Source organism: Streptomonospora sp. PA3, from assembly GCF_009728995.1.
Lineage (GTDB): Bacteria > Actinomycetota > Actinomycetes > Streptosporangiales > Streptosporangiaceae > Streptomonospora.
Map to the genome: position 1 here is coordinate 288,358 of NZ_VTZW01000019.1, position 57,236 is coordinate 345,593.

Below are 57,236 nucleotides of genomic sequence, written 5' to 3' on the forward strand. Positions count from 1 at the left end.
GACCACGGTCTCGGCCACGATCTGGGCCGGCGCCGTCAGCAGCAGCGGCGGCGCGGTGAACTGCACCGCCGCCAGGGCCCCGCCCGCGGCCCCCACGGCGGTGGTGGTGTGGGAGGCGTTGCGCACCAGGGCGTCGGCGAGCTCCTCGCCGACGAGGCCGCCGTAGTGGCGGATCAGGGTCTCGCGGTCCCGGACGGGGATGCGCGGCGCGATCTCGTTGGCGAACAGGTCGGCCAGCCACCGGCCGCGGGCGGCCCCGCCCGCGCGCGCCGACCGCGCCCGCCCGGCCAGCGCCGCGGCGAGCCTGCCGATCAGTCCGGCCCGGCGCTTGGAGTCGGCCGATCCCTCGTCGAGGATCCTGCCCACCAGGACGCCGACGTCCTCCTGGCCGGCCACGGCGATCTCGGTTCCCGGCGCGGCGGCGTCCGGGGCGCCCGCCGCCTCGGCGGCCTCCCGCCCGTCGTCGGGCCGCTGGGGCCCCGTCCGGCCGCGGTCTCCGGCGGTGTCCTCCGACACGTCCCCTCCACTCCCGATGCTGCGGTCCCAGGTTTCCCAGCTTTCCCAGGTTTCCCTGTTTTCCCGGGGCCCGGGGTGCCCGCTTACAAAGCTAAGGCACGCGGGAAATCAATGCCGGGCGGCCGGGCGCAAAGGACGATGCGCCCCCGGGACCGACTCCCGGAGACGCATCACATGCCGCGGCGGTGGCCGTTCGAGGCATTCGAGGAAAGGAGTTCGCCGGGCTCAGGCGGCGCACTCCTTGCAGACGAGCTGCCCATTCCTCTGCTCGGCCAGCTGGCTGCGGTGGTGCACCAGGAAGCAGCGCGAGCACGTGAACTCGTCGGCCTGGCGCGGAAGCACCCGTACAGCCAGCTCCTCGCCGGAGAGGTCCGCGCCCGGGAGCTCCATACCCTCGGCGACCTCGTCGGGGTCGACGTCGATGGTGCTGGTGCCCTTGTCGACACGGCGGGCCTGCAGCTCCTGCAGGCTGTCCTCGTTGATGTCTTCGTCGGCCTTGCGCGGGCTGTCGTAATCGGTGGCCATTCTGCTAACTCCATCCCCCTCGTGCTATGCCTCGTTGCGCGCTACCAACGCTTGAGAGCCTCGTTTTGTGCCCGGGCCCGCTGGAAACTTCCGCCGGCGTAAGTGGACTATGACCCCTCCCGGGTGCAGTCGCACCGCATAGCAGCACCCTTTGAATGGAACCGGTCGCGCTTCGTCGCGCCGTCGATCCACTCGCTCTCATGTGCTACCCAACGCCCGCCGGATTCCGACCTATTTCCTCGTCTTTCCTCACGCCGGCCGGGCACGGCAGCGCCCGATCGGCGAGGTAAGAACATACACGCGCACTCCGGGATTTATTCCCGCAGCGTTCACGCCCGGGAGAGCATACCCACCCGCGGCGCGCACGCGGCCCCGGGGCCGCGTGTCGTAGAACACGTATGAGTATCACGCGCCGACCGGGTTCCGCAGGATCTTGGCCGACCCCGCGGTCTGCACGGGCGCCCGGACGGCCAGATGTTACCTGCCTGCGGAGGCCGCCGTGTCACGGTGCTCGGCGGGGAACCGCACCGTCACGACCAGGCCGCCCCCCTGGCGGGGCCAGACGCTGACCGAGGCGCCGTGGGCGCGCACGACCGAGCGGACGATCGACAGGCCCAGCCCCGCGCTGCGCCCGGACTTGACGCGGTCGCCCGATGCCCGGCGGAAGGGTTCGAACAGGCCCTCGATCTCGTAGCCGGCGATGACCGGGCCGGAGTTCTCGACCTGGATCGCCGGGGACCCCTCGTAGATGCCCGAGCGCACGGTGATCTCGCCGGCGGCGACGTTGTAGCGCAGGGCGTTCTCCACAAGGTTGGCCACCAGGCGCTCCAGCAGGACGGGATCGCCGATGACCGCGGCGCCGCGCAGGTCGGTGCGCAGGGTCAGATCCGCCTTCTCCAGCTCGTCGGAGAGCTGGCTGAGCACGGATTCGGCGACCTCGGCCATGTCGACCTGGGTGCGCACGTCCAGTTCCCGGTCGCTCTTGGCCAAGAACAGCAGGCCGTCGATGAGCCGCTCGTGGCGGGAGTTGGTCTCCAGCAGGGTGCGGCCCACGGTCTTCAGGTCGGCCGAGGCCTCGGGGTCGCTGAGCGCGACCTCCAGCAGGGTGCGGTTGATGGCCAGCGGGGTGCGCAGCTCGTGGGAGGCGTTGGCGACGAACCGGCGCTGGCCGTCGAAGGCGCGGTCCAGGCGCTCCAGCATGCCGTCGAAGGTGTCGGCGAGCTCGCGGATCTCGTCGTCGGGGCCGCCCAGGGCGATGCGCTCGTGCAGCGAGCGCTCGGAGAGCCGGCGCGCGATCCGGGTGATCTTGTGCAGCGGCGAGAGCGCGCGCCCCGCCACGAAGTAGCCCAGCCCCACGGCCAGCAGCCCGACGATGACCAGCGCGATCACCGAGTAGCGGGTCATCTCGGCCAGCACCGACTCGATGAACGCGGTCTTGTGCAGCTGCAGCTCGACCGGGTCGGCGTTGGGCATCGTGAAGTTGAGGTTGTCCAGCAGCCCCGCCACGATGATGTAGTTGAGCAGCACCAGCAGCGATCCGGCCGCGAAGAACAGCATCCCGTAGATGAGGGTGAGCCGAGCGCGCAGGCTGATGTTGTCGGTGAAGCGGTGCACGCCGCCGGTGACCGGCCCCGGCGCCTTGGCCGAGGGGGTGGCGGGCTCGGCCGAGAGCCGCCGCCACGTGCCGGTGTCCCCCGGCGGGGTGGGCGCCACCTCGCCCGGGGAGGCCGTGTGGTCCAGGTCCGGATCGGAACCCTGTGCCGTCAAATCCGATACCCCGCCCCGGGCACCGTCTGGATGACCGGGGGCTCGCCGAGCTTCTTGCGCAGTGTCATGACGGTGACCCGCACGACGTTGGTGAACGGGTCGGCGTTCTCGTCCCAGGCCTTCTCCAGCAGCCCTTCGGCGCTGACGACGGTGCCGTTGGCGCGCATGAGCACCTCCAGGACGGCGAACTCCTTGGGGGTCAGGGAGATCCGGCGGCCGTCGCGTTCCACGGTGTGGTTGGCCGGGTCCAGCTCGATGCCGCTGCGGCGCAGGACCGGGGGCAGCGGCGGGACGGCGCGGCGGCCCAGGGCCCGCACGCGCGCGATGAGCTCGGCGAAGGCGAAGGGCTTGGTGATGTAGTCGTCGGCGCCCAGGGTCAGGCCCTCGACCTTGTCCTCCAGCTCGACCGAGGCGGTCAGCATCAGGATGCGGCCGGTGTAGCTCTGCTCGACGAGGGCGCGGGCGACGTCGTCGCCGTGGACTCCGGGCAGGTCGCGGTCGAGGACGATGACGTCGTAGTCGTTGACGCCGACGTGCTCCAACGCGCTGTCGCCGTCGTAGACGACGTCGACGGCCATGGACTCGCGGCGGAGTCCGACGGCAACCGTGTCGGCCAGAACCTGCTCGTCTTCGACCACGAGTACGCGCACTGTGAGTTCGTCGTCCTTAGCTTTCCTGCGACCCGGGGTGGGCCGCTGCCGGCGCATCCCCCAACACACCGGCAGCGGCGCTTGTGACCCCCGGCTGCACCATCCGTTATCCCACCCGCCCGATAAGGATGAGGTAAGCCCTTTGCGTGGGTGTTTCCACTCTGTGGAGGTCTCACGCGGATCGGCAACCGCCGGCCCGCCGCAGGGCGGAGGCGGCCCCATCCTTGCAGCCGGCCGAGGGCCGGCGGCGGATGTGCGGCCCGGGGAGGCCGCTCGGGGAGCCGGGCGCGTGCGGTCTGTGCGTGCCCCGACCGCAGCCTCGTGCGCGACTCCCTGGCTGTGCGCGGGTGTCGCTGCCGGCGTATCCCCCAACCGCCGGCAGCGACGATCACCCCGCACATCTCGAATCTGACACATCCAGGATAAGAAACAAGTAAGCCCTGGCCCATATCCAGGAATGTGGTGTAGGGCACCGTCGCCGACGGTCGCCTCCGGGACCGGCGACATGGTCGAGTGTCCCACGGCCGCCCGCGCGCCGTCGCGCCGCGACCGGGGGCCGCCGGTCACGGCTCGGTCACGGACGTTTGGCGCGGCGTGCGGTGTGGGTATGGCCGTCATCTGCGGGTCGCGCCTGTCTCGACACCGCTGTCCCCTGTCACGCCCATTCAGCATCGATGGTGCTGTGTGCGGCTTTGACGCGATGAAAAGTGAGGTGAAATGGGCGAGTTCCGCGCGGAGATCAAGGGCCGCATCAAGGAGATCCGCCAGTCGCTTCAGGCGGCGCAAGCCGCGGGAGACGAAGATCTCGCCGACGTTCACATGTCGGAACTGGAGGACCTGCACCGCATCGCCGCTCGCAACGGAGTCGACACCGGCTGCGTGTGAGGGCGAGCAGGGGCGCCGCTTCGGCCTGGGGGCGCGGGGCGGTGCGCAGCGGCCGGTCTGGTGGGAACCGGCCGCACAGCAGAGCCGACGGGGCACCGTGGCCCCGCAGAAAACCGGTGGAACGCCTCCGGGGTGCGAGCACCCCGGAGGCGTTTCGCGTCGGCCGTGCGGCCGCTCAGCCGGCGGCGGGGGCGTCGGTGTCGGCCCCCAGCGGAGCGAGCAGGTCGTGCAGCTCGGCGAACAGCTCGGGCGCGGCCGCGATGATCAGATCGGGGTTGGGCGGTGCGCCGTGCAGCCCGCCGACCCGGGCGCCGGCCTCCTGGGCGATGAGCGCCGCCGCCCCCCAGTCCCACGGGTTGAGCCCCCGCTCGTAATAGGCGTTGGAGCGGCCCTGCGCCAGCTCGCACAGGTCCACCGCCGCCGATCCGCCGCGCCGGATGTCGCGGATGCGCGGCAGCACGGTGCGCAGCACCTCGGCCTGCTGGGCGCGCCGCTGGGAGCCGTAGCCGAATCCGGTGGCCACCAGTGCCAGCTCCAGGGGCACCGCGGCCGCCGCCCGGACTGGCTCGCCGTTGCAGAATGCGCCGCCGCCGAGCACGGCCGTGTAGAGGTCGCCGCGCGCGGGCACCGCCACCGCACCGGCCACGACCTCGCCGCCGACCTCCGCGGCGATGGAGACGGCCCACTCGCCGCGCCCGTAGAGGTAGTTGACGGTCCCGTCGATCGGGTCGACGATCCAGCGCACGGCCCCCTCGCCGGCCTCGTCGCCGCCCTCTTCGCCCAGCACGGGATCGCCGGGCCGGACGGCGTGGATGCGCTTGCGGATCAGCTCCTCGACCGACCGGTCCATTTCGGTGACGACGTCGGTGGGCGAGGACTTGGTGTCGAGGACCCCGATTCCCGACTGGCCCTCTGCTGCCACGCGCCCGCCCTCCTGGGCGGCCTCCACGGCCAGGGCCAGCAGCCCGGCGCGGTCCTGTGCCGACGTAGTGGACATCGTTCCCGTTCCCCCGTTTCCTGCGGTTCTTCGACTGCCGGGCGCGGTCCCGCACGCCCGAAGCGCCGGCCGCCGGACGGCTCCGGCGGCGCGTTCGTCACAGCGTCGGCGGGCGCTGCCAGTCCTTGCCGAGCACGTGGTGGTCCAGGAACGCCAGCACGGTCTCGTACCAGACCTTGATGTTGCCGGGCGAGAGGATCCAGTGGTTCTCGTCGGGGAAGTAGAGGAACTTGGCGTCGGCCTCGCGGCTGACCAGGTCCCACCACAGCCGCAGGCCCTCGCCGATGGGCACCCGGTAGTCCTTGTCGCCGTGGATGACGAGCATGGGCGTGCGGATGCTGTCGGCGGCGGCGTGCGGCGAGGCGCGCCGGTAGAGCTCGGGGTTCTCCTGGGGGTCGCCGAACTCGGCCGTCCAGGCCCACGGGTAGTCGGTGGCGCCGCCGAAGGCCTCCAGAGACCACAGCGACGCGTGGGTGACCACGGCGCGGAACCGGTCGGTGTGGCCGGCGATCCAGTTGGCCATGTAGCCGCCGAAGGAGCCGCCCATGGCGGCGGTGCGGGTACCGTCGACGTCGTCGCGCGCCGCGGCGGCGTCGGTGACGGCCATGAGGTCGCCGAAGGTGACCTCGCCCCAGACCGCCCGGGCGCGCCTGCGCATCTGGGGCCCGTACCCGGTGGACAGCGCCGGGTCGGGCAGCAGCACCGCATACCCCTGCGCGGCCAGCAGCCACGGGTTCCACCGCCACGACCACCCGTTGAAGCTCATGTAGGGGCCGCCGTGCACCCACAGCACCAGGGGCGCGGGCGACTGCGCGCAGGCGCCGGAGGGCAGGACGAGCCAGGCGCGGACGCGTGTGCCGTCGTCGGCCTCGGCGGCGACCTCGGTCAGCGTGCCGGGGACCTCCAGCGGCTCCTCGGGCGAGGGCAGGCGCAGGGGGTCCTGCGGGCCGGCGGCGTCGACGCGCACCGGTGTGGGCGGCTCGTCCCAGGCGCAGCGCAGCGCGAACAGCGCGGTCCCCGTCGGCGCCGGGTTGAGCTGCAGGTAGGTCCCGTCGTCGGCGGTGACGCGGGTGAGCTCGCCGGTGGCGGCCTCGACGCGGAAGACGGGACAGCGGCCCTGGTCGTCGGCGGTGAACAGCACCGCGGCGGAGTCGGGCGTCCACACGTACTCCCGCGGCCACAGGTCGCGGCCCTCCAGCAGGTCGCGGCCTTCGCCGGTGGCCAGGTCGACCAGCCACAGGGTGGCCGCGGGAGGCTCGGCGCGAGCGCCGGCGCCGCCGGGGAAGTCCCGCAACGCCACGGCGCTGCGTCCGTCGGGCGCGACCGCGGGCGCGCTGAAGTCGTACTCGGGATCGGCCGCCAGGACGCGGCGCTCGCCGGTGGCGGTGTCGACGGCCACCAGCTGGTCGCGCCGCACGCCGCGGCCGGTGTAGACGCTCCAGCCGATGAGGGCGGTGGCGCCGTCGGGGGTGAGGGCGGGGCTGTGGCCGTGCAGGGCCAGGTCCGGTTCGGGGGTGAGGTCGGCGGCCTCCCCCAGGGGCGCGTCGGGGCCGGCGGGCGGGACGGCGGCGAACAGCCGGGGCCGGTCGGGTCCCAGGTCGCGGTCCCAACTGCGCACCGGCACCGACTCGTGCAGGATGGCGCTCACCCCGGCGTCCTTGCGGGCCTTGCGCAGCTGCTCGTCGGCCGCGGCGTCGGCGGCGCCGGGAAGCGTGTCGGAGACGAAGGCGACGGTGCCGGCGTCGCGGGCGACGGCGAAGGAGCCGAAGCCGCCGGGGCGGTCGGCCACGCAGCGGGCCTCGCCGCCGCCCGCCGGCAGCAGCCACAGGGCGGGCTTGCCGGCGGACTCGGTGCTGTCGGGGTCGGTGCGCGCCGAGGTGAACAGCAGCGAGCCGTCGGGCAGGAAAGCGGGTGCGGCTTCGCCCGCGGCCGAGCGGGTCAGCCGGCGCGCCGGGGCCTCGCCGGCGGGGTCGATCTCCCACAGGGCGGTTCTGAAGGCGGTTCCGTCGGGCGCGAGTTCGCTGACCGGTGCGACCAGCCGGGTGCCGTCGGGCGAGAGGACCAGGCCGTTCACCCTCCGCAGCCGGGTGTACTCCTCGGGGTCATACCAGGTGCGAACCACGTCGTGCGACTTCCCCTCTGCCCTCGTCCGCCGGCCGCGCCGACGGACGCGCACGGCCCGGGGCCGCGGTGGATCCGCCGGCTCGGGATGTCATGGACATCCGCCGCGAAATCAACATCAACCTCGAATGGACCCTATCGGGCGCGGCACCCCCGCGGCAGCGGCCGGGCGCGTCAGCGCTGCCGGCAGCACCCTTCCGGGCAGTCGTGGCAGGAGGGCAGGGAGGTCAGGCCGAAGGGCTCGGCTCCGGAGGCGCGCTCGGCCACGAGCTCGCGGACCATGGTGACGAACCGCGGGTGGGTGCCCGGGCTGTGCGCGCGCACGAAGTGCATGCCCAGCTCCTCGGCGGTCTCGCGGGCCTCGTTGTCCAGGTCGTAGACGACCTCCATGTGGTCGGAGACGAACCCGTAGGGCACGACGACGACCGCGGTGACGCCCTCCTGGGCCAGCTCGGCGAGCCTGTCGTTGACATCGGGCTCCAGCCACGGCTGGGAGGGCGGGCCGCTGCGGCTCTGGTAGACGAGGTCGTAGGGGTGGTCCTCGCCCAGCCGCTCGCTGATCAGGCGCGCGACCTCGGCGAGCTGGGCCGCGTAGGCGCCGCCGGGGCCGTAGCCGTGGCCGGGCGCGCCGCTGGCGTCGGCCATGGCGGTGGGGATGGAGTGGGCCGAGAACAGCAGGTGCGCGGCGGGGCGCTGGTCCTCGGGAAGCCGGTCGAGGGCGTCGCGGGTGTGCTCCACCAGCGGCTCGATGAAGCCGGGGTGGTCGAAGAAGGGCCGGATCAGCTCGATGTCGGGGGCGTCGGGGCCGACGGCCTCGCGGGCGGCGGCGATGTCGTCGAGGTAGGCGCGGTGGCTGGAGTAGTTGCTGTAGGCGGAGGTCGCCAGCGCCACGGCCCGCCGCACCCCGTCCCGGGCCATCTGCGCCACGGTCTCGGTCAGCATCGGCGTCCAGAAGCGGTTGCCCCAGTAGATCGGCAGGTCCACGCCGGCACCCGCGAGGTCGTCGCGGACAGCGGCGATGAGGTCGCGGCACTGCTGGTTGATGGGGCTGACGCCGTCGTAGAGGTAGTAGTGCTGTCCGACTTCGGCCAGGCGCTCCTTGGGGATGTTCCGGCCGCGGGTGACGTTCTCCAGAAAGGGGATCACGTCGTCGTTGGACTCGGGGCCGCCGAAGGAGACAAGCAGGAACGCGTCGTAGGGGTCGTAGGGCATGGCTCCATCAAACCAGCTCGCCGCGGCGCCCCCGTTCCCCCGCGCGGGTTGCGCGTGTCACCGCATGCCCGCGGGCGCCCGGCCGCCGAGGGCCCGGAACCGGCCGCCCGGTAGTCTGCCCGGCTATGAGCACTGTGGTGTGGCGCACGTGGTCGGGAACACAGGAGGCGCGCCCGCGCCGGATCGCCGCGCCCTCGGGCACCGCCGCCGTGGCCGCGGCGGTGCGCGCCGCCGCCGAGGAGGGGCTGCGGGTCCGGATGGTCGGTTCGGGCCACTCGTTCACGGGCGCGGCCGTCACCGACGGCGTGCTGCTGTCGCCCACGGGACTGGCGCGGCTGCGCGGCGTCGACGCCGAGGCGGGGACGGTCACCGTCGAGGCGGGCATGCCGCTGTGCGACCTCAACGAGGAGCTGCACGCGCGCGGGCTGGCGCTGGCCAACATGGGCGACATCGCCGTGCAGACCGCGGCGGGTGCCGTGCAGACCGGTACGCACGGCACCGGCCGCGACTGCGGCGGGCTGGCCGAGCAGGTCGTCGGAATGGAGTTGGTGCTGGCCGACGGGTCGGTGGTGGAGTGCTCGGCCGATCGCGAAAGCGCGCTGTTCGAGGCGGCGCGCGTGGGGCTGGGCGCCTTCGGCGTGGTGACGGCGCTGACACTGCGGGTGGAACCGGCGTTCCTGCTGCGGGCGCGCGAAGAGCCGATGCGCCTTGAGGAGGTGCTGGAGCGGCTTCCGCAGCTACGGGCCGAGAACGACCACTTCGAGTTCTTCTGGTTCCCCCACACGGGCCGCACCAACACCAAGCGCAACAACCGGGTGCAGGGGCCGGCCGAGCCGCTGAGCCCGCTGCGGTCCTGGCTGGACGACGAATTCCTGTCCAACACGGTCTTCGAGGGGGTCAACCGGCTGGGGCGGCGCGTGCCTGCGGCCATTCCGGCGATCAACCAGGTTTCGGCCCGGGCGCTGTCGGCGCGCACCTACACCGACGCCTCCTACCGCGTCTTCGCCAGCCCGCGCCGCGTGCGCTTCGTCGAGACGGAGTACGCGGTGCCCGCCGAGGCGCTGCCCGAGGTGCTGGCGCAGATCCGCCGCATCCTCGACTCGGGGCGCCACCGCATCGGGTTCCCCATCGAGGTGCGGTTCACGCCGGCCGACCGGGTGTGGCTGTCGACGGCCTACGGGCGCGACACCGCCTATGTCGCCGCGCACGTCTACCGGGGAATGCCCTATGCGGACTACTTCCGCGAACTGGAGGCCGTCTTCACCGCCGCGGAGGGCCGCCCGCACTGGGGCAAGCTGCACACGCGCGGCCGCGGCGACCTCAGCGCCGCCTACCCGCGCTTCGAGGAGGCGATGGCGGTGCGCGACCGGGTGGATCCCCAGCGGCGGTTCGCCAACGCCTACCTCGACGCGGTGCTGGGCGCCTGAGCGCGTGTTCCCCGTCTTCCCGCGGGTCGCAGGAGTGCTCGCTGTTCCGCAGGTCTATGGGGCGCTTCGACGCTCCGTCCGGCGCGGGGTCACGGCGACGCCGGCGCCTGCTCCACACCGCCCCGGCCGGCGGGCGCGTCGCCGCCGGTGCCGGGCGCCTGCTCGTCGGTTCCGCCGGTCTCGCCGGTGTCCTCCTCGGGCACGGAGGTCTCCTCGCCGGTGTCCTCCTCCCCGCCGGGCTGCGGCTCGGCGGGCGCCGGAGCGGTCGGCTGCTCCTGCTGCCGCTCCACCCCGCCGCTGGGCGCCGCCGGGCTGCCGCCCTCCTCGCCGGTGCCGGCGGTGGGGGTCGACTCGGGCGCCGGATCGGCGCCGCCCTGGCCGTCCATGGAGCCGCCGCCCAGGAGGGTGGGCGCCGAGGGGTCCTCACGTCCCTGGACGGTGTCCGACAGCGACTGGCCGGTGAACAGCTCGAAGACCAGGATTGCGGCCATCACCGCGACGAACACCGCGGCGGCCGGGACGGCCAGGCGGCGCCAGGTCAGCCATCGCCGGCCCGCGGCGGGGTCCTCGCCGGCGGCGGGATCCGCATCGGCGGCGCCCGCGCCCCGGCCGGCTCCGGCCAGCGGCAGGGCCCGCGTCTCCTCGGCCCAGGGGCGCTGCCCGCTGTCGGACGGCGTGTCGTCGGAGGCCGCGGCCAGCAGGGTGTCGCCGTCGGCGGCGCCCGGGCCCGAACGGGCCAGGGACTCCCGGGCGCTCTCCTCGCCTGCGGAGCGCCCGCTGCCGCGCACCGCCAGGCCGCGGGCCTTGGCGCCGCCCTGCTGCATCCAGTGCGCCACCACGGCCGTGCCAGCGGTGCTGATGACGCTCATCACCGCGGCGCCGATGACGGTGCCGTAGACGCCGAGGAACGACGCCGCGGTCGCCGCGGCCATGGTGGCGACGCCGCCGCCGATGAGCTGGGACGCGCTGATGTCGACGCGCTTGCGGCGGCCCTCGTTGTCCCCGTCGGTCATCGCCCCCTCCTTCTCGGCCGCCGCGCGGTCGGGTCGCCGCCCGCGGCCGCTGCGGTGCGCGTGGCACCGCTCCCCCGTACACACCCGGACAACCGCACCAGGAGGCACCGATGTTCCACCGAAAACCCAAAATCCGGAATAATCACTTTTCCACATCGTGCAGCGCGGTGCCTTGACTCTGCACCGCATGCGAAGAAGGTGCGCCGATGTCCGCGTGCGGGAAGAAAAGTCGGCCTTCGCGACCGGCCCGGTCTGGACGCCGCGGGATACCATCGGCGCAGAGGCGGTGGGCGGTGCTTCGGCCGCACGCGCTCGCCGTTTCCGGCAGTCCCTTCGCCCGTCCCGCCCGGGCGGCGCTGGGGAGCACGACGAAGCTCGACGGGCGGTCGCCGGCCGCCCTCGGAGGCCACGCAGTTCGGACATGCCAGGCGCGGTGTTGGCCGAAGGCGTGGATGCCGTTGAGACTGGGATCGTGGGGGATGGCCGAGGACCTACCCTCGACGGGACGCGAAAGGGAGGGCGATGCACGAGCTTCGCCTCGCCGCCGTCAGTGAGGACGGCACTTACCTGGTATTGGCGAGTGCCGGTCGTGGGACCCGATTCATGCTGCCCGTCGACGACCGTCTCCGCGCCGCCGTGCGCGGACAGTTCTCCCGGCTCGGCCAGTACGAGATCGAAGTGGAGAATCCGTTGCGCCCCAAGGAAATCCAGGCCCGGATCCGCTCGGGCGAGACAGCCGAGGCGATCGCGGAGCTCTCCGGGATCCCCATCGAGCGCGTCCGCTGGTTCGAGAGCCCCGTGCTCCAGGAGCGCGAGTACGTCGCGCAGCAGGCGCAGCGGGCATCGGTGCGCCGCCAGGGGGAGTCCTCCCCCGGCCCGGTCCTCGGCGATCTCGTCGCCCAGCGCATCGGGCCCCACCAGTTGGAGACCGGCGACGCGGTCTGGGACTCCTGGAAGCGCGAGGACAGCACCTGGCAGCTCAAGCTGGTCTTCCTGCAGGCCGGTGAGGAGCGCGTGGCGCACTGGGTCTACGAGCCGCGGCGCCGTTCGGTGACCCCCGCCGACGAGGAGGCGCTGCGCTTCCTGGCCCCCGACGCCGACGAACCGCTGGATCTGGGCCCGGGCAGCGCCAACGTGACCCCCTTCGTCCCGCGGCGCCAGGGCCCGCCCGCCGCGGAGCCGCTCCGTCCCGAACCCGCGCGTCCCGAGCCCGCGCGCCCGGAGTCCCCCCTGCCCGCCGAACCGGCCCGGAGCGAGGAGCCGCCCGCGCCGCCGGCCCCCGCTGCGGCGCCCGAGCGGCCGGCGGCCGGCCGCACCCGCATCACGCCCGACCGCGTCCTGCCGACGGGGGGCGACTCCTCCCCCGATCCCCTCGCGCCGCCACGGCGCGAGGAGCCGGCGCCCGCTCAGGAGCCGCCCGCCGCCGAGCCCGAGGCCCCCGCGGCGTCGGCCGAGGAGTCCGCGCCCGCCGAGCCGCCCGCGCGCCCGCAGCGGCCCGAGCGGCCCGCCGTGGGGCGCACGTCCATCCAGAGCAGCGAACCCCCGGCCGCCCAGCGGCAGACCGCCCGCGCCCCCGAGCAGACCGAGCGCCAGGACCGCCCGGCCGCCCGCCGGCAGGAACCGCCGGTCCCGGCGGCTGCCGCCGGGACGACGGGGCCTGCGAGCGGATCGGCGCCCCGGCGCAAGGGCCGCGGCCGGCGGGCCTCCGTGCCCTCGTGGGACGAGATCATGTTCGGCTCGAAGAAGTCGGAGTAGGCGGCGGCGTGCGCCCGGGCCACGGCCCGGGCGCACGCCCGCACGGTTGGGCTCAGCCCGATTCGCCGCCGGTCCGGGCGTCGTCGCCGCCGGGCCGGCTCCGCAGCCCGCCGGACTCCGTGCTCTCGGCGGTCTCGGTCGGTTCTCCGGATTCCAGGAAGGGCCGCACCATCTCGGGCGTCACGCCGCGCGCGAAGGCCACCGACTCGGTGAACGAGGCGTCGATCGCGGAGTAGCCGCCGCTTCCCGCCCCCACTGACAGCTCCAGGTCGGCCAGGCCGGCGCGGCGCTGGAACAGGGTTTGGCGCCACGTCCAGCCGATGATGGCGTCGCGCACGACCACGGCCTGCACGCGCCGCAGCGAGCCCGACCGCACGCTGACCTGGCGGCCGTCGTCGCCGTGGCCCAGGGAGCGGTACCGGTCCACGCCCAGCGGCACGCCCAGCAGCGCCGGCAGGGCGAGCAGGACCGCCACCCACAGCGGGGCGAGGAAAGCGGCCGCGGCCGCGGCGACGGCGAAGGGCGCCACCGCCCGGAGCAGCCGCCGCCCAAGCGCTGCGCGCGGGTGGCGCACGAGCGTGCCCCGGAAGGCGGTCAGCGCGCGGTCGGCGACCTCCTCCACCCGCCGGCGCGGCCCGATCGGCATCAGCACGGCGCGGGTGGCGGTCTCTCCCAGGCCGGTGACGATGGCGCGCAGGCGCACCGCCGAGCGCGTGCGCTCCAGCGGGTTGTCGAGCAGTTCGTGGCCGCGGATGCGGCGCTTCTCCAGCGTCACGCTCTGCCGGGTCAGCAGTCCACGCTCGGCCACCAGCGCGTCGCCGCGGCGCAGCAGGGTGAACCGCCAATGCGTGAGCGCGTAGGAGACCACCGCGAACAGCGGCATCGCGACCAGCAGCACCAGGACCAGCACCGCCGCGACCGCGACCAGTAGAGAGAAGGCCATCTCGGCGGCGAGCCGGTACAGGTCGTAGGCGGTGTCGCCGACCCGGTCCCCCGCGGCCTCCCCCAGACCTTGGCTGATCAGGCCGAACAGGGTGGCCAGCGCCACGAACGGGGTCAGCAGGTAGCCGAGGCTGAAGACGGCGTAGCCGTACCAGCTCGCCGGCATGGCGAAGTACACCTCGGTGTCGGACTCATCCGGGCCCGCGGCGCCGCCCGGCACCGGCGCCGCAGCGGCCGGAGCGGGTGCGGACTCCTCCCCGCGCAGGTGGGCGCGCCGCCGCAGCAGGACCCGGCGCAGCCGCTCGGCCTCCTCGGCGGTGACCGCGTCGAGTTTGCCCTCCTCGCTGCCGCCTCCGCCGGCGGCCGCCTCGATCTTGACGACGGCCAGCCCCAGCATGCGGTGAAGGGGATTGGAGCTGATGTCGACCCCGCGGATCCGCTCCAGCGGTATGGAGCGGTGTGAGCGGTTGATCAGGCCGCGGCGGATCTCCAGGCGCTCGGCGCCGACCTGGTAGCGGAACGTGTACCAGGTGACCAGGCCGCTGAGCACCATCGCCGCGATGGCGACAGCGGCGCCGCCCAGCATCCACGGGTTGAAGCTGTAGGTGCCGGCGATCAGCGCGACCACGACGGGGACGAGGTAGCTGCGCAGGTAGTTGAGGGGCGAGGTGAGCAGGGTCAGCGGGCTGAGGCGGTAGGCCGGCTCCGCCTCGGCCGCGGCCTCGTGCCCGCTTCCGGGTCCAGGCGCGGCGGCCTCCTCCTGCGGCGCGGCCGGGTGCTCGGGGTCCCGGGGAGCGTATCCGGCGCCCGCGGGCGGCTCGCCTCCGGCGCGCTCGGTCTCGCCCGGGCGCGACCGGGGTTCCTCGGGCGGAGGGTTCTCGCTCATCTGGCTCCTCGGATCGGCCCGGACCCGCGCGGGCGAAGGACCGCAGCGCCGCGCGGGGCGGGTGCGGCGCTCATGTGGCGTCGTCGCGCAGTTCGGCGGCGCGCTCGGCCAGCTCCTCGGAGATCCGCTGGGCGTCGGCGGCGCCCAGCCCCTCGATCGTCGAGGAGCCGGCGTGCGAAGCGGTCTGCACCTCCAGCGTGGCGACGCCGAAGAGCCGCTCCATCCAGCCCTGGCGGTGGTCGACGGTCTGGATGCGGCTGACGGGGACCAGCTGCCACTGGCGGCTGAACCAGCCGACGCGGGTGTAGACGACGTCGGCGGTGACCTCCCAGCGGTGCACGCGGTAGCGCCACCGGGGCACGACCACGGTGCGCACGGCCGCGTAGGCGGCGTAGAGGACGGGCAGCCACCAGGCGTTGCGCAGCAGCCAGTCGGGCACCCACTCCCAGGACACGGCGCGCAGCCCCCACGCCCCCGCGCACAGCAGCGCGAGCAGCACCGCCGACCCGATCGCGGCCTGCAGGGTCCACATGTGCACCGATCTCGGTGACACGCGGTTCGTCGGGGGTCTCAATCGCGTCGTCGTCGCCACGGCACCGAGTCTAGGCGCGGCGCGCGTCGCCTGGATCACACGCCGCGACCGGCTCCGCGCCGGGAAGCCTGTGCCGACCCGCGGTGTTGCACCCATGCGCGGACCGCGGGAACCGGGTGTCCGCGGTATGTCAGCCGTTGCGGGAGCGATTGTCAGCGGTTTGTCAGTACCCCGCCCGAGACTGGCGGCATGAACGCATACGGGGAGGAACGAGATGACTGACGCCATCCGGGCGGAAGGTCTTGTCAAGAGGTTCAAGGGGCAGACCGCGCTCGGCGGGGTGGACCTCACGGCGCGCACCGGAGCCGTTCTCGGGGTGCTGGGGCCCAACGGCTCCGGCAAGACGACTACGGTGCGGATTCTGGCGACCCTGCTGCAGCCCGACTCCGGGCACGCCGTGGTCGGCGGCTACGACGTGGTGCGCGAACCCCATCAGGTGCGCCGCCAGATCGGTCTCACCGGCCAGTACGCGGCCGTCGACGAGGACCTGACCGGGACGCAGAACCTGGTGCTGATCGCGCGGCTGCTGGGATTCTCGCGCTCGGCGGCCAAGGTCCGCGCCGGCGAGCTGATGGACCGCTTCGCCCTGGCCTTCGCCGCCGACCGCCCGGTCAAGACCTACTCCGGCGGCATGCGGCGCCGCCTGGACCTCGCCGCCAGTCTGGTGGGCCGGCCCTCGCTGCTGTACCTGGACGAGCCCACGACCGGACTCGACCCCCACAGCCGCAACGAGCTGTGGGACGTGGTGCGCACCCTGGTGGACGACGGGGTCACCGTGCTGCTGACGACCCAGTACCTGGAGGAGGCCGACCAGTTGGCCGACGACATCGCCGTCCTTGACCGGGGCGAGGTCATCAGCCGCGGCACCCCCGATGAGCTCAAGGCGCGAGCGGGCTCGCAGGTGCTGCAGGTGCGGCCGCTGGAGTCCGCCCGGCTGGAGCAGGTCGGACGCATCGTCGAGGACGTCACCGGCTCGGAGGTCCGCTCCGGCGAGGGCGCCGCCAACGCCTCGGTCACCGACACCACGGTCATGCCCGAGGTGGTGCGCCGCCTCGACGACGAGGGCATCGCGGTCGCCGAGCTGGCCCTGCGCAGGCCCAGCCTGGACGAGGTGTTCCTGGCGCTTACTGGGCACACCGCCGAGAACGTTCCCGATTCCGGCGGCGCCGCGGGCGCCGCAGAGACCGAGAGGACCCACGCATGAGCGCCGTGGACACCGCCGAGCCGGCGGGCGGCACGGCCACCGCCCCCGTCGTCACCGCGCGGATCACCCCGCTGTCAACCGTGCAGCACGGTGCGCTGCTGACCTGGCGCAGTCTGCTGAAGATCAAGCGCAATCCCGAGGAAGTCCTCGGGCTGACGTTCATGCCCCTGATGTTCGTCGCGTTGTTCGTGTTCGTCTTCGGCGAGGCGATGATGGGCGACTGGCGGGCCTACCGCGACCTGATCACGCCGGGGATCATCGCCCAGTCGGTCATCTTCGCCACGATCGGCACCGGCGTCGCGCTGAACACCGACATCGAGAAGGGCATCTTCGACCGGTTCCGATCGCTGCCCATCGCGCGTTCGGCGCCGCTGATCGGCGCCATCCTCGGCGACCTGGTGCGCTACCTGCTGACCGTCATCATGGTCATGCTGGTGGCGGTGGTGATCGGCTACCGCCCCGAGGGCGGCGTGCCGGGCCTGCTGGCCGCGACCGCGGTGGTGATGGTCTTCGCGTTCGCCCTGTGCTGGCTGTCGGCGTTCATGGGGATGCTGCTGCGCACGCCCATGGCCGTGAACATCTTCGGATCGGTGTGGATGTTCCCGCTGACCTTCGGCAGCTCGGCGTTCGTGCCCACCGACCAGATGCCGGGGTTCATGCAGACCTTCGCCGAGGTCAACCCGGTCACCCACGTCATCAACGCCATGCGCGAGCTGCTGGCCGCCGAGCCCGCCGGCGAGTCGCTGCTGTGGGTCGCGATCTGGACCGCCATGATCACCGCCGTGTTCTTCCCGCTCGCCACCCGGGCCTACCGGCGCCGCGCCTGAGAGGGCGCCCCGGCCCCCGCCCGGCGCGGACGGGATCGGGCGGTGCGGGGCCCCGCTCCGGGGCGGGCGGCGGGGAACCGCGGGCCGCCGGCGGGCGTCGGAGTCCTCGCAGGCCATCAACGCCCGCCGCGCGGCGGCGGCTCCAGCACGACCGGAAGGACACCATGGGCATCAAGCGCATTCTCGCCGCATTCGGCATCGGCGGCCCGAGCATCGACACGGTCGTCACCCAGCCCCAGGCCAGGCCCGGCGAACGGCTGGAGGGTTACATCGACCTGGTCGGGGGCGACGTCGAGGCCGACATCGACGAGATCGCGGTGGCGCTCTCGGCCCGGGTCGAGGTCGAAAGCGGCGACTACGAGGGCCAGGTCACCCGCGAGTTCTCCCGCGTGCCCGTCTGCGGGGCCTTCCGCCTGGCCGCCGGCGAGCAGCGGCGGATCCCGTTCAGCTACCCCGTCTCCTACCAGAGCCCGCTGACCGACGCGGGCGGGCGCAGCCTCCCCGGCGCCATGCTGGGATTGAGCACCGACGTCGTGATCGGCGGCGCGCCCGACAAGGGCGACCTCGACCCAGTGCGCATCCACCCCCTGCCGGCCCAGGACCGGGTGCTGGAGGCGGTGCACCGGCTCGGGTTCACCCTGCTCAAGACCGACATCGAGCAGGGCCGCCTGGTGGGCACGCGCCAGGAGTTCCCGATGTACCAGGAGCTGGAGTTCCGGGCGGCGCCGCAGTTCGCCGGCCGGATGAAGGAGATGGAGCTGTCGTTCGTCGCCGACCCGCAGGGCGTCGAGGTCGTGCTGGAGGTCGACAAGCGCGGGGGCCTGTTCACCGAGAGCCAGGACCGCTTCGCCCGGTTCCGGGTGGAGCACGCCCAGGCCGAGCAGGGCGGCGACTGGGCACCCGTGCTCGCCGACGCCGTGGAGTCGATGCTCAAGCGCCGCGGCATCTTCGGCTAGCCGGCACCCCGCAGGTCCCTGTCCGCCGCCCCTCGCCCCGGCCGTGGCGGTCAGCCGGCGGACTCGGGGCTCCCCTCGCCCGCCCAGGAGTCCATCCAGGCACCCATCCGGTCGGGGGCGGTGGCCGCGCCGGCGGCGAACGCCCGGTCGAAGGCGGCGGCCCCCAGACTGCCCCGGGCGCGGGCGCGGACGCGCACCACCGCGGGATCGGCCTCGTTGGGCAGGCCGCGTACCGCCTCGGCGCAGCCCAGCAGCACTGCGGCGCGTTCGGGCCACTCCCGGTGCAGCACCTCGGCCAGTTGCTCCAGCACGTCGGCGCAGGGCATCCCGGTCATGGCCGGAGTGATCATCCGCCAGGCGGCCGCGGCGTCGGCGAGTGCGGCGTCGCGGTCGCCGAGGGCCATCGCGATGCGGCTGCGCAGCGCCAGCCACACGGGTTCGATCTGCGCCCGCAGGACGGCGTTCATCGCGGCGACCTCGGCGGAGAGCGCCAGCACCATCTCGCGCGCGGCGGCGTACTCGCCCGCGGCGTACTCGACCTCGGCGGCGCCCACCTGGCAGAACAGCCGGGTGTCGCTGTCCGCGGCCAGGGTGCGGGCCTCGGCGATCTCGCGCCGGGCGGGCTCGATGCGGCCGCGCCCCGCCAGACCCATGGCCCGGCGCACCCGGAACTGGGAGCGCAGCCCGCCCACCCCGATCTCGGCGGCCAGGGTGTCGCCCTCGGCCAGCAGCTCCAACTCCCGGTCGAGGTCGGTGAGGTGGTAGAGGCCGGCGGCCATGGTCAGCGCATGCGCGGTGCCCCACCGGTCGCCGATGGTGCGGAACCGCTCCAAGGCGGTGAGGACGCGGCGGCGCCCCTCGCCGCCCTCACCCGAGTGCAGTGCCAGCAGGCCGCCGAAGAGCTGCGCCGCCGCGCGGATCCAGGGGTCGGGGTGGTCGGCCGCGGTCTCGGCCAGTCGGGCGCTGCGCTCGGTGCGGTCGTAGCCGAGCATCCCCAGCAGCATGGCGATCATGAGGAGCCCGGGGTGGTGCTCGGGCCGCCCGCCCGATTCGGCCAGCAGCTCCTCGGCCCGCAGCAGCCCCTTGACCGAGATGTCGCGGGCGTTGAAATCGGCGCCCAGTGAGTGGACGGCCAGGCAGTGGGCGTAGGCGACGATGCGGTCGGCGGGCGGGCGCTCGCCGACCGCCCGCAGCAGCTCGCCGCACAGCCGCACCAGGTCGGCCCAGGAGTTTCCCATCTGCCAGTACCAGCAGGAGGCGTGGAGCAGGTCGAGGGCTAGCGAGACCTCGCCCCGGCCGATCGCCCAGCGCAGCGCGGCGGTGAGGTTGTCGTGCTCCTGGCGCAGCAGCGCCAGCCAGCTCAGCTGCTCGGTGCGGCGCAGGTGCGGGTCGGCGCGGGTCCACAGGTCCAGCGTGTAGTCGGCGTGGGCGCGCCGCACGGCCGGCTCCTCGCCGCTCTCGGCGAGGCGCTGGGCTCCGTAGGCGCGCACCGTCTCCAGCATGCGGTAGCGGGGCTCGGATCCGCCGTCCTCGGCGACGTCGGCGATCACCAAGGACTTGTCGACCAGGGCGAACAGCACCGACCACACGTCGCGCTCGCCGATGGCGGCGTCTTGGGAGCCGACGTGCTCGACGGCGCCGAGGGCGGCACCGCCCGCGAAGACCGACAGCCGGCGCAGCAGGGTGCGCTCGGCGTCGTCGAGCAGTTCCCAGCTCCAGTCGACGACGGCCTGCAGGGTCTGGTGCTGCGGCAGCGCGAAGCGGTTGCCGTTGGTGAGCAGCCGGAACCGGTCGGACAGCCGGGAGGCGAGGTGGGCGACGGGGATGGCCCGCAGCCGGGCCGCCGCCAGCTCCAGCGCCAGCGGCATGCCGTCGAGTTCGCGGCAGATCCGCACCACGTGTTCGGCGTTGTGCTCGTCGAGCGCGAAGTCGGGATCGACCGCGCGGGCGCGTTCGACGAACAGCCGCACCGAGGCGTAGTCGCCCGCGTCGCGGGCGGTGGTGGTCTCGGGCGGCAGCGCGAGGGAGGGCACGGCCAGCAGCCGCTCGCCGGCGATGCCGAGCGGTTCGCGGCTGGTGGCGAGCAGGCGCAGCCGGGGGCAGCGGGCGAGCAGCCGCTCGGCGACCTGCGCGGACTCGGCGACCAGGTGCTCGCAGTTGTCCAGGATGAGCAGGGCGTCGCGGTCGGCGAGGAAGTCGACGACGCGGTCGATGATGTCTCCGCCGGCGGCGGGCGCCCCGGAGGACAGCGACATGCCCGGGGGCTCGCTCAGGCCCAGTGCGGCCAGCAGGGCGTGGGGGATGTCGGCGCCGTCGCGCAGCGGGGCGAGTTCGACGAACCACACCCCGCTCTCGGCCGGACGCTCGTCGGCGAAGCGGCCGCCGGCCTCGATGGACAGCCGGGTCTTGCCGGCGCCTCCGGGGCCGATCAGGGTCACCAGGCGTTCGTCGCGGAGCAGCCCACCGACCTGGACGACCTCGTCCTCGCGGGCGACGAAGCTGGTCAGGATGTGCGGGAGGCGCTTGACCGGGCGCGCGGGGGGCGGGGCCGGCTCCGTCGGCGGTTCGGGCCGCGCCGGCGCCGGCGGTTCGCTGTGGAGCTCGCCGCGCAGCAGTCGCAGGTGCAGCCGCTGCATGTGCGGGGAGGGGTCCAGGCCCAGCTCCTCGGCCAGCCCGCGGCGCAGCCGGTCATAGGCGGCCAGGGCGTCGGCCTGGCGCCCCGCCGCCGACAGCGCGCGGACGAGCAGCTCGGCCGAGCGCTCGTCGTGGGGCTCGCGCGCGGCGAGCGCCTCGATCTCGGGCAGCGCGTCGTCGTGGCGGCCGAGGTCCAGACGCAGGGCCAGGCGCTCCAGCAGGATGCCGCGGCGGGATTCGGCCAGCCGCACGGCGACGTCCGCGGCGCCGCCGGTCTCGCCCAGGTCCGACAGGGCGGGTCCGCGCCACAGCGCGAGCGCCTCGCCCAGTAGTTCGTCGGCCTCTTGCAGGCGGCCTTCGGCTCGGGCGCGGCGCCCGCACCGGGCCAGGTCCTCGAACCGGTGGAGGTCGACGCTGCCGGCATCGACCTCCAGGCGGTAGCCGGCGGAGTCGCCGTGCAGGGGCGCGGAGGCGCCCAGCGCACGGCGCAGCCGCGAGGCCAGCGCCTGCAGGGCGTTGCCCGCGCTCTCGGGTTCGGGTTCACCGGCCCAGACGCCCCGGATCAAGCGCTCGCTGCCCACGGTGCGGCCGGGCGTGAGCAGCAGCAGCACGAGCAGGCGGCGCAGCCGCAGCCCGCCGACGGGCACTGCCGCGCCGTCGGCGGTGTAGACAGCGAGTGGACCGAGGATGGAAAACCGCACGGGTCCATGATTGCCGATTCCCGCGACCGGAGCTCAACGGGTTTTGCGATCCGGTGGAAAACCCGTGTCCACCCCTCGGAGGAGGGCGAACAGCGACCACGGATCATCGCGCGGACCCGCCCCGAGCGCGGTCCGACACCGTCTGCCGCGCAGCCCGCAGGGGCGCCACCGGGCCGGCAGAGCGCCTGCAGGCCCCGGGGACACGCAGGCCACTCGGGGACGCAGCCCTCCGGGGACACAACAGTCCGCGGCGGGTGGGCGAACTCATCGCCGCTCCGTCCGCAGTATGGTTCGGGTATGCCGTGCCGCGCGGCCGCTGCGCGGGCCTTGCGCGCCCGCCGCGGCGCGATGGGCACCGGGACAGTCCCGTCGCATCGTCTCGCAGGAGCACCATGTTCTCGGTCGACCGCCGTTCATCCCGATCGCGCCGCGCAGGGGCGCGGCTCGCCGCCGCGTGCGGTGCCGTGCTGGTCGCGGCCGCGGCCTCGGGGTGCGAGTCGCTGACCTCCGGTGCCGAGGTCGAACTCAGCGACGACATCAACCTGACGAGCACGATGATGCAGGCGGGCGAACGCATCCCCAAGCTCTACACGTGCCGGGGCGAGGGGGTCTCGCCGACGCTGCAGTGGTCGGGGCTGCCCGACGACGACGTCACCGAGTCGCTGGCGCTGGTCGCCGACGCCCCCGAGCAGGCCACGGTGTTCTGGGTGCTCTACGGCATCGACCCCCAGACCGCCGAGCTGCGGCAGGGCACGGTCCCCCACCCGGGCGAGCAGGGGCCCAACAGCGAGGGACGGACCTCCTACGACCCGCCCTGCTACGAACAGGACGGCGCCGACGAGATCCGCTTCACCCTCTACGCCCTCAGCAGCGACGTGGAGCTCGCCGACGACGCGTCGCTGGAGGCGGCGCTCGGCGCGATCGCCGACCGCGCGGTGGCGCGCGGCTCCCTCACCGTCACCAACGGCCCGTGAGTTCCGCCGCCGTTCAGCGCCGCGAATTCCAGCGGAGCACGCCCTTCCGGTGGTCACCGCGTGTGCACCGGAGGAACCTCCGTCGCCCTCTGCACTCATGCCGCATCTATGCATAAAGTGGGTCCGTGCCCCCCGTTGATTACCCCATGACCGAAACGTGCGAATGCCGCGGCCGACGCCGCCGCACGAGCCCGGCGACCGCCCCGGGCCGCGCGCGCGGCTCGGCGGATGCGGGCCCGCCGGGACATCCGGCGGGCCGCCTCGCGCGTCCCTTCACGACGGGGGCTCCCCCACGGGCCGCGCGCCGCGGTCCTCCGGCGGCGCCGTACCGATCGCTCGCTCCGCGTGCTTCCACACCGGCCGACCCCCTCGCCCCCGCCGGTGGCAGCCATGTCGTCTACCAGGCCGCGGGCCCTAGGGTGGTGCATTCACCGTGACCATTGCGCTAATCGCGATCATCGCCGTCATCGTGGTCCTCATCGTCCTGGTGCTGATCCTGCTGGGCATGCGGGCGCTCAACGCCAGCAACGCCGACGACGGCTACGACGACGAGGACGAGCGCGCCTACGCCGACGACTACGACGAAGAGGAGCCCGGCGACGAGCCCGAGCCGCGCGGGCGCGGCCGCGCCCGCGAGCGCCGCCCGCGCGCCGAGGCGGCCCCCGCGCGCTCGCGCAGCCGCCGCGGGCGCTCCCTCGCGCGCGACGACGCCGACGACTTCGCCGGCAACGACTTCTGGTCCAGCCTCTCCGGCGACGATCCCGACTTCGACGACGAGGAGCGCCCCTTCAGCGGACGGCGCGACACCCGCGCGGAGTCGACCGCGGCCATGGCGGCCGTTCCCGACGATGACGACGAGGACGACGCCCCCGCCCCGGCCCGTGCGGCCGACGCCGGGCCCGAGCGCCCCGCTGCCGCCGAGGGGGCGTCCCGCGGCCGCCGGGGCACCGACCCAGGCCCGGCCCCGACTCCGGCGAGCCAGGGCGGCGGCTCCACCGACACCTCCGGACTGCGCATGCTGGCCAGCCTGGGGCAGGGCCCGGCACCGGGCGAACCCGCCGAGCGCGGTGCGCCCCAGGAGCGCTCGGCCGCGCCCGCCGACGAGCTCGGGCGCTCGGGCGGCCGCGGCACCGCGGACTCGCGGGACCCGCTGAGCGACCCGTTGGGCGGGCCCGCGTCCGGTTCGGCCGCCCGGTCTCGGACACCGGCCGCCTCCTCCGATCCGCTGGCGCCGTCGGGGCCTGTGTCGCCGTCGAGCGGAAGTGAGCAGACCCGGCCCGCACCGCGGGAGTCCGGTTCCTTCGCGCACGACCCTCTCAGCGGCCCCTCTCCGCTGAGCCGCGGTGCGCAGCCGGGCTCATCGGGCGCCGGCCCCTCCCCCTACGACACCGGGTCGCATTCGCGTTCCTCCTCGCCGACTTACGACTCCGGCCCCCTCGGCCCCGGCGCGGCGGCATACGAGGGCTCCCCCGCGGGGGGCTCCTCCTATGACACCGGATCCCACTCCCGCTCCTCCTACGACTCCGGCCCCCTCGGCCGCCCCGGGTCGGGCTACGAGGGATCCCCGGCCGCGCCCTCCTCCTACGACACCGGATCCCACAGCCGCCCCTCCCCCTCCTACGAGTCGGGGCCGCTGAGCCGCTCCGGCTACGAGCCCACCGCCGGCTCCGCCTACGACACCGGATCCCACACCCGCCCCGCTCCTTCCTACGACTCCGACCCGCTGAGCCGTCCTTCCCCCCACGAGACCGGGTCCCACAGCCGCGGGGAGTACGGGCGGGGTTCGACGGCGGGTTCGGCCTACGACACCGGATCGCTGAACCGGCCCTCCTACGAGTCCGGTCCGCTGAGCCGCTCCGGCTACGAGCCCTCCGCCGGCTCGTCCTACGACACGGGCTCCTACAACCGGCCCGCCTACACCCCCTCCGGGCCGGGCTCGCCCTACGACACCGGGTCCCACAGCCGGCCGTCGGACGGCGGCTACGAGTCCGGCGCACGCGGGCCCTCGGGCGGCGGCGACCCGCTGACCGATCCCTCGTTCACCCCCTCGGGCAGGTCGGGACCCGACACCGGATCGCCGATCTGGTCGAGCCTGGAGACCGGGTCGCACCAGCGACCGGGGCCGCCGCCGGCCGATCCGGGCCGCGCGGCCGGGCCTCCCCCGCCGGACGGCGACCCGGCGGTCCCGGGATCGGCGGGCGGCCAGAGCGGGCCCGCTCCCACCCCGGCGGGCGGCTTCGAATCCGTGCCGGCCTACGGGGCGGCCGCCTACTCCCGCGAGCCCTACGACAGCGGCCCCTTCGGTGCCCCGCCGCCGCACACGGGCCCGCAGAACATCGCGCAGTCCGGTCCGATGCCTCCGGCGCCGAGCGGCGGGCCGGACAGCGGCTACGGCTACGGCGGGCCGCAGCAGGCGCCGTGGGACCAGCCGCCGTGGGGCGGCGCCGCCGGCGAACAGCCGGGCATGGCGCCGCGGCCCGGATACGAGTCCGCGGCGCCCTACGGCACTCCCGGCGGCTACGGCCCGGACGGCCACGGCAGCGGCCCCTACGGCGCCCCGCCCCACACGGGCCCGCAGAACGGCTACCCCGCCGCCGGCTCCGGCCAGCCCTACCCCGGCTACGCCGACATGCTCGGCGACTACCCGCCGGCCGCCGACCAGTACGGCGGCTACCCGGCGGCCGGCGCCGCGGGCTACGACCACTACGACCCCGCACCGGGGGAATGGCCGCCCTACTCCGGGCATCCCGAGGCCTACGACCCGGAGAACCCGCCCCCGCCGCCCTACGGCCGCGGCGGCTACGGCTACGGCGGCGACGGGCGGTTCCGCTAGCGGGCACCGCAGCCGGTTCGCAGGTGAACGGGGGGCGGGGCGCACCCGGCGCGCCCCGCCCCCCGTTGTGTCTGCGGCCCCGTATCCCCGCCGGTCGACGTCTCCGGAAACGGTTATCAACATCATCGCGAAAGCGCACCCCTGAGCGCCCGCGAGTGACTACAGTACGTAACGGACGAGGTTCGTCGGGTCATGGGCTCCTCCGCCCCGACCCGCCGCGAGGCCGCTGTCCCCAAGCGCCGTTCCGTTCGCGACCCACCGGGGGTAGACATGCGCGAAGACGCCCAGGGAACACCGACCCCGCACGGAGAGGAGGCCCGCCGCCCGCTCTCCCGCATCCGCTCCCTGCCGTTACTGAGCAACCCCTCCGGCGACCTCGCCGCCTCGCTCGTGGTGTTCCTGGTGGCCGTGCCCCTGTCGCTGGGCATCGCCGTCGCCTCCGGGGCCCCGCTCATCGCCGGGATCATCGCCGCCGTCGTGGGCGGGATCGTGGGCGCCCTCGCCGGAGGATCGGCGGTGCAGGTCAGCGGGCCCGCAGCCGGGCTCACCATCATCGTCGCCGACCTGGTCACCGCCTACGGATGGCGGGTCACCTGCCTGATCACCCTGCTGGCCGGGCTGCTGCAGATCGCCTTGGGCGCCTGCCGCATCGCCCGGGCCGCGCTGGCGGTCTCCCCGGCCGTCATCCACGGCATGCTGGCCGGGGTCGGCGTCACGATCGCCCTCGCCCAGCTGCACGTGCTGCTCGGCGGAGACCCCCAGAGCTCGGCACCCGCCAACGTCGCCGAACTGCCCCGCCAACTCCTCGACAACCACACGCCCACAGTCGCGGTCGGGCTGCTGACCATCGCTGTGGTGCTGGTGTGGCCGCGGCTGCCCGGGCTGCGCCGCCTGCGCCGACTGCCCGCGGCGCTGGTCGCCGTCACCGCCGCCACGGTCGTCGCCGCCGCGGCCGGCTGGCGGGTCGACCGCGTCGATCTGCCCGACTCCCCGACCGCCGTCTGGACCGGCCCGGTGCTGCCCGAGGCCGGCGACCTGCACGGGGTGGCCCTCGGCGTAGCGGCGGTCGCCCTCGTGGCGAGCGTGGAGTCGCTGCTGTGCGCCATGGCCGTCGACCGCCTGCACGACGGCCCGCGCGTCGACCTCAACCGCGAACTCGTCGGACAGGGTGCCGCCAACGCCGCCAGCGGAACCCTGGGCGGCCTGCCCGTCGCCGGCGTGATCGTGCGCAGCACCACCAACGCCCGCGCGGGGGCGCGCACGCCGCTGGCGGCGATGCTGCACGGCGTGTGGATCCTGGTGTTCATCGCCCTGTTCGCCCATGCCGTCGAGCTCATCCCGCTGGCCGCGCTCGCGGGTCTGCTCGTGGTGATCGGTCTGCGCATGGTCGACCTCGCCCACCTGCGCGACCTGCGGCGCCACCGCGAGGCCAGCGTCTACGTGGCGGCGCTGCTGGCGGTGGTCGCCTTCGGACTGCTGGAGGGCGTCGTCATCGGCTTCGCCCTGTCGGTGCTGGTCTCGCTGCGCCGACTGACCCGGGTGAGCGTCCTCACCGAGGAGCGCGAAGGGCGGTGGCACATCGTCGTGCAGGGATCGCTGACCTTCCTGGGCGTCCCCCGCGTCGCCCACGTCCTGCGCACCGTGCCCAGCGGGGCCCACGTCGATCTGGACCTGCACGTGGACTTCATGGACCACGCCGCGTTCGAGTCCATCCACGCCTGGCGCCTGGACCACGAGCGCACCGGCGGCAGCGTCGACATCGACGAGGTGCACGAGAACTGGTACGAGCGGCGCTCCCGGCAGGCCCCGCCCGCCGGCAAGACCGCGCCGGGCGGGCAGGCGAGGTGGTGGGCCCCCTGGGGGATGCGCGGCGGCTTCGACCCCGCGGCTCCGCCCTCGGGCCTGCTGCTCAGCGGCGCGCGCGAGTACCACGCCGGCACGGCCGCGCGGCTGCGGGCGCTGATGGGTCGGCTGGCGCTCCGGCAGCGCCCCAAGGCCCTGTTCCTCACCTGCGCGGACTCACGCGTGGTGCCCAACCTCATCACCGCAAGCGGGCCCGGTGACCTGTTCACGGTGCGCAACATCGGCAACCTCGTCCCGCGCCGCGACGGCGAGCGCGGCGACGACTCCGTGGGTGCCGCGATCGAGTACGCCGTCACGGTGCTGGAGGTGCCGTCGGTCGTCGTGTGCGGACACTCCCACTGCGGGGCGATGAAGGCGCTGCTGGAGGGCACCGGCGAACCCGATGCCCAGCTCGGCCAGTTGGGGTGCTGGCTCGCCCACGGCGAGGACAGCCTCGCCCGAGCCGGCGCCGACCTGCTGCGCGCCGCCCCGGCGCCGGAGGCGATGCGCCGCCTCTCCCAGGCCAACGTCGTCCAGCAGCTGGAGAACCTGCTCACCTATCCGGCCGTGCGGCAGCGCTTCGAGCAGGGCCGCCTGGAACTGTCGGGGATGTACTACGACCTGGAGTCGGCCGAGGTCTACCTTCTCGACGCCCACGGGGAATTCGTGCCGGTTCCCGCCGAGCCGGGCGCGGACGGCCGCCCGGCCGCGGACGAGCCGGAGGGCGCCGCGCCGGCTCTCACCCGCGCGCCCGGGCCCGAGCGCGCCCCGGCGGCGCCGTCCGGGGCGCCCTGATCCGAGCGGCGGCCCCTCGGGGCGCGCACCCGGTCACCGGGCCGCGCCGCCCCGAGGGACGCGCCGCTCAGTCGTCTTCCCTCCAGTCGTCGCGCCCGTCCTTGCGGACCTCGGAGGAGTGGTACAGGGCGAACGCGACGATGAGGACGATCGCGATGATCGGCAGGGCGAAAAGGATCACCCACCAGGTCGTGGACAAGGCAGCTCTCACCGGAACCCGACTCGCAGACGGCACGGGCGCATGTCCGCGCCCGTGGTCGGCCCCCGCACGGCGCCTCGCGGAGACCGTCCTGACCCTTCCCAATCTATCGCCGACCGAGCGCCCCTCCGCTCACAGATCCCCGTGTGCACGGGACTTTTCGGCCGCGGCGGCGTCCGAGCGGCGCGCCCCGGCGCGAGCGGGAGGCGAATGCAGGCGGAGCGCGCCGAAACGCCCGCGGCCGTCGGGCGGCGCGGCGGCGTGTGGGACGTATCCGGAACACGGGCGCGCCGGAACCGAATAAGCGCAGATCACGGGGGAGAGTCGGCCGGTAAGCCGGATTCTGTCGGTCCCTGGGGACCGGGCGGCCATCCATCTGGGACTGCCGTTGCCGGCAGCCTCGGTGCGGTCTACCCGCGGACCTCGGGCGGGCCGCCCTCGAACGTCCGCGCAGGGGACCGGGGTCCCCTTTTTTGACCTTGCTCCGGGTGGGGTTTACCAAGCCGACCGGATCGCTCCGGCCGCTGGTGGTCTCTTACACCACCGTTTCACCCTTACCACCGCGCAGCGGTGGCGGTCTGCTTTCTGTGGCACTTTCCCGCGGGTCGCCCCGGGTCGGTGTTACCGACCACCCTGCCCTGTGGAGTCCGGACTTTCCTCGGCACCGCGCAGGTGCCGCGACCGCCTGGCCGACTCTCCCTCACCTGCATCGTATCGCGCCGTGTGCCTGCTCGCCGACCGCGCGCGGGGCGCTCAGGCGCGGTCGGTCCCGAGGTGGCCGGTGTCGTTCAGGGACCGGACCAGCATCGGGCCGTCGCTGAAGCAGTCGATCCGCGAGAGGCAGCCCACGTCCAGGTGCATGCGGTAGATCGCCTCCAGCGGCGCCAGCAGGGCCTGCTGCAGCAGGATCTTGATCGGCGTGACGTGGCTGACCACCAGCACGGTGCGGCCGGCATGGCGGGCGAGGAGCTTGTCGCGCGCCTCGGCCACACGTTCGGCCGCCGCCGCGAAGCTCTCGCCGCCCTCGGGCGCAGCGGAGGTGTCGGCCAACCACCTCTCCAGCTCCCCCGGGCGGCTGCTGCGCACCTCGCCGAAGGTCATGCCCTCCCAGGCGCCGAAGTCGGCCTCGCGCAGCCCCTCGGCGACCTCGACCGGCAGCGACAGCTCCGCCGCGATCGGTTCGGCGGTCTCGCGGGCGCGGCGCAGGGGCGAGGAGACCACCGCGTCGATGCCCGCGGAGGCCAGATGCCGGGCGGCGGCCCGCGCCTGGGCGTGTCCGGTGCCGGTGAGGCCGATGTCGCCGACCCCGGCGAAGCGCCGCTCGACCGACAACGGAGTCTCGCCGTGGCGCAGCAGCACCAGCCGGGTCGGAGCGGTGTCGGGGGCCGCCCATCCCGTGGCCGCGGGCTGCGGCGCCGTGGTGCCCGCGCCGCCGGCGGGCGCCGCCGGCTTCTCGCCGCCGGCCGGCCCGCCGTCCGGGCGGGCGGGTTCCGCGGCGTTCAGCTGCACCGGCCTCCCCTCGGCCGCGGCGTCCATGGCCTCGTTGGCCAGGCGGTCGGCGTGGGCGTTGTCGGCCCGCGGCACCCAGACGTAGTCGACGCCCGCGAACGCGGCGGCCTTGGCGCGGGCCTGCTCGGCCAGCGGCCGCAGGTCGGCGTGCTTGATCCGCCAGCGCCCCGACAGCTGCTCGACCACGAGCTTGGAGTCAAGCCGCGCCTCGACGGAGGATCCCGGCGCGATGCCCTCGGCGGCGGCCAGGCCGGCGATCAGCCCGCGGTACTCGGCGACGTTGTTGGTGGCCGTCCCGATCGGCTCGGCGACCTCGGCCAGCACCTCGCCGGTGGCCGCGTCGCGGACCACGGCGCCGAATCCGGCCGGCCCGGGGTTGCCGCGCGATCCCCCATCAGCCTCGATCACCAGTCGCCTGCTCATCTGCTACCTCCTGCCCGTACCGGCCGCCCGGCCCGCTTACAGCCCCGAATCGCCGGTGCGCACGAGGATGCGGCGGCACTGGTCGCAGCGCAGCACCTCGTCCTCGGGCGCCTGGCGGATCTCGGCCAGCTCGGCGGTGCTCAGCGCGAGCTTGCAGCCCTCGCAGCGGCCGTAGCGCAGCGCAGCCGCGCCGACGCCCTCGTGCTGGTCGCGCAACTTGGTGTAGAAGGCGATCAGATCGTCGGGGATCTCGGCGGCGACGCGCTCGCGCCGGGTGAACTCGGTGGCGCGGTCGGCCTCGATGTCGCCCACCGCGGTGGCGCGCCGCTCCTCGGCGGCGTCGCGTTCGGTTTCGAGGGACTCCAGCTCCTTGCGCAGCTCGGCCTCCTCGGACTCCAGGCCCTCGCGCCGCTCCATCACCTCCAGCACGATCTCCTCCAGCTCGGACTGGCGGCGCTGCAGCGAGGCGATCTCCGACTGCAGGTGCTCGAGGTCCTTGGGCGAGCCGACCTGGCCGGAGTCCAGGCGTTTGGAGTCGCGGTCGGCACGGGTGCGCACCTGGTCGACGTCGGACTCGGCCTTGCGCTGCTCGCGGTCGAGGTCCGACAGCGCCGTGGTCAGGGCGGTCCGCCTGTCGCGCAGCTCGGCGAGCCGCGTGTCCAGCCGCTGGACCTCGGCGTTCTCGGGCAGGTTGCGCATGCGGTAGGCGAGCTGGGCGAGGCGGCTGTCGATCTCCTGGAGATCGAGAAGGCGCAGCTGGTGGTCCGGTTCTGCTTTCACTTGGGTTCAGGACTCCTTATTGCCGGCGTCGGAGGCGGTGGCAGCGCTGCACGGGACATCGGCCGCGGCCTCGGAGCTGGTCGGCTCACAGCACCAGGGACCAGGCGTCGGTGACGATCTCGGATACGCGGGTCTCCACGTTAGCCCGTTCGCCCCCCAGCGCGCTCACCAGCCGGGCGGCGCCCTCGGAGAGCCAGGGCCACTCGCTGGCCCAGTGCGCGGTGTCGATGAGGGCGATGTCGCCGTGCTCGGCGAACTCCGAGGCGGGGTGGTGGCGCAGATCGGAGGTGAGGAAGACGTCCACCCCGGCCGCGCGGGCGCGGTCGAGCAGGGAGTCGCCCGCCCCGCCGGAGACCGCGACGCGCTGGACGGGGCGCTCGGCGTCGCCGCTGACGCGGACGCCCCCGGCGGTGCGCGGCAGCCCTGCGGCGGCGCGCGCGGCGAACTCGCGCAGCGGCATGGGCTCGGGCAGGGACCCCACCCGGCCGATGCCGCGCCGCCCGGCGGGATCGGTCGGATCGGGCTCCAGCGGGGTGAGCGGGCCGGGCAGGCCCACCGCCGCGGCCAGCGCGTCGGAGACGCCGGGGGCGGCGGTGTCGGCGTTGGTGTGCGCGGTGTAGAGGGCGGTCCCGGTGGAGATCAGCCGGTGCACGAGCCGGCCCTTGGGCGTGGTGGCGGCGACGCTGGTGACACCGCGCAGCAGCAGCGGATGGTGGGTGACGACGAGGTCGGCTTCCCACTCGCGGGCCTCGTCGGCGACCTCGGCGACCGGGTCGACGGCGAAGAGTACGCGGCGCACCGGTTGGGCGGGATCTCCGCACACCAGGCCCACGGCGTCCCAGGACGCCGCCCAGGCGGGATCATAGAGGCCCTCGAAGGCGCGGATCACATCGTGCAGGCTCACAGCGGCAGGCGATTCGCTCACGCACCGCACCATAGCGCCCTCGGCCCTTGCGCGCGGGCGGCGTCCACAGCCTCCCGGCATCGGTCGGGGCGGGCGGGTGCGGCCGGGCGGTCGGCCGCCGCCGCTCGGGCGCTGCGAGGGCCGGCGGCCGTGGGCCGCCGCGGCGGCCTTGCCGCGCCCCCTCGCCTCTCTTAGCGTCGAGGCAGCGCCGGACTCCCGGGTCGGCGCACCGCGCGGAAGGACGGCCCCAGCCGTGAAACTCCTCGTTCGCGAACGCGTCTTCGACATCGGCGACGACTTCTGGGTCACCGACGAAGTCGGGCAGCGGGTCTTCTGGGTCGACGGCAAGGCGATGCGGTTGCGCACCACGTTCCAGTTGAAGGATCCCCGGGGAAACGAGCTCCTGGCGATCCGCAAGAAGCTGGTGAGCGTGCGCGACGCCATGCGCATCGAGCGCGGCGGCGAAACGGTGGCCACCGTGCGCAAGCGCATGTTCAACCCGGTCCGGGACAAGCTCGTGGTCGACCTCGACCAGGGCGAGGACTGGGAGGTCACCGGGGACTTCCTCGGCAAGGAGTACGTGATCTCCGACGCCGGGGGTACCGTCGCCCACATCTCCCGGAAGTGGTTCCGCCTGCGCGACACCTACGCGGTGGACGTCAACACCCACCGGTCCGACGCCGGGGGCGATCCCGCCCTGGTGATCAGCGTGGCCGTGTGCGTCGAGGCGCTCACCGAAGACGACGGCGACTGACGGCGCGCACCGCCGCCACCGCGGACGCGGCGGAGGCTCACACCCGCGCGGAGGGGACGCGCGGTGCGGTGCAGCCGGCCGCATAGACCCCGATGGCCCCGGAGACCGCGCCCAGCACCAGCCAGACCGCCGCCACGCCCGGCAGCGCCGGATCGCCCCACCCGACCAGGGCCAGCAGCAGGTAGCACACCAGCCCGAACACGGTCGCCGCGCCGGCCCGCGGCACCCGCCACAGCCGCAGCAGCCACCAGCACAGCAGCGGTGTGGCCACGAGGCGCACCGCAAGGGCGCCCAGGCCCAGCCCGATGTTGGCGCCGACCACCTGGTCGGCGGTGAGCGACCCGACCAGCGACGCTGCGCCGTAGACCACCAGCCCCACGCCCGCGGTGCCCGCGCAGCCGACGGCGGCGCCGCGGGCGATGAGGCGCCAATCCGGCGCCAGGCGACTCCCGGTCATGTCATCCATCATTCCCGGCCGCGGAACGCCCTAAGCTGTGGACGACCATGACTGATCTGCCTGTATCCCCGATCGGGGCACACGTTCCCGTGGCCGGCGGCCTGGCCACCCGCGGGCTCGCCTACGCCGCCGACATCGACGCCGAGGCCGTCCAGGTCTTCGTCTCCAACCCGCGCGGCTGGGCCATGAGCCCCGGCAGCCCGGAGGAGGACGCCAAGCTGCGCGAGCGCACCGACCTGCCGGTGTTCGTACACGCCAACTATCTGATCAACCTGGGCTCTCCCGACGACACCATCTGCGAGCGCTCGGTGGCCGCCCTGGAGCACGCGCTGCGGCGGGGCGCCGCCATCGGCGCGCGCGGGGTCGTCGTGCACACCGGCTCGGCGGTGCGCGGGGGCCGCGAGGAAGGGCTGGCCCGGATGCGCGAGCGGCTGCTGCCGCTGCTGGAGGAGCTGGGCGAGGAGGTCCCGCAGGTCCTGCTGGAGCCGATGGCCGGGCAGGGGCAGGTGCTGTGCGCGACGGTCGAGGACCTGGCGGAGTACCTTGCCGCTCTGGACTGGCACCCGCGGGCGGGGGTGTGCCTGGACACCGCCCACGCCTTCGCCGCCGGCCACGACGTCGCCACGCACGCGGGCATGGCGGCGCTGCTGGACCGCTTCGGCGAGGTGGTCGGTGCGGAGCGGCTGCGGCTCGTCCACGCCAACGACTCCAAGGAGGCCTGCGGCAGCGCCAAGGACCGCCACGAGAACATCGGGGCCGGCTACATCGGCGCCGAGCCCTTCGGTGCGCTGTTCGGGCATCCGGTGAGCGCGGGAGTCCCCGTGGTATGCGAGACGCCGGGCCCGGCCAAGCCGCACGCGGCCGACGTGGCGACGCTGAAGGGGCTGCGCGAAGGCCGTTCCGCAGGCGCCTGACCGCTTCTGGCGCACCGGCCGCGGCCGCGCTCCCGGGTCTCGCCGGGCCGCGGCGCGGGGCCGGATACGGCGCGGCCGCCCGGCCGGGCGGCCGCGCCCCTGCGCTCGGCCGATTCGCCGGAGCGTCAGCTCATCGGCTGCTCGTGCTTGCCGGGGCGCGTCCCCGGCGGGCGCTCCCCGGCGGCCTGCCGCGCCTCCTGGGTACTGGCGCCGCCGTAGCGCTCGCGCTCGGCCGCGCCCGGCTCGGCGTAGCCCTCGACCGCGCCGGCCTCGGGCGCCCGTTCGCCGCCCGCTCCGTGCTCGCGGGCGCCGGCGGGCGCCCGGGCGTCGGCCCGGCCGGCCGCGTAGGCGTCGTCGCCGGCCGGAGCGCGCTCGGACCAGCCCGCTGTGGCGCCGTAGACGATGAGCACGTCGACGGCGATGACCACCAGGGACCACACGGGGTGGGCGTCGATGAACGCCAGCTGGGCGAAGGCGTTCGCCGCGGCGATCACGGCGACCAGCGCGCGCGCCCAGATCCGGCCGGAGATCATCGCGGCGGCCGCGACGACCAGGACGATCCCCCAGATGCCCAGGATCAGGCCCCAGACCGTGAAGTCGAAGACGAGGATCTCGCCTTCGGTCGCGAGGAAGTACTCGGGTGTGAACAGTGCGATGATGCCCTGCACGATGTTCACGGCGCCCACCACGAACAGCATGGTGGCGGCGAAGGCGGCCCAGCCGCCCGCCCGCGATCGCTTCATGGCGTGCTCCTCCCAGGACGAGGGGCGTGTCTCAAGCCCCTGACCGCCGCCCGCCCGCTTTGTCAGCACTCGATCTCGCCTTACGATGCACGACACACATCGGCGGGATCCACAGGCGGCTCGCCAGAAACGGGTAAAACAGCACAAAAAAGAAATGCCCCGGGCGGTGTCGTCCGGCGGCCCGCAGGCGGGCACACGCTCTCCCGCCGCCCGGCGCGGCCACCGGGGGCGGGACGCGGGGCCGCGGCCATGGCGCGCGGCCGGATGCGGACGCACAATGGTTGCCAGAACGCGGGTCCCGCGGCCGGGGGACGCGCGTCGTCGGCCACAATGGACGATGACGGACATCGGAGGGCGGTGCACAGCATGGAGCCGGTGAGCCTGGTACTGGGGGCCGCCATCGCTCTCGGCGGGGTGATGATCGGCCGCATGCTGCCGCGCCGCAGGCAGCAGCCCGCTCCGCCGCCGCAGCCCGCGGTCGCCGCCAAGCCCAGCACGCCCCAGCCCATCTGCGGCTGCGGCCACCACCTGGTCTTCCACGAGCACGAGACCAAGAGGTGCCAGGCGCAGGTGGTCATCCCCGGCCGCTGGGTCGGCCAGAGCGGCGGCACCTACCGCCCCTGCATGTGCCAGGGCTACCGCGGCCCGGTCCCGGTGGACGAGTACTACGCCCCCGACATCCTGGGCGGCGACTCCTGATCGGGACTCCTGTTCGGCGGGCGGGCCGGGGCCGGGTGCGGCCGGTGGCGCCGCGGCGTGGTCGGGCATCAGCGGAGGAGCCGTCGTGAGCGGTGACGGAGCCGCGCCGCGGGCGGCGGTGTGGGTGGTCGCGGGGGCGCCCGGGGCCGGCAAGTCGACCGTGGCCGACCTGCTGCTGGCACGGCTGGACCCCGTCCCCGCCCTGCTGGACAAGGACACGCTGTTCAGCGGATTCGTGGCCGAGGTGCTCACCGCGCACGGCCGCCCCTACGGCGAGCGCGAGGGCGCCTGGTACGACGAGCACGTCAAGGCCCACGAGTACGGCGGCATGACCGCGGCGGCGGCGCAGATCCGCGCGGCGGGCTGCCCGGTGATGCCGGTCGCCCCCTTCACCGGCCAGATCCGCGATCCCCGGCGGTGGCGGGCCTGGGTCGCCGAGCTGGGCGGCGAGCCGGTGCGGCTGGTGTGGGTGGCCAGCGACGGCGCAACGCTGCGCGCCCGGATCGGCGGGCGGGGGCGCTCCCGCGACACCGGCAAGCTCGACGGGTTCGACGCCTTCGTGGCCCGGGTGCGCCCGGACGAGCCGCCTCCCGTCGAGCACATCGCGATCGACAACCGCCTCGGCGCCCGGCCGCTACCGGAGCAGGTGGCGGAGGCGGTGCGCCGCGGCGGCCGGTCGTATGGTCGCGCGGCCGGCGGGTAGACGGCCGGTATGGACAGCGCAACGCTCAATCTCATCTTCGCGGGAGCGATTCTCCTGGGCCTCCTGCTCATCCTGGGCGGCTTCGGACTGCTGATGCGGCGGCGGTCCCGGCGCGCCCGCCGCTACCGGCGCTGAGACCGCGCGGCGGGAACCGTCCCGCCGGGCGGGCGGAGCCGCCGATCGGCGCGCCCGGCCGGGCCTCAGCCCGCCGCATCCCCCGCGCCGCTGCCCGCCGCCGGGTCGGCGGGCAGCACGCGCTGCAGCAGCCCCCAGGTGAAGTCGGCGACGTAGCGCCCCCGCGCCCCCGCCTCGTCCGCAGCGCAGAAGGCCATCCGCCAGCGCGAGGGGGCGGTGCCCTCCATCGGGACCGCCGGCGCGAACGCGCGCGCCACGTCCTCGACCACGCAGGACCACGGGTGAAGTTCGCCCACGTGGCGGGGGCGGGGCGCGAACGCGTCCTCGGCGCGCACGAGCCACTCGTGCAGCACGGGCCCGCCGGCCAGGGCGACGACCTCGTAGCGCAGGTCGGGCCAGAGCGGCACCGGCCAGCGGTGCCATTCGCAGTCGAGGTCGCCCACGGCCCGCCGCCCACCGGCCTGCGCGGGTCCCAGCAGCGCCTCGTAGCGCCTGCGCCCCGACGGCGCGCGCGGCGAACGCAGCATCGCCTGCCAGCGCCGGTTGGCCTCGCGCATCTCGGTTCGCGAGGCGCCCAGCTCGTGCCGGGCCTCGTCCACCAGCTGCGGCTGGAAATCGGCCATGCGCCGCAGGAGCACGAGCTGGAAGGCCCGCGGCCCCGTCGGCTGCACCCCGCCACCTCCCTCGGGGGCGCCCCCGGCGGCCGCCTACCAGCGCAGCAGCGCCGCCACCCCGTCCTCCTCGGCCAGCACGGCGGCGGCCTCGGGCGGCAGCAGGGTGACTTCGGCGCCGGAGGTGAACCCCAGTTCGATCATGCGCTCGCCCAGGTCGGGCTCCTCGGCCATGGCGGCCGGGGACTCCCCGGGCGGCAGTTCACCATGAGGGTAGTACCGGCCGTCGGGTGCGCGCTGCCCGCGCAGTTCGCGCGTGCCGTCCAGCACCAGGTGGGCGACGCGGTGCTCGCGGAAGGCGCCGAGGGTGTCGCTGAGCCCGGTGGTGCCCAGGCCGCCGGCGAGTGCGGCCTCGCGCGCCTGCTCGGCGAGCGCGCGGCAGCGCCGCCGGCGGGCCTCGTCCAGCTCGGGCCGCACCAGTGCGGCGACCTCGGGCGCCGACAGGGACTCGGCGACCCGGTCCAGCAGCACGACGTCGCGGCGGCTGGGCGAGGACTCCAGTCCGCGGCGGACGACGTCGATGAGCCGGCGGTCGCCGGTGACGGCGACCGACTCCCAACCCTGCTCGTCGGCGATCTCGGTGATGCGTGGACGCAGCGAGGACAGGTAGCGCTGCAGGTGGTCCTCGACACGGCGGTCGAAGCGGTCGACCTGGCCCGCGGCGCGGGAGGGGGTACCGGTCTGCGCGGCCGACGCCGGAGCGCGCATGCTGCGCCAGTCGTCGGTGTCGAGTTCGAAGGCCAGCCGGGTGACCTCGCGGGCGACCCCGAAGCGCAGGTCGATCACGCGCACCCCTTCGTGGGAGACGGCCAGCACGCCCGCGGGCGCCCCGAAGGTGAGGGCGCCGGCCAGCGGACGCAGGTAGGGGCGCCGCTGCAGGACGGCGCAGTCGTCCAGCGGCATCTGCACGGTCAGTGTGTGCACCTCGTCGCGGCTGACCGGGGCGAACAGGGCTCTGCCCACGCCCGACTCCCCCGCGTCGAGGACGGTCTCGATCTCGGGCTGGAGCCGGTCCAGCCGCTCCAGGACAGCGGCCCGGCGCTCCTTGTCGCCGTCGTCGGCGGCGCCGTTGCGAACGGCGCCCAGGGCGTTTCCGACGGCCAGGCGCCAGGCCGGGGACGCCGACTTGTCGCGCGGGTCGGCGGTGGCGTACACGGTCAGCACGCCCATCTCGTCGTCCATGGCGGCCAGGTCGCGAACCGAGGTCGGATCCATGATCACGCTCATCCCGCCCATCGTCGATGTGCCTTCGGGCCGACCCGGAATCCGGGTCTCCTCCCTAACAGGAGACCAGGACAGCCTTCAACGCCGGGTAGCCGGTTGGTCACCCGCACTCAAAGATGCGGCGCAGGGGGCGGGGCGCGCCGCGCCGACGAGGGGTGTGCGGCGCGCCGACGGCCCTCCCCTCACGGCCGCCGGCGCGCCCTTCCGCCCTGCGGGCGACGGGTCTGCGACTCCGTGTCCGGGGCGGGGCTCCGCGGCGGTGCCGACCCGCGGCCGCCGCCCCGGGGGGGACGGGGCGCGCGGCTCCGCTCGGCCATACCACCGCGTCAACACGAACGCGCGCTGACCCCGCATCATTCCCGGCCAGGGACCTGCGGCCCTCGCCGGTCGGCGTGGCGAACCCGGCGCGCCCTGTGCCCGCCGCGGATCGCCGGTGTGACAACCGGGGGCGGGCCCAGGACAATGCAGCAGGTGACGATGACCGAGAAAGTGGACCAGCCAACGTGACGATCAGTATCGACCAGCGCATCGCCGAGGAGATCGGCGTCAGCCAGCACCGGGTGACCGCGGCCGTCGGGCTGCTCGACGACGGGGCCACGGTCCCCTTCGTCGCCCGCTACCGCAAGGAGGCGACCGGCGGGCTGGACGACGCCCAGTTGCGCCATCTCGAGGAGCGCCTGCGCTACCTGCGCGAGCTGGAGGAGCGCCGCGGCGTCATCCTGGAGTCCATCCGCTCCCAGGGCAAGCTCGACGAGGCTCTGGAAGCGCGCATCAACGAGGCCGACTCCAAGGCCCGGCTCGAAGACATCTACCTGCCCTACAAGCCCAAGCGCCGCACCAAGGCCCAGATCGCCCGCGAAGCCGGGCTGGAGCCGCTGGCGGACCTGCTGCTGGGCGATCCCGGGCAGGACCCGCAGACCGCCGCAGCGGGCCATGCCGACCCCGACAAGGGAGTCGCCGACGCCGCCGCCGCGCTGGAGGGCGCCCGCGCGATCCTGGTCGAGCGCTTCACCGAGGACGCCGACCTGGTCGGGGAGCTGCGCGAGCGCCTGTGGTCGCGCGGCCGCCTGGTCGCCCAGGTGCGCGAGGGCCGCGAGCAGGACGGCGCCAAGTTCGCCGACTACTTCGACTACGCCGAGGCGCTGACCGAGCTGCCCTCCCACCGCGTGCTGGCGATGTTCCGCGGCGAGAAGGAGGAGTTCCTCTCCCTCACCCTGCAGCCGGAGGACGACGAGCACTCCGCCGCCGACCCCGCGGCACCCGGCCCCTACGAGCGGGCGATCGCCGCGCGCTTCGGCATCGCCGACCGGGGCCGCCCCGCCGACCGCTGGCTGCTGGACTCGGTGCGCTGGGCCTGGCGCACCCGCGTGTTCGTCCGGCTGGACATCGACCTGCGCATGCGGCTGTGGCAGCACGCCGAGGACGCGGCCGTGGGGGTGTTCGCCGCCAACCTGCGCGATCTGCTGCTGGCCGCGCCCGCCGGCACCCGCCCGACCCTCGGGCTGGACCCGGGCCTGCGCACCGGCGTCAAGGTGGCGGTGGTCGACGCGACGGGCAAGGTGGTGGCCACCGACACGGTCTACCCGCACCCGCCCCAGCGGCGCTGGGACGAGGCGCTGGCGACCCTGGGCAAGCTGGTGCGCGAGCACGGCGTGGAGCTGGTGGCGATCGGCAACGGCACGGCGTCCCGCGAGACCGACAAGCTCGCGGGCGAGCTGGTGAAGCTCATGGGGGCCGGCGAACTCACCAAGGTCATGGTCTCCGAGGCCGGCGCCTCGGTCTACTCCGCATCGGCCTATGCCTCCCGGGAGCTGCCGGAGCTGGACGTGTCGCTGCGCGGCGCGGTGTCCATCGCCCGCCGGCTGCAGGACCCGCTCGCCGAGCTGGTCAAGATCGACCCGAAGTCCATCGGCGTGGGCCAGTACCAGCACGACCTGTCGGAGGCCAAGCTCTCCCGCACGCTCGACACCGTCGTGGAGGACTGCGTCAACGCGGTCGGCGTCGACGTCAACACCGCCTCGGTGCCGCTGCTGGCGCGGGTCTCGGGCATCAGTTCGGCGGTGGCGCAGAACATCGTCGACCACCGCGACGCCAACGGCCCCTTCACCACCCGCCAGGCGCTGAGCCGGGTGCCGCGGCTGGGCCCCAAGGCGTTCGAGCAGTGCGCCGGGTTCCTGCGGATCCGCGGGGGCGACGACCCGCTGGACGCCTCCAGCGTGCACCCGGAGTCCTACCCCGTTGTGCACCGCATCGTCGCGGCCACCGGCGGCGACGTCGCCTCGCTCATCGGCGACGGCGCGACGCTGCGCGCGCTGCGGCCCGAGGACTTCGTCGACGCCGAGTTCGGGCTGCCCACGGTCACCGACATCATCGCCGAGCTGGAGAAGCCCGGGCGCGACCCCCGGCCCGAGTTCGCCACGGCCTCGTTCAAGGAGGGCGTGGAGACTCTGGCCGACCTCCAGCGCGGGATGATCCTGGAGGGCGTGATCACCAACGTGGCGGCCTTCGGCGCGTTCGTGGACGTGGGCGTGCACCAGGACGGGCTCGTGCACGTTTCGGCGATGTCCAAGAGCTTCGTCAGCGACCCCCGCGAGGTGGCCAAGCCCGGCGACATCGTGCGGGTGAAGGTGATGGACGTCGACACCGACCGCAAGCGCATCTCGCTGAGCATGCGGTTGGACGACGACCCGGAGACCGGCGAGCGCGCCGGCGGCAAGGCCGGCGGCCGCAACGGCGGCGGCAGCGGGCGCGGCGGCCGCAAGGACGGTTCCCGCGACCGCAAGGGCGGCCGCCGCGACGACCGCGGCGCAGCCAAGGGCGCCGACGCGGGGGGCGGCGCCATGGCCGAAGCGCTGCGGCGGGCCGGGCTGGACAAGGGGCTCGGCTAGATGGTTGATGGGAGTTTTGCGGAACTCCTGCGGGCACGACGAAGGGCGCCCATGCTCAAGCTGTGAACACGAACCTGGACGCCCTTCTGATCGCACTCTATGTCCACCTGGACGACCACGTCCTGCCCTCGGGCAGGAAACCGGGAAAACGCGGCCCCAAACGGCTGCTCACCGACGCCGAACTCGTCTGCGTCGCCATCGCCCAAGTCCTGCTGCGCTGCGACTCCGAGCGCCACTGGATGCGCGCCGCCCCCGCGCGCATCGGCCACCTCTTCCCCCGCCTGCCCGGCCAATCCGAATACAACCGCCACCTGCGCGATGCGGCCCCCGCCCTGCTCGCCGCCTCCATGTGGCTGGCCCGCTCGGTTCCGACCTGGCACGAGAACCTGCGGCTGATGGACGGCACCCCCGTGCGCTGCGGCGCCTCCCGCGTCACGGTCAACCGCTCCGGGCTGGGCGAGATCGCCGGCTACGGCATGGACAAGTCCCACCACGCCTTCTACTGGGGCGCCAAACTCATGCTCGTCACCACCGCCGAGGGGGCGGTGTGCGCCTTCAGCCTGGCCCACCCCAAGGAACTGGACGAACGCAAGCAGGCCCTGCACCTGCTGCACGTCCACCAGGCCGCGCCCGGCCCGGGCCCGATCGTGTGCGACAAGGGCTTCGCCGGCGCCGGCATCGAGTCCGCCGTGGCCGCGACGGGACATACCATCGTGCGCCCCGCCCTGGAGTCCGAGAAGCAGCGCGGACACGGCCCCCGGCACTTCCCGGGCTGGCTGCGCCAGCGCATCGAGGCGGTGATCTGGACGTTGAAGAACCAGCTCGGACTGGAGCGCCACGCCGCCCGCACCGCCGAAGGGCTCTGGGCGCGCACCTGCCAGCGCATCTGTGCGCTCAACGCCGCGATCTGGCACAACTGGCTGATCGATGCCCCGGTCAAGCGGTCGCTGATCGCCTACGACCACTGACCAGGCCACCAAACTCCCATCAACGATCTAGACGATGTTCAAGAACGGCGGGGGCGCCGCTTTCGAGGAACCCACCGGGTACCACCGGGGGCGGTGACCATCGGGGGTGCGGCAATGGGTGCGCCTCGCGTAGCGCGATCCGCCCGCCCGTCAGCCCGCCACCACCCCATCGGAGACGCTTCGCGCCACGTGTTTCCTTGCCGCCGAGCGCACGCGGAACTTGTCAGGTGGAGCCGCACCATCGGTGGCGGGACTCCGGCGCGAAGGTGCGCCGTGCGCTCGGCGGCAAGCCGGCGCAGAACAAGTACGTGGCGCGAAGCGCCTCCGTTAGGGGCGGCGGCGGGTGACGGGTGGGATTCGCGCATCACAGCCCCATTGCCGCAGCCGCTGTGGTGTCCGGCTTCTTAAACAGGACGTAGACAGGATTCCACGGCCGGGGCGCGGCGGGCCCGCGCCCCGGCCCGCCGGGCTCCGGTGGCCCTGCCCGGTGCCGATGGGTCAGACTGTCACGGGTGGACGTCGAACTCTCCCCGGTGGCCGAGCAGCACAAGTCCGTATTGGCGAACCTGCTGCAGTTCCACCTGCACGACCTGTCGGAGCACCGCGGCGGGGGGCCGAGCCCGCACGCGACGTTCGACTATCCGTACCTGGACCACTACTTCACCGAGGAGGCCCGGGAGGCCTTCTTCATCGCCTCCGCCGGCCGCCTGGCGGGTTTCGCGCTCACCCGCCTCCTCGACGATCGGGTCCGGCATGTGGCGGAGTTCTTCATCCTCCGCGGGCGCCGCCGCCACGGCCTCGGCCGGGCCGCCGCCCACCTGCTGTTCCGCCGCCGACCGGGCACCTGGGAGCTCGCATTCGACCACGCCAACCGCCCCGCCGCGCGGTTCTGGCCCGGCGCGGTCGACGCCGTCGCCGCCGGCCCTGTCACCGTCGTCGAGCGGTATCCGCCCGAGACCGCGGTGCCCGGGACCCTGCTCCGCTTCGACGTCCCGGCCCCGCAGACCTAGGTTCAACAACGTCGGGGGCGCCGCCTTCGAGGAACCCCCGGGTACCCCTGGGGCGGCCGCCATCGGGGTTGCGGCGACGGGTGCGCCTCGCCTAGCGCGGTCCGGCCCCATGGCCGCAGCCGCTGTGGTGTCCGGATTCTTAACCAGGACGTAGACCCGGGCCCCGGATCGGCGGGCCCCCTTGCGCTGTCGGCGCCGGCTACGGCCCGGCCGAGGGGCGCGGTCCGGCGTCGTCCGCCGGCTGCTGAGCAGGGCCCGCGGCGGGCGGTCCGCTCGGTGCGGCCGGGGACTGCGGACCGTTCCCGCGCCGATGCAGCCGGATGCCCAGCCAGCTGGCGACCAGCAGGACCGCCCCGGCCAGCAGCAGCACGGCCGCGGCCCCGATCGCGCCGTCGGTCAGGTCCCAGACCATTTCGGGCAGGCCGACGGTGATCCCGAGGATGCCCAGCACCAGCAGCACCGCGGTGCGGTCGGCGTAGTAGTAGGCGAGGCAGGCCGCCGCCACCGCCAGGGTGGCGCCGTAGCCCCAGGCGCCGTCGGCGCCCCAACCCAGCAGGAACTGGCCGGCCGCAAGCGCCAATCCCGCGCCCAGGCCCAGTCCCAGGCGGCGCTCGGCCGCCGCTCCCAGGGCCGACAGGGCCGCCCATGCCAGTCCCAGCCCCAGCCACGCGCCGCCGATCGCCAGGAACTCGTCGCCGGGGTCGGGCTGTCCGGTCTCCCGCACGACCAGGGCGGCAAGGGCCGCGGCCAGCCACCAGGTCGTCACGTGGCCCACGGCCGTGGGCAGGGCCGCATAGCCCGCGGCCGCCACCGCGACCCCGACGAGAGCCGGCAGGTAGAGGGGCTCGCCGTCCACGGCGATACCCACCGAGAAGGCGGCCAGCACCGCGGCCAGCGCCAGCAGCACCCCGGCGACGCGACGGCGGACGTCGGGCAACCGGTGGCGGCGCCCGCGCATCTCCTGGGGCCCGCCCGTCATGACCATCGCTCCGCCCACCGCGACGACGGCCAGCACGGCCAGCAGCCCGATGCGGAGGTCCCGGCTCAGCTCCTCCCAGTAGGCCGTGGCCAGCGCGACCCCGCCGGCCAGCACCAGGCCGCCGCCGATGTATCCGGCGATCTCCGTCCAGCGCACGCGCCCGGGACCGGCATCGGCGGCCTCCAGCGCGGCCCGCACCTCCTCGGCCTGCGCGGAGGAGATGACCCCGCGCTCGACGAGGCCGCGCAGAGCCGCCTGCCGGGCGGGCTTCGACTCGCTCACGTTGTGCTCCCCTTCCGCCTGCGACGTGCCTCCGGGGCGGCCCCGGATGCGCCCATCCCATCGTGGCGGGCGCCTGGACGCCTGAGTACCACTACTCAGATCGCCTCCGCGACCGCATGCGACCGCGGCCGTGGTGGCGGACGGCCGGGGCCGGCGGGCGGCGGGGCGGCGGAGGATCGCGCGGGGCGGCCGCCGGTGCGCCCCCGTAGGCGCCGGCGACCGCCCGCCCGCCCGCCGCTAGGAGCCGTACTCGGCGCGGATGCGGTCGGCGAAGTGGGAGAACTCGCAGCCGTGCAGGAACGCGGAACGCATGGTGCCGGGGTCCGCGACCCCGGTGCCGGCGATGTCGAAGGCCGTGCCGTGGTCGACCGAGGTCCGCAGGATGGGCAGGCCGACGGTGACCGAGATGGTGCCGTCGAAGTCGAAGGTCTTCGCGGCGATGTGGCCCTGGTCGTGGTACTGGGAGAGGACGCCGTCGTAGCGGTCCTGCAGCAGCTGGTGGAAGACGGAGTCGGCGGGCACCGGCCCGACGACGTCGGCGCCCGCGGTCCGCACCCGCTCCACCGCGGGAACCAGGTGGTCGATCTCCTCGGTGCCGAAGGCCCCGTTCTCCCCGCCGTGGGGGTTGATGGCGGCCACCGCCAGGCGGGGCTCGTCGTGGCCGAAGACCCGCAGGGCGGTGAGCGCCTCCTCGATGGCGGCCACCTGCTGGTCGGCGCCGACCTGGTCCAGCGCGGTGCGCAGGGAGACGTGGCGGGTGGCGAAGAAGATCTTCTTGCCCCGCACAACGAACATGGTGTTCTGCCGGGTGACGCCGGTGAGCGCGCCCAGCATCTCGGTGTGGCCGAGGTGCTCGCTGCCGGCCGCCCAGATCGCCTCCTTGTTGATGGGACCGGTGACGATCCCGGCCACGCGGCGGTCCATGGCCGCGCGCGTGGCGACCTCGATGGCGCGGACGGCGGCGGCGCCGGCGCGCTTGTCCACCGTGCCCCAGGGGAGTTCGGTCTCGCCCAGCTCGCCGATGTCGAAGCAGTCGATCACGCCGTCGCGCTCCTCGGGCAGGTCCCAGGAGTCCAGCGCACGGATCCGCACGTCCAGCCCGCACACCGCGGCGGCGCGCCGCAGCACGGCCGGGTCGGCGACCACGACGCCGCGGGCGGAGGCGGTCGTGCCCACCTCGCTGAGCGTGCGCACGGTGATCTCGGGACCGATTCCCACCGGATCGCCGACGGTGACGGCGAGGGCCGGGCGGTCGCTTCGGGGGCTGTTGGTCTCGGGCATCTCGCTTCCCTCCCAGGATGCCCGGCCGCGCTCGCGCGGTCGGGCGGGTGCCGGTTCGTTTCTCGTGCCGCGCCGCCGGCGCGGGCGGTTCACACCCGCGGCGGCGTGCGCAGCGGCCCTGGGGGCGGGCCGGGGGGATGGTCCGTCGGGCCGGGGGGATGATCGGTCGCGGCGCCGGGGTCGCGTCCCGGGGCGGGCCGCTCCCCGGGCACCTGCCGGGAGTGGGCGGCGGGCGGGGCGTGGTGCTCGGGCACCTCGGCGGGGACCGTGCGCAGGCGCGCCTGCACCGCGCGGCGCAGCTTGGCCAGGCACTCCACCAGCGTCGCGTCGTCGCCGACGAGGCCGCCCTTGGTCACGACCGGGATCCCGTCGAGCACTCCCCCGCTGATGCGGCCGTGCACGGCCAGCGGGACGACCTCGCCGCCCACCTCGAAGGCGCGCACGTGCAGGGCGTCGAGCACGGCGGAGGTGACCTCGCCCCCGCTGGTGTAGAGGCCGCTGGGCACGGCGGCGCCTGCGCTGTCCACCACCTCGGCGACCAGTCCGGCAAGGAGTCCGGGCAGGGCGAGCTTGGCGGCGCTGGGAAGCTCCACGACGTCGCGGGCCGACTGGGCGGTGCGCAGTACGACGGGTTCGGGGAAGGCGGCCGCGGCCAGGTGGTCGGCGAGCTGTCGGGCGATCGCGGCCCGGTAGCCGGCCTCTCCTCCGGCCAGGCGGGCGGCGTCGACGTCGACGAACCGGACGGGGCCGCTGCGCGCCGCGGCGTCGAGTTGGCGACGGGTCAGCTCGGTGGCGCTGCCGACCACCCCCAGCAGCGGGCCGGCCGCGGCTGCGCGGCCGCGCAGCTGCAGCGCCTCGGCCAGCAGCGCCCCGGCCGGGCCGGGGTCGACGGCCAGCCACACCGTTCCGGTGTCGCGGTGCACCTGCGCCGCGGCCTCGGCGATGTCGGCCAGGTGCTGCTCGGTCAGCGCGTCGCAGAGCACGACCGGTTCGTCTCCGGCGGCCAGGTCGGCGGCGAGCGGGCCCTGGGCGACCCGGCGCAGCGGCACGTGGCGCAGCGGCAGATCGGTCTGGGCGCCCACGATGTCGGCCACGACGCTCGTGTGCATCGGGTTGAGCGGATCCAGCGCCAGCTCGCCGCGTTCCAGCGGGACCCCGTCGAGCAGCTGGACACCGTCGACGGTGACCCGCCCCGAGGCCGGGAACGCGGGCGCGAACAGGGCCCGAACCGGGGTCGGCTCGGGCACGCGCTCGCGCACGGTCCGCCACGCCGCCTCAAGCTCCGCGCCGACGTTGCCGCGCAGGGTGGTGTCGGTGCGCTTGACCACCAGGCCCGCCGGCCAGGCCGACGCGACCGCGTCGGCGACCAGCCGGCCGGCCTGCTCGGCGGGCACGTGGCGGCTGTCGAGGTTGATCACCACGGCGTCGTAGTCGCGGGCCGCGCGCGGCGCCTGCTCGGGGGTGACCGTGGCCACCCGCATGCCGGCGCGCGCGAACCGGGCGCCTGTCGCGTTGGCGCCGGTGAGGTCGTCGGCGACGACGAGAACCTGGGCCACGGTTGTCACCCCTAACCGAGAATCAGCGCTGCGATGCCCAGCAGCGGGATGCTCGCCAGCCACAGCGTGGTGGTGGCGCCGGTCCACATCTTCATCGCCGCACCGCCGGTGAGGCCGGTGAAGCGGGTGACGACCCAGAAGAAGGAGTCGCTCACGTAGGAGAAGACGAAGGAGCCGGAGCAGGCGGAGAGCACCGCGAGCGTGGGGTCCACCCCGGCCGACTGCACCAGCGGGGCGCTGAGCGTGGCCGCGGTGATGATGGCGACGGTGCCCGAGCCCTGGGCGATGCGCACGAAGGTGGCGATGAGGAAGGGCATCAGGAACAGCGGCACCGGCCAGGTCGAGACCTCCTCGGCGAGCGCGTCGCCGACGCCCGACTGGCGCAGCACCTCGCCGAAGGCTCCGCCCGCACCCGTGATGAAGACGATCATGCCGGCGGATGCGGCCGCGGCGGTGAGCCAGCCGGTGACGGTCTTGCGGCCGGTGTGCAGGCGCGGCAGCAGGTAGACGGCGATGACCAGGCCGATCAGCAGCGCGATCGCGGGTTCGCCGATGAAGGTGAACACCTCGGCGATGCGGGATCCTTCGGCGACGGCGGCGGTGACGGTGTTGCCGACGATCAGCAGCAGCGGCAGGAGGAGGGGAAGCGCGGCCAGTGCCGGATGCACGCGCGGCTTGGCCTGTTCGGCGGTTTCGCCGGAGCCGGCCGGCTCGGCGGTGCCGCCGCCTGCGGCCGGAGCCGCCGGGGCGTCCTGCGGGCCGGTCGGGGCGCCGCTGCCCGCGGCACGGGCGGCGGCGGGTGCGCCGGCGAGGTCGGGAACCAGGTCGGGGTCCAGGTGGGGCTCCAGGCGCGGTCCCATGATGCGGGCGTAGGCCACCACGACCGGCACCAGCACGCCCGCCATGACCAGACCGGCCAGGATGACGGTACCCAGGTCGGCGCCGAGCAGGCCCACGGCGGCCAGCGGTCCGGGGGTGGGCGGGACCAGGTGGTGGGTGACGGCCAGGCCGCCGGCCAGCGCGAGGGACACGCCCACCAGCGGCTTGCCGTAGCGCCGGGCGAGCGAGCGCGCCAGGGGGTGGAGGATGACGAAGCCGGAGTCGCAGAAGACCGGCACGGACACGACGGCTCCGGTCGCGGTCATCGCGACGTCCTCGCGGCCCTTGCCGAATGCGCGGACGAACATCCGGGCCAAGGCGTCGGCGCCGCCGCTCTCCTCCAGGACCTTTCCGATCATGACACCGAGCGCGATGACGATGCCGATGCCGGCGAGGGTGTCGCCGAAGCCGGTGGTGATGTGGCCGATCAGGTCGGTGACCGGGACGCCGGCGACCACGCCGGTGACCAGCGCGCCGGCCAGCAGGCCGACGAACGCGTCCAGCCGCGACCAGACGATGATCGCGACGACAGCGGCGACGCCGAGGACCAGCGCCGCGAGCAGCTGCACATCCATGTCCGCACCTTTCGTGGGGTCAATCGGTTGACGCAGGCGTGGTGGGGCCGCCTGCGGTCGGCACGACGCGGAGCCGGCAGGAGGGGTCCGCGCCGAACGTGCGGGCGTCCTCGTCGCTGATGCCGTCATCGGTGACGAGGACGTGGGGGCCGGGCAGAACCGCCCAGTGGTGGTGCTCGCCTGCATGGAGCTTGCTGGAGTCGGCGACCACGACGACTTCGCGGGCGCTGCGCATCTGCAGCTCCTTGACGGCCGCCAGTTCCGGGCTGGGGCAGTTGACGCCGCGCCCGGGGACCACGCCGTCGGCGCCGATGAAGGCGATGTCGGCGCTGATCCGGTCGAGCACGCCGCGCGCGTAGTCGCCCACGATGGACCCGCGCCGCCGCCGAACGCGGCCGCCGATGACGATCAGCTCGATGCCTTCGGCGTCGTGCAGGGCGGTCATCGGCCCCAGCCCGTTGGTGACGACGGTGAGCCCGGAGCGGGATGCCAAGCGCTCGGCGATGAAGGTCGTGGTGCTGCCAGCGTCGAGCAGGACGACCTGGCCGTCCTCGACGAGATCGGCGGCCAGTGCGGCGATCCGCCGCTTGGCGGGTGCGTTGCGCTGGCTCTTCTGCGTCCAGGACAGCTCGCCGCCCGAGGGGGAGGGCACAGCGCCGCCGTGGGTGCGCACGACCTTACCGGCCTGCTCAAGCTCGGTCAGCCCGCGCCGCACGGTGGAAGGGCTGATCCCCAGCACACGGGCCAGGTCCTCGACCCGCTGGATGCCGTCGACGACGGCGTCCAGCAGCTCCTGATGGCGCACTCCCACTCCTACTTGCTCATTTCGTGCAGATGAACAGGACAATAATGACTTGGTCGCTCATTTTGCGCAAGATAGGGCGCTCAAATCGAACGAAACATGCAGAGGGGGTGGGGGCGAGGGTGGGGGCGAGGGTGAGAGGCGCCGGGTGGGGCGGTGGGTGGTCGAGGTGGGTGGTCGAGGTGGGCGATCAGCGGTTGGTGCCAGCGGATGGCCGTCCGCCCGGCGAGGCGACAAGGGCGGCGAGGGCTGGCCCCGCGCCCATCGGTCCCGGTGCCCGCCGGTGCAGGTGGGCGACGGGGGCGGCGAGGGCGGCGGGTGGCCCGGCCCGCGCCCATCGGTACGGGTGCCCGCCGGTGCAGGCGAGCGACGGAAGCAGCGAGGTCAGCGGGTGGCCCGGCCCCAGCGAGTCGGCCCCGGTGCCCGCCGGTACAGGCGAGCGACGGAAGCAGCGAGGTCAGCGGGTGGCCCGGCCCGCGCCCATCGGCACGGGTGCCCGCCGGCACAGGCGAGCGACGGAAGCAGCGACGTCGGTGGATGGCCCGGCCCGCGCCCATCGGCACGGGTGCCCGCCGGTGCAGGTGTGCGACGGGGGCGGCGAGGGCGGCGGGTGGCCGGGCCCGCGCCCATCGGTACGGGTGCCCGCCGGTGCAGGTGGGCGACGGGGGCGGCCAAGGTGGTCGGCGCATCGGGCTGCGCGCATGGGTGCGGCGGTGCGCTGGGGGTCGGGGGCGACAGGTGCGGCGCGGGGGCGTGTTGGGGTGTGCCGCATCCACCAGCACGCCGCGACCGAAAGCACGTATGCCCGGTTTGATTTAACTCGCTTCGATCCCGGTCGCGTCGAGGGTGTCCGTGGGGCCACGCTCGGCGCCGAGCGTGGCCCCACGGACACCCTCGACTGCGGATCCGGAGGTGCAAGCCGGACATAGCGGGCTTCTGGGGCGACGGCGGGGCGACGGCGGGGCGACGAGACGCGCCGCGCGACCGCCGGGGCGGGCTCCGGCCGCGCGGCGGGCGATTTCAAGCGCCGAATCGTCCCGAGATGTCCGGTATGCGGGGGCGCCAAGACGGTCCGCACGGCCCGGATCGGCGATGATCATGGCGTTTGGAGCGGAATCGGCGCCCGAAGCGCTCCAAACGCGCACCTCGTGGCACCCCGGCCGCCTCCACCCCCCGCCACAGGCGGGCATTCCGGACAAACCACCCCGGATTCCTTCCGCATCCCGGAAGATCCGGGATGCGACGCGCCGCGCAGCCCCACCGCGCGCCATCGGCGGGCATCGTCGACCCGCGCGAGGCGAAATGCCCGAAAAGTCCCCGCCCGGGCCGTGTCCCAGGACGGCGGGGGCTGCCGTCCAGGAACCCACCGGGAACCACCCGGGGCGGCCACCATCGGGGCTGCGGCAATGGGTGCGCCTCGCGAAGCGCGGTCACAGCTTGCCGCCGAGCGCACGCAGCCCGTCCCAGGTGGAGCCGCACCACCGGTGGCGGGCCTCCGAAACAAGGGTGCGCCGTGCGCTCGGCGGCAAGCTGGCGCACCGCGCTTCGCGCATCACAGCCCCATTGCCGCAACCTCCTGTGGTGACCGACTCCTTGAACACGACGTAGGCGGCCCCCACCACCGCCCTCGCCGCCACCGTCGCCTGTCGCACCGGCGGGCACCGGGTTCGGTGGGCTCGGGCCCGGCCATCCGCCGCCCTCGCCGCCCCCGTCGGACGATCAACCGGCGAGCACCCGAACCGGTGGGCGCAGGCTGAACCGCGTGCGGCCCTCGTTGCCCTCGTCGGATGATCAACCGGCGAGCACCCGACCGAATGGGCTCGGGCCGAGCCATCCGCCGACCTCGCTGCCCCCGTCGTATGGGCCACCGGCGGGCACCCGAACCGATCCGCGCGGGCAAAGCCCACCGCCGACCTCGCCGCCCCCGTCGCACGGGCCACCGGCGAGCACCCGAACCGGTGGGCGCAGGCGACACCACCCACCACCTCCACTCCCCTCCCCCGCTTGCCGCTCCCTCCCCCGCTCCCCGCTCCCCTCAGCCTTCTCCCCCTTCCCCGCTCCCCTCTCAGGCGGGCTCGTGCCCCCCGATCGCTGTCACGATGGACGGACCTGGGGCGGCAAGGTGAAGTGGATGGTCTCGCGGGTGATCTCGTATTCGCGCACGGTCAGCGGGCCCAGTCCGCGCAAGGCGGTGATCACCGCATCCACCAGTCCCGGTGGCGCGGAGGCGCCGGCGGTCAGCCCGACGGTGCGTACCCCCGCCAGCCACTCCGGGCGGATGTCGCCGGTGTCGTCGACGAGGTGGGCCCCGGTGCCGCGGCGCCGGGCGAGTTCCACCAGCCGCCGGGAGTTGGAGGAGTTGTCCGACCCCATCACCAGCACCAGGTCGGCCTCCTCGGCGATGGCCGACAGGGCGTCCTGGCGGTTGGTGGTGGCATAGCAGATGTCGTCGGAGGAAGGCCCGCGCAAGGCGGGGAAGCGGGCGCGCAGGGCGTCGACGACCTCGGCGGCCTCGTCGACGGCCAGGGTGGTCTGGGTGAGGTAGGAGACCCGTTCGGGGTCCTCGACCTCCAGGGACGCGGCGTCCTCGGGAGTCTCGACCAGGACGGTTCGGCCCGGGGCCTCGCCGAGAGTGCCCTCGACCTCCTCGTGGCCGGCGTGGCCGATGAGCACGACCGTGTCTCCCCGGGAGGCGAACCGGCGGGCCTCGGTGTGCACCTTGGTGACCAGCGGGCAGGTGGCGTCGATGACGCTGAGCCCGCGTTCGGCCGCCTGGCTGTGCACCTGCGGTGAGACTCCGTGCGCGGAGAAGACCACGGTCGCGCCCTCGGGGACCGCGTCGAGGTCGTCGACGAAGACGGCGCCCCGCGATTCGAGGTCGGCGACGACGTGGGTGTTGTGCACGATCTGCTTGCGCACGTAGACGGGGCTGCCGCGCTGCTCAAGCGCCTGCTCCACGATCTCGATGGCGCGTTCGACTCCGGCGCAGAAAGAGCGCGGCGCGGCGAGCAGGACGCTGCGCGGCACTCCGGCGACGGCGAGCCAGGCGTCGAGGGCCTCGCGCGCGGCCCGGTCGCCTGCCGGGTGCTCCGCGCCGGAGAGGCCGGCCGCGCCCAGGCCGGCGGGCGGGTCGGAGCCGGGGATCACCGCGGCATGGCCGCGGGCGTGCTCGGGCACGTCGGCGGGCGTCGCGGCGGCGGCGCCGGCGGGTTCGGCGGACATGCGCAGAGCCCCGCGCACGGGCCGTGCGCCGCGGCGGCCGACTTCGCCGGCGACGAGGTCGGCCGCCGGGCAGGAGAGGTCGGGGGCGTGCGCGCGCACGAGGCGGTCGGCGACCAGGACGGTGGCCGGGGCGGGGGCCGTCCCGCCTGATCCGGTGGTCGGTGCTGCGGTCTGGGTCATGCTGCGGTGCCTCCTCGGCTCGGCCGTCGGTCAGTGGTCGCGGCGGGTGGCCAGGCGGGCCAGGTCGGCGAGTTCGGCCGCGGGCGCGGCCGCCGCGGCGGCGGAGCGCAGGTGGCCCAGCGCCCGCTCCAGCAGGACCGCGCTTTCGCGTTCGCCCCAGGAGCGTCCTCCGGCCAGCTCCACCAGCTCGGCGGCGCGCACGAGTTCGGCGCCGTGCAGCGGCCGGTCGCGGGCGAGCAGGGCCGCCAGCTCCCCCGACTCGGCAGCGGCGGAGGTCAGCGCGGCCACCACCGGCAAGGTCTTCTTGCGGTTGCGCAGGTCGGAGTGGACTGGCTTGCCGGTGGTCGCGGGGTCGCCCCAGATGCCCAGGAGGTCGTCGGCGATCTGGAAGGACAGTCCCAGCAGTTCGCCGAACCGCCGCAGGTCCTGTACCTGGCGCGGTGTGCCTCCGCCGAGGGCGGCCCCCAGGCCGCAGGCGCACCCCAGCAGCGCGCCGGTCTTGGCCTCGGCCATGGCGCGGCACTCGGCGGGGTCGACGTCGGCGCGGCGCTCGAAGTCGATGTCGGCACTCTGGCCGTCGATGAGCCGCTGCACGGTGGCGTTGAGGCGGCGCACCGCGTCGCCGGCCGCGGGGTGGCCGGAGGCCGCCAGGGTGTCGAAGGCCAGAGAGAGCAGCGCGTCGCCGGCCAGGACGGCGCCGCCCATGCCGAAGACGCTCCAGGCGGTGGCGCGGTGCCGCCGGGTGGTGTCGCCGTCCATGACGTCGTCGTGCAGCAGCGAGAAGTTGTGCACGAGTTCGACCGCGACCGCGGCCGGGACCGCGTCCTCGGCGGTGCCGCCGGCGGCCTGCGCGGCCAGCAGGCACAGCGCGGGCCGGAACAGCTTCCCGCCCGCGCCGCCGATCGGGTCTCCCCGCTCGTCGCGCCAGCCGAAGTGGTAGGCGGCGATCGCCTGCGGCGAGGGGGGCAGGGTCTCGACCGCCGCGCGCAGAGCGGGGTCGACGGTGTCGCGGACGCCGGCGAGTACCTCGGCCGCCGGACGGCCGCCCGTGGTCTCATCGATTGCCACCATGAGGCGGGTCCCTTCTGTGCGGTGGGTGCCGTCGGGGCCGTCAGCGTCCGATCTCGACGTTCTCGAGGATCCCGAGGGCGTCGGGGACGAGTACGGCGGCGGAGTAGTAGGTGCTGACCAGGTAGGACATGATCGCCTTCTCGCTGATGCCCATGAATCGCACCGACAGCCCCGGCTGGTACTCGTCGGGCAGGCCGATGTGGTGGAGTCCGACGACGCCCTGGTCGTGCTCGCCGGTGCGCATCGCGAGGATGGAGCTGGTGCCGGAGGCGGTGACCGGGATCTTGTCGCAGGGCAGCATCGGGATGCCGCGCCAGCCGGTCACGGCGTGACCGTCGTAGTGGAGGGTGTCGGGGTAGACGCCGCGGCGGCTGCACTCGCGGCCGAAGGCGGCGATGGCGCGGGGGTGGGCGAGGACGACCTGCGTCTTGCGGCGGCGCGAGACGAGTTCGTCGAGGTCGTCGGGGGTGGGCGGGCCGGTGCGGGTGGGGATGCGCTGGCTGAGGTCGGCGTTGTGCAGCAGCCCGAAGTCGCGGTTGTTGACCAGCTCGTCCTCCTGGCGCTCCCGCAGCGCCTCCACCGTCAGCCGCAGCTGCTCCTCGACCTGGTTCATCGGCTGGTTGTAGAGATCGGCCACCCGCGTATGCACCCGCAGCACCGTCTGCGCGACACTGAGCTCGTACTCCCGCGGCGAGGCCTCGTAGTCCACGAACGTCCCCGGAAGATCCGGCTCCCCCGCATGCCCCGCGGCCACCGCGATGTCGGCCTCGCCGTACCTGTTGCTCGGGCGCCGCGACCGGGACCGCACGTCCTCCAGGTGAGAGCGCAGCGCGGCGGAGTCGTCGACCGCCTGCTGGAACCGGTTCCGCGGCAGGACCAGCACGGTGCAGGCGGTCCTGGCCTTGACCGTGTCCTGCCAGGCTCCGGGCCGGGCCTCCATCGCGGCGTCGCCGAAGTGGTCGCCGTCGACCAGCACGCCGACCACGTTGTCGTCGCCGTATTCGCCGGCCCGGTGCACGCCGGCCTTCCCGTGGGCCATCAGGAACACGTGGTCGACGGGGTCGCCGGCGGCGGCGATGACGTCGCCCGGCCGGTATTCGCGCTGCTCGAAGCGGTCGGCGAGGGCCTCCAGCACGGCCGTGTCGGCGAAGCCCCGCAGCGCGGGCAGTTCGGCGAGCTCGGGCGGCACGACCCGGACCCGGGTCCCGGTGGAGACGAAGCTGACCCTGCCGTCTCCGACGGTGCAGGTGAACCTCCGGTTCACCCGGTAGACTCCGCCGTCGACCTGCACCCAGGGCAGGACGCGCAGCAGCCATCGGGACGTGATCCCGCGCATCTGCGGGGGCGTCTTGGTCGTGGTCGCGAGGTTGCGCGCCGCCGCGGTATCGAGGCTCAGGCGCTCGGGCCGGGCGTTCTCAAGGGTCGGATCCGTCATGTGATGCACCACCTAACTCTGCTGGTGTCGGGCGCCGATCCCGCGGGGCGCGGGCGTGTCCGGCGGTGGAAGAGGTCGTCGGAGCGGAGTCGGTCCTGATCGGGGCCGGGCGGCGCGGTGCGGACGCGCCGCCGCCGGCGCCCGTGCGGCCTGCGTCGGGGGGCGCGGAGGGGTGCCGCACGGGCGGGTCGGCGGGCGGGGGCGGGGCGGCTAGCTCTCGCGTCCGATCTCGACGTTCTCGAGGATCCCGAGGGCGTCGGGGACGAGCACGGCGGCGGAGTAGTAGGTGCTGACCAGGTAGGACATGATCGCCTTCTCGCTGATGCCCATGAATCGCACCGACAGCCCCGGCTGGTACTCGTCGGGCAGGCCGGTCTGGTGGAGTCCGACGACGCCCTGCTTCTCCTGGCCGGTGCGCATGAGCATGATCGAGGTGCTGCGCGTGGCGGTGACCGGGATCTTGTTGCAGGGGAACATGGGCACGCCCCGCCAGGAGGGCACCCTGTGGCCCTCGACGTCGACGCTGTGGGGGTAGACGCCGCGGCGGCTGCACTCGCGGCCGAAGGCGGCGATGGCGCGGGGGTGGGCGAGCAGGAAGGAGGGCTCCTTCCACACGGTGCCCAGCAGCTCGTCGAGGTCGTCGGGGGTGGGCGGGCCGGTGCGGGTGGGGAAGCGCTGGCTGAGGTCGGCGTTGTGCAGCAGCCCGAAGTCGCGGTTGTTGACCAGCTCGTCCTCCTGGCGCTCCCGCAGCGCCTCCACCGTCAGCCGCAGCTGCTCCTCGACCTGGTTCATCGGCTGGTTGTAGAGATCGGCCACCCGCGTATGCACCCGCAGCACCGTCTGCGCGACACTCAGTTCGTACTCGCGGGGGGAGCCCTCGTAGTCCACGAACGTCCCCGGAAGATCCGGCTCCCCCGCATGCCCCGCGGCCACCGCGATCGCGGCCTCGCCGCTGGGATCGGCCTCCCGGGCGGGGCGGGAGCGCAGCTCGGCCAGGTGCGCGCTTAGCGCCTCGGAGCGCTCGGCGACCTCTTGGAAGTCCGAGCGCCGCAGGGAGAGAACGGTGCAGGGGGTGACGGCCTTGGCGGTGGCGTCCCAGGATCCCTCGTCCTCGAGCAGTGCGGCCGAGCCGAAGTGGTCGCCGTCGATCATGGTCCCCAGGACGGTCTCGTCGCCGTAGTCGCCCACGCCCAGCCGGTTCACCTTGCCGTGGGCGATGAGGTAGACGCGGTCGGCGGCGCCGCCGTGCTCGACGATGACGTCGCCGGGCGCGTATTCCTCCTGGATGAAGCGCTCGGCCAGGGCCTCCAGCGCGGATTCGTCGCCGAAGTCGCGCAGCAGCGACAGCTCGCAGAGTTCGCGCGGGATCACCCGCACGTCGGCTCCGGTGGAGACGAAGCTGACCCTGCCGTCTCCGACGGTGTAGGTCAGCCGCCGGTTGACCCGGTAGGAGCCGCCGGCGGCCTCGATCCAGGGGAGCAGGCGCAGCAGCCATCGGGAGGTGATGCCCTGCATCTGCGGAGGGGTCTTGGTTGTCGTCGCCAGTTTCCGTGCGGCCTCGGTTCCCAGGCTCAGCCGCTGCTCCGCGTTCTCCACGCCGGACTCGGTCATGGTGGTTCCACCCAATCCTTCGCTGACCGTTGATGCTGTGCCGATTCATTTCGACAGGCGTGCGCGGCTCTGCGGAATCCGTCCGCAGACCCCCGATCCGCGGAACGCGGTGCGGCGAATGCGCCGTGTTCTCCATCGTTTTCGTTTCAGCAGTCCGCCGTTCTCGGGGACCCGAATGGTCACCGGATGCGCGTTCGCCGCATCCCGGATTCCGGGGCCGATCCCGTCGGTCGCCGCGTCGGTGTGTCGATCTCACGCCTGGTCGGCACCCCACGTACCCGGCGGTTCCACACGCATGCGCCCCGAACGCCGACTTTCATCGCGGACG

45 protein-coding genes and 1 other RNA gene (1 of these 46 running past the window's edge) are annotated in these 57,236 nt (G+C 74.3%); 17 read left to right on the plus strand and 29 right to left on the minus strand.

Annotated features, from left to right (window positions below; genetic code table 11):
• The 4 genes from FZ103_RS20605 to FZ103_RS20620 form a co-directional block, all read right to left on the minus strand.
• Positions 1-516: the 5' portion of a hypothetical protein gene (locus FZ103_RS20605; protein WP_394350126.1), read on the minus strand. It extends 399 nt beyond the left edge of the window; 516 of the gene's 915 nt are visible here — the first part of the coding sequence; its start codon is at positions 514-516; its stop codon lies off the left edge, out of view.
• Positions 517-741: 225 nt separating this feature from the next.
• Positions 742-1,041 carry a DUF4193 domain-containing protein gene (locus FZ103_RS20610; protein ID WP_156003510.1) on the minus strand — a complete coding sequence of 100 codons (300 nt, stop codon included), beginning with the start codon at positions 1,039-1,041 and terminating at the stop codon, positions 742-744.
• 477 nt (positions 1,042-1,518) lie between these two features.
• Positions 1,519-2,808, minus strand: coding sequence for a cell wall metabolism sensor histidine kinase WalK (locus tag FZ103_RS20615; protein WP_255430172.1), 1,290 nt, complete (start codon positions 2,806-2,808; stop codon positions 1,519-1,521).
• Positions 2,805-3,458: a response regulator transcription factor gene (locus tag FZ103_RS20620; protein WP_186356604.1), complete on the minus strand. Its 654-nt coding sequence runs from the start codon at positions 3,456-3,458 to the stop codon at positions 2,805-2,807. The genes FZ103_RS20615 and FZ103_RS20620 overlap by 4 nt, the downstream gene beginning before the upstream one ends.
• 717 nt (positions 3,459-4,175) lie before the next feature.
• On the opposite strand from FZ103_RS20620, the gene FZ103_RS24970 reads away from it, so the two are divergent.
• Complete coding sequence (locus FZ103_RS24970) at positions 4,176-4,343, plus strand: hypothetical protein (RefSeq protein ID WP_186356605.1); 168 nt, start codon at positions 4,176-4,178, stop codon at positions 4,341-4,343.
• A gap of 175 nt (positions 4,344-4,518) precedes the next feature.
• On the opposite strand, the gene FZ103_RS20625 is transcribed toward FZ103_RS24970, so the two are convergent.
• The 3 genes from FZ103_RS20625 to FZ103_RS20635 all read right to left on the minus strand — a co-directional run bounded on the left by FZ103_RS20625 (position 4,519) and on the right by FZ103_RS20635 (position 8,673).
• A complete protein-coding gene (locus tag FZ103_RS20625; protein ID WP_156003512.1) occupies positions 4,519-5,340 on the minus strand; it encodes an inositol monophosphatase family protein in 822 nt (273 codons plus the stop codon).
• Between the two features lie 97 nt (positions 5,341-5,437).
• Complete coding sequence (locus FZ103_RS20630) at positions 5,438-7,462, minus strand: alpha/beta fold hydrolase (RefSeq protein WP_186356606.1); 2,025 nt, start codon at positions 7,460-7,462, stop codon at positions 5,438-5,440.
• Positions 7,463-7,635: 173 nt separating this feature from the next.
• Entirely contained in the window at positions 7,636-8,673 is a 1,038-nt protein-coding gene (locus FZ103_RS20635) for a ferrochelatase (protein ID WP_156003513.1), read from the minus strand.
• A gap of 125 nt (positions 8,674-8,798) precedes the next feature.
• Between FZ103_RS20635 and FZ103_RS20640 the strand changes: the two genes are divergently transcribed.
• On the plus strand, positions 8,799-10,100 hold the full coding sequence (locus tag FZ103_RS20640; RefSeq protein ID WP_156003514.1) for a D-arabinono-1,4-lactone oxidase: 1,302 nt from the start codon (positions 8,799-8,801) through the stop codon (positions 10,098-10,100).
• An 89-nt stretch (positions 10,101-10,189) separates the two neighbouring features.
• Here the strand turns inward: FZ103_RS20640 and FZ103_RS20645 are convergent, their stop codons facing one another.
• Positions 10,190-11,113, minus strand: a complete 924-nt coding sequence (locus tag FZ103_RS20645; RefSeq protein WP_156003515.1) for a hypothetical protein — start codon at positions 11,111-11,113, stop codon at positions 10,190-10,192.
• Between the two features lie 522 nt (positions 11,114-11,635).
• Here FZ103_RS20645 and sepH point away from each other — a divergent pair.
• Complete coding sequence (gene sepH, locus FZ103_RS20650) at positions 11,636-12,868, plus strand: septation protein SepH (RefSeq protein ID WP_156003516.1); 1,233 nt, start codon at positions 11,636-11,638, stop codon at positions 12,866-12,868.
• 52 nt (positions 12,869-12,920) lie between these two features.
• Here sepH and FZ103_RS20655 read toward each other — a convergent pair whose 3' ends face one another.
• Both FZ103_RS20655 and FZ103_RS20660 read right to left on the minus strand, forming a co-directional pair.
• Positions 12,921-14,696, minus strand: a complete 1,776-nt coding sequence (locus FZ103_RS20655) for a PH domain-containing protein (protein WP_156003517.1) — start codon at positions 14,694-14,696, stop codon at positions 12,921-12,923.
• A 70-nt stretch (positions 14,697-14,766) separates the two neighbouring features.
• A complete protein-coding gene (locus tag FZ103_RS20660; protein ID WP_156003518.1) occupies positions 14,767-15,228 on the minus strand; it encodes a PH domain-containing protein in 462 nt (153 codons plus the stop codon).
• 274 nt (positions 15,229-15,502) lie between these two features.
• Between FZ103_RS20660 and FZ103_RS20665 the strand changes: the two genes are divergently transcribed.
• The 3 genes from FZ103_RS20665 (at position 15,503) to FZ103_RS20675 (ending at position 18,275) form a co-directional block, all read left to right on the plus strand.
• A complete protein-coding gene (locus FZ103_RS20665) occupies positions 15,503-16,492 on the plus strand; it encodes an ATP-binding cassette domain-containing protein (RefSeq protein WP_156003519.1) in 990 nt (329 codons plus the stop codon).
• Positions 16,489-17,319: an ABC transporter permease gene (locus tag FZ103_RS20670; RefSeq protein ID WP_156003520.1), complete on the plus strand. Its 831-nt coding sequence runs from the start codon at positions 16,489-16,491 to the stop codon at positions 17,317-17,319. The genes FZ103_RS20665 and FZ103_RS20670 overlap by 4 nt, the downstream gene beginning before the upstream one ends.
• A gap of 164 nt (positions 17,320-17,483) precedes the next feature.
• Positions 17,484-18,275, plus strand: coding sequence for a sporulation protein (locus FZ103_RS20675; protein WP_156003521.1), 792 nt, complete (start codon positions 17,484-17,486; stop codon positions 18,273-18,275).
• Between the two features lie 50 nt (positions 18,276-18,325).
• Here FZ103_RS20675 and FZ103_RS20680 read toward each other — a convergent pair whose 3' ends face one another.
• Positions 18,326-21,610 (minus strand): BTAD domain-containing putative transcriptional regulator, encoded by a 3,285-nt coding sequence (locus tag FZ103_RS20680; RefSeq protein ID WP_186356608.1) that lies wholly within the window; start codon positions 21,608-21,610, stop codon positions 18,326-18,328.
• A gap of 392 nt (positions 21,611-22,002) precedes the next feature.
• Between FZ103_RS20680 and FZ103_RS20685 the strand changes: the two genes are divergently transcribed.
• The 3 genes from FZ103_RS20685 (at position 22,003) to FZ103_RS20695 (ending at position 28,054) form a co-directional block, all read left to right on the plus strand.
• Complete coding sequence (locus FZ103_RS20685; protein ID WP_156003522.1) at positions 22,003-22,584, plus strand: YbhB/YbcL family Raf kinase inhibitor-like protein; 582 nt, start codon at positions 22,003-22,005, stop codon at positions 22,582-22,584.
• 433 nt (positions 22,585-23,017) lie between these two features.
• Entirely contained in the window at positions 23,018-25,417 is a 2,400-nt protein-coding gene (locus tag FZ103_RS20690; RefSeq protein WP_156003523.1) for a hypothetical protein, read from the plus strand.
• Between the two features lie 270 nt (positions 25,418-25,687).
• Entirely contained in the window at positions 25,688-28,054 is a 2,367-nt protein-coding gene (locus tag FZ103_RS20695) for a bifunctional SulP family inorganic anion transporter/carbonic anhydrase (RefSeq protein WP_156003524.1), read from the plus strand.
• A 67-nt stretch (positions 28,055-28,121) separates the two neighbouring features.
• Here FZ103_RS20695 and FZ103_RS25695 read toward each other — a convergent pair whose 3' ends face one another.
• The 5 genes from FZ103_RS25695 to FZ103_RS20715 all read right to left on the minus strand — a co-directional run bounded on the left by FZ103_RS25695 (position 28,122) and on the right by FZ103_RS20715 (position 31,869).
• Positions 28,122-28,253, minus strand: a complete 132-nt coding sequence (locus FZ103_RS25695) for a hypothetical protein (protein ID WP_255430174.1) — start codon at positions 28,251-28,253, stop codon at positions 28,122-28,124.
• Between the two features lie 316 nt (positions 28,254-28,569).
• Positions 28,570-28,950: RNase P RNA component class A (rnpB, locus tag FZ103_RS20700), an RNA gene on the minus strand.
• Positions 28,951-29,006: 56 nt separating this feature from the next.
• Positions 29,007-30,185 (minus strand): bifunctional RNase H/acid phosphatase, encoded by a 1,179-nt coding sequence (locus tag FZ103_RS20705; protein WP_156003525.1) that lies wholly within the window; start codon positions 30,183-30,185, stop codon positions 29,007-29,009.
• A 36-nt stretch (positions 30,186-30,221) separates the two neighbouring features.
• Positions 30,222-30,965, minus strand: coding sequence for a C4-type zinc ribbon domain-containing protein (locus FZ103_RS20710; protein ID WP_186356609.1), 744 nt, complete (start codon positions 30,963-30,965; stop codon positions 30,222-30,224).
• 85 nt (positions 30,966-31,050) lie between these two features.
• Complete coding sequence (locus tag FZ103_RS20715) at positions 31,051-31,869, minus strand: Nif3-like dinuclear metal center hexameric protein (RefSeq protein WP_343233659.1); 819 nt, start codon at positions 31,867-31,869, stop codon at positions 31,051-31,053.
• A 253-nt stretch (positions 31,870-32,122) separates the two neighbouring features.
• Here FZ103_RS20715 and FZ103_RS20720 point away from each other — a divergent pair, with 253 nt between their 5' ends.
• Positions 32,123-32,623: an LURP-one-related family protein gene (locus FZ103_RS20720; protein ID WP_186356610.1), complete on the plus strand. Its 501-nt coding sequence runs from the start codon at positions 32,123-32,125 to the stop codon at positions 32,621-32,623.
• Positions 32,624-32,660: 37 nt separating this feature from the next.
• Here FZ103_RS20720 and FZ103_RS20725 read toward each other — a convergent pair whose 3' ends face one another.
• A complete protein-coding gene (locus FZ103_RS20725; RefSeq protein ID WP_156003528.1) occupies positions 32,661-33,080 on the minus strand; it encodes a hypothetical protein in 420 nt (139 codons plus the stop codon).
• A 47-nt stretch (positions 33,081-33,127) separates the two neighbouring features.
• On the opposite strand from FZ103_RS20725, the gene FZ103_RS20730 reads away from it, so the two are divergent.
• On the plus strand, positions 33,128-33,994 hold the full coding sequence (locus tag FZ103_RS20730; RefSeq protein WP_156003529.1) for a deoxyribonuclease IV: 867 nt from the start codon (positions 33,128-33,130) through the stop codon (positions 33,992-33,994).
• 125 nt (positions 33,995-34,119) lie between these two features.
• On the opposite strand, the gene FZ103_RS20735 is transcribed toward FZ103_RS20730, so the two are convergent.
• A complete protein-coding gene (locus tag FZ103_RS20735) occupies positions 34,120-34,737 on the minus strand; it encodes a hypothetical protein (RefSeq protein WP_186356611.1) in 618 nt (205 codons plus the stop codon).
• 366 nt (positions 34,738-35,103) lie between these two features.
• Here FZ103_RS20735 and FZ103_RS20740 point away from each other — a divergent pair, with 366 nt between their 5' ends.
• The 3 genes from FZ103_RS20740 to FZ103_RS25700 all read left to right on the plus strand — a co-directional run bounded on the left by FZ103_RS20740 (position 35,104) and on the right by FZ103_RS25700 (position 36,274).
• Positions 35,104-35,436: a hypothetical protein gene (locus FZ103_RS20740; RefSeq protein ID WP_156003815.1), complete on the plus strand. Its 333-nt coding sequence runs from the start codon at positions 35,104-35,106 to the stop codon at positions 35,434-35,436.
• An 85-nt stretch (positions 35,437-35,521) separates the two neighbouring features.
• Positions 35,522-36,139 carry an ATP-binding protein gene (locus tag FZ103_RS20745; protein WP_186356612.1) on the plus strand — a complete coding sequence of 206 codons (618 nt, stop codon included), beginning with the start codon at positions 35,522-35,524 and terminating at the stop codon, positions 36,137-36,139.
• A gap of 9 nt (positions 36,140-36,148) precedes the next feature.
• Positions 36,149-36,274, plus strand: a complete 126-nt coding sequence (locus FZ103_RS25700) for a hypothetical protein (RefSeq protein WP_255430175.1) — start codon at positions 36,149-36,151, stop codon at positions 36,272-36,274.
• Positions 36,275-36,339: 65 nt separating this feature from the next.
• Here FZ103_RS25700 and FZ103_RS20750 read toward each other — a convergent pair whose 3' ends face one another.
• Positions 36,340-36,945: a hypothetical protein gene (locus FZ103_RS20750; protein ID WP_186356613.1), complete on the minus strand. Its 606-nt coding sequence runs from the start codon at positions 36,943-36,945 to the stop codon at positions 36,340-36,342.
• 36 nt (positions 36,946-36,981) lie between these two features.
• Complete coding sequence (locus FZ103_RS20755; RefSeq protein WP_255430176.1) at positions 36,982-38,172, minus strand: VLRF1 family aeRF1-type release factor; 1,191 nt, start codon at positions 38,170-38,172, stop codon at positions 36,982-36,984.
• 500 nt (positions 38,173-38,672) lie between these two features.
• Here FZ103_RS20755 and FZ103_RS20760 point away from each other — a divergent pair, with 500 nt between their 5' ends.
• The 3 genes from FZ103_RS20760 (at position 38,673) to FZ103_RS20770 (ending at position 43,035) form a co-directional block, all read left to right on the plus strand.
• A complete protein-coding gene (locus tag FZ103_RS20760; RefSeq protein ID WP_343233626.1) occupies positions 38,673-41,057 on the plus strand; it encodes a Tex family protein in 2,385 nt (794 codons plus the stop codon).
• A 62-nt stretch (positions 41,058-41,119) separates the two neighbouring features.
• The gene (locus FZ103_RS20765; RefSeq protein WP_186356614.1) at positions 41,120-42,025 is read left to right on the plus strand and encodes a transposase; all 906 of its coding nucleotides are present in this window, start codon (positions 41,120-41,122) and stop codon (positions 42,023-42,025) included.
• A gap of 512 nt (positions 42,026-42,537) precedes the next feature.
• The gene (locus FZ103_RS20770) at positions 42,538-43,035 is read left to right on the plus strand and encodes a GNAT family N-acetyltransferase (RefSeq protein ID WP_186356615.1); all 498 of its coding nucleotides are present in this window, start codon (positions 42,538-42,540) and stop codon (positions 43,033-43,035) included.
• Positions 43,036-43,234: 199 nt separating this feature from the next.
• On the opposite strand, the gene FZ103_RS20775 is transcribed toward FZ103_RS20770, so the two are convergent.
• From FZ103_RS20775 to FZ103_RS20815, 9 genes are all read right to left on the minus strand, one after another.
• Positions 43,235-44,296 (minus strand): DUF2157 domain-containing protein, encoded by a 1,062-nt coding sequence (locus tag FZ103_RS20775; protein WP_186356616.1) that lies wholly within the window; start codon positions 44,294-44,296, stop codon positions 43,235-43,237.
• A 237-nt stretch (positions 44,297-44,533) separates the two neighbouring features.
• Complete coding sequence (gene pdxA, locus FZ103_RS20780; RefSeq protein WP_156003533.1) at positions 44,534-45,577, minus strand: 4-hydroxythreonine-4-phosphate dehydrogenase PdxA; 1,044 nt, start codon at positions 45,575-45,577, stop codon at positions 44,534-44,536.
• Between the two features lie 89 nt (positions 45,578-45,666).
• Positions 45,667-47,133: a four-carbon acid sugar kinase family protein gene (locus FZ103_RS20785; protein WP_343233627.1), complete on the minus strand. Its 1,467-nt coding sequence runs from the start codon at positions 47,131-47,133 to the stop codon at positions 45,667-45,669.
• A gap of 11 nt (positions 47,134-47,144) precedes the next feature.
• On the minus strand, positions 47,145-48,587 hold the full coding sequence (locus tag FZ103_RS20790) for a GntP family permease (RefSeq protein WP_156003534.1): 1,443 nt from the start codon (positions 48,585-48,587) through the stop codon (positions 47,145-47,147).
• 19 nt (positions 48,588-48,606) lie between these two features.
• Positions 48,607-49,392, minus strand: coding sequence for a DeoR/GlpR family DNA-binding transcription regulator (locus tag FZ103_RS20795; RefSeq protein ID WP_186356617.1), 786 nt, complete (start codon positions 49,390-49,392; stop codon positions 48,607-48,609).
• A gap of 2,091 nt (positions 49,393-51,483) precedes the next feature.
• Positions 51,484-52,791 carry a 4-hydroxy-3-methylbut-2-enyl diphosphate reductase gene (locus tag FZ103_RS20800; protein WP_156003536.1) on the minus strand — a complete coding sequence of 436 codons (1,308 nt, stop codon included), beginning with the start codon at positions 52,789-52,791 and terminating at the stop codon, positions 51,484-51,486.
• A 30-nt stretch (positions 52,792-52,821) separates the two neighbouring features.
• The gene (locus tag FZ103_RS20805; RefSeq protein ID WP_156003537.1) at positions 52,822-53,862 is read right to left on the minus strand and encodes a family 2 encapsulin nanocompartment cargo protein polyprenyl transferase; all 1,041 of its coding nucleotides are present in this window, start codon (positions 53,860-53,862) and stop codon (positions 52,822-52,824) included.
• 40 nt (positions 53,863-53,902) lie between these two features.
• On the minus strand, positions 53,903-55,297 hold the full coding sequence (locus tag FZ103_RS20810) for a family 2B encapsulin nanocompartment shell protein (RefSeq protein ID WP_156003538.1): 1,395 nt from the start codon (positions 55,295-55,297) through the stop codon (positions 53,903-53,905).
• Between the two features lie 210 nt (positions 55,298-55,507).
• Positions 55,508-56,908 carry a family 2B encapsulin nanocompartment shell protein gene (locus FZ103_RS20815; protein WP_156003539.1) on the minus strand — a complete coding sequence of 467 codons (1,401 nt, stop codon included), beginning with the start codon at positions 56,906-56,908 and terminating at the stop codon, positions 55,508-55,510.
• Positions 56,909-57,236 lie beyond the last annotated feature (328 nt).

Excerpts from the sequence above, each read along its gene's own strand:
- FZ103_RS20725 (WP_156003528.1), bottom strand. The coding sequence starts at position 33,080 with ATGACCGGGAGTCGCCTGGCGCCGGATTGGCGCCTCATCGCCCGCGGC.
- FZ103_RS20610 (WP_156003510.1), bottom strand. The coding sequence starts at position 1,041 with ATGGCCACCGATTACGACAGCCCGCGCAAGGCCGACGAAGACATCAAC.
- FZ103_RS20790 (WP_156003534.1), bottom strand. The coding sequence starts at position 48,587 with ATGGATGTGCAGCTGCTCGCGGCGCTGGTCCTCGGCGTCGCCGCTGTC.
- FZ103_RS20625 (WP_156003512.1), bottom strand. The coding sequence starts at position 5,340 with ATGTCCACTACGTCGGCACAGGACCGCGCCGGGCTGCTGGCCCTGGCC.
- FZ103_RS20740 (WP_156003815.1), top strand. The coding sequence starts at position 35,104 with ATGGAGCCGGTGAGCCTGGTACTGGGGGCCGCCATCGCTCTCGGCGGG.
- FZ103_RS20810 (WP_156003538.1), bottom strand. The coding sequence starts at position 55,297 with ATGACGGATCCGACCCTTGAGAACGCCCGGCCCGAGCGCCTGAGCCTC.
- FZ103_RS20675 (WP_156003521.1), top strand. The coding sequence starts at position 17,484 with ATGGGCATCAAGCGCATTCTCGCCGCATTCGGCATCGGCGGCCCGAGC.
- FZ103_RS20705 (WP_156003525.1), bottom strand. The coding sequence starts at position 30,185 with ATGAGCAGGCGACTGGTGATCGAGGCTGATGGGGGATCGCGCGGCAAC.
- FZ103_RS20755 (WP_255430176.1), bottom strand. The coding sequence starts at position 38,172 with ATGAGCGTGATCATGGATCCGACCTCGGTTCGCGACCTGGCCGCCATG.
- sepH (WP_156003516.1), top strand. The coding sequence starts at position 11,636 with ATGCACGAGCTTCGCCTCGCCGCCGTCAGTGAGGACGGCACTTACCTG.
- FZ103_RS20655 (WP_156003517.1), bottom strand. The coding sequence starts at position 14,696 with ATGAGCGAGAACCCTCCGCCCGAGGAACCCCGGTCGCGCCCGGGCGAG.
- FZ103_RS20665 (WP_156003519.1), top strand. The coding sequence starts at position 15,503 with ATGACTGACGCCATCCGGGCGGAAGGTCTTGTCAAGAGGTTCAAGGGG.
- FZ103_RS20730 (WP_156003529.1), top strand. The coding sequence starts at position 33,128 with ATGACTGATCTGCCTGTATCCCCGATCGGGGCACACGTTCCCGTGGCC.
- pdxA (WP_156003533.1), bottom strand. The coding sequence starts at position 45,577 with ATGCCCGAGACCAACAGCCCCCGAAGCGACCGCCCGGCCCTCGCCGTC.
- FZ103_RS20640 (WP_156003514.1), top strand. The coding sequence starts at position 8,799 with ATGAGCACTGTGGTGTGGCGCACGTGGTCGGGAACACAGGAGGCGCGC.
- FZ103_RS20635 (WP_156003513.1), bottom strand. The coding sequence starts at position 8,673 with ATGCCCTACGACCCCTACGACGCGTTCCTGCTTGTCTCCTTCGGCGGC.
- FZ103_RS20670 (WP_156003520.1), top strand. The coding sequence starts at position 16,489 with ATGAGCGCCGTGGACACCGCCGAGCCGGCGGGCGGCACGGCCACCGCC.
- FZ103_RS20735 (WP_186356611.1), bottom strand. The coding sequence starts at position 34,737 with ATGAAGCGATCGCGGGCGGGCGGCTGGGCCGCCTTCGCCGCCACCATG.
- FZ103_RS24970 (WP_186356605.1), top strand. The coding sequence starts at position 4,176 with ATGGGCGAGTTCCGCGCGGAGATCAAGGGCCGCATCAAGGAGATCCGC.
- FZ103_RS25700 (WP_255430175.1), top strand. The coding sequence starts at position 36,149 with ATGGACAGCGCAACGCTCAATCTCATCTTCGCGGGAGCGATTCTCCTG.
- FZ103_RS20645 (WP_156003515.1), bottom strand. The coding sequence starts at position 11,113 with ATGACCGACGGGGACAACGAGGGCCGCCGCAAGCGCGTCGACATCAGC.
- FZ103_RS20805 (WP_156003537.1), bottom strand. The coding sequence starts at position 53,862 with ATGGTGGCAATCGATGAGACCACGGGCGGCCGTCCGGCGGCCGAGGTA.
- FZ103_RS20815 (WP_156003539.1), bottom strand. The coding sequence starts at position 56,908 with ATGACCGAGTCCGGCGTGGAGAACGCGGAGCAGCGGCTGAGCCTGGGA.
- FZ103_RS20685 (WP_156003522.1), top strand. The coding sequence starts at position 22,003 with ATGTTCTCGGTCGACCGCCGTTCATCCCGATCGCGCCGCGCAGGGGCG.
- FZ103_RS20695 (WP_156003524.1), top strand. The coding sequence starts at position 25,688 with ATGCGCGAAGACGCCCAGGGAACACCGACCCCGCACGGAGAGGAGGCC.
- FZ103_RS20660 (WP_156003518.1), bottom strand. The coding sequence starts at position 15,228 with ATGTGGACCCTGCAGGCCGCGATCGGGTCGGCGGTGCTGCTCGCGCTG.
- FZ103_RS20800 (WP_156003536.1), bottom strand. The coding sequence starts at position 52,791 with ATGACCCAGACCGCAGCACCGACCACCGGATCAGGCGGGACGGCCCCC.